This is a genomic window from Paraburkholderia sp. AV2 (genome assembly GCF_054968425.1).
The window spans coordinates 97677-154306 of sequence record NZ_JBANLK010000009.1 but is presented as its reverse complement, the minus strand read 5'-3'; the positions used below and the strand labels follow the sequence as shown (position 1 = coordinate 154306).

The 56630-nt window shown below is 65.0% G+C and carries 54 protein-coding genes and 3 tRNA genes (1 of these 57 only partly in view); 43 read left to right on the top strand and 14 right to left on the bottom strand.

Going from position 1 to position 56630, the window contains the following annotated elements:
- Both V8683_RS09780 and V8683_RS09775 read left to right on the top strand, forming a co-directional pair.
- Window positions 1-328, top strand: partial view of a Rieske (2Fe-2S) protein gene (locus V8683_RS09780; protein ID WP_411189001.1) — the 3' portion only. 65 nt of this gene lie to the left of the window's left edge; only the last 328 of its 393 coding nucleotides appear in the window; its start codon lies beyond the left edge, outside the window; the stop codon is at window positions 326-328.
- A 15-nt stretch (window positions 329-343) separates the two neighbouring features.
- Window positions 344-1360, top strand: a complete 1017-nt coding sequence (locus V8683_RS09775) for a S49 family peptidase (RefSeq protein WP_411189002.1) — start codon at window positions 344-346, stop codon at window positions 1358-1360.
- Between the two features lie 102 nt (window positions 1361-1462).
- On the opposite strand, the gene V8683_RS09770 is transcribed toward V8683_RS09775, so the two are convergent.
- Window positions 1463-2182 carry an SAM-dependent methyltransferase gene (locus tag V8683_RS09770; protein WP_411189003.1) on the bottom strand — a complete coding sequence of 240 codons (720 nt, stop codon included), beginning with the start codon at window positions 2180-2182 and terminating at the stop codon, window positions 1463-1465.
- Window positions 2179-2826, bottom strand: a complete 648-nt coding sequence (locus V8683_RS09765) for a Maf-like protein (protein WP_411189004.1) — start codon at window positions 2824-2826, stop codon at window positions 2179-2181. The genes V8683_RS09770 and V8683_RS09765 overlap by 4 nt, the downstream gene beginning before the upstream one ends.
- Before the next feature lie 337 nt (window positions 2827-3163).
- Between V8683_RS09765 and V8683_RS09760 the strand changes: the two genes are divergently transcribed.
- The 22 genes from V8683_RS09760 (at window position 3164) to nagZ (ending at window position 23250) form a co-directional block, all read left to right on the top strand.
- Window positions 3164-3811 (top strand): DUF177 domain-containing protein, encoded by a 648-nt coding sequence (locus V8683_RS09760; RefSeq protein WP_411189005.1) that lies wholly within the window; start codon window positions 3164-3166, stop codon window positions 3809-3811.
- A 131-nt stretch (window positions 3812-3942) separates the two neighbouring features.
- Window positions 3943-4122, top strand: a complete 180-nt coding sequence (gene rpmF / locus V8683_RS09755; protein WP_018441573.1) for a 50S ribosomal protein L32 — start codon at window positions 3943-3945, stop codon at window positions 4120-4122.
- Window positions 4123-4269: 147 nt separating this feature from the next.
- A complete protein-coding gene (gene plsX, locus V8683_RS09750; protein WP_411189006.1) occupies window positions 4270-5376 on the top strand; it encodes a phosphate acyltransferase PlsX in 1107 nt (368 codons plus the stop codon).
- Window positions 5376-6365 (top strand): beta-ketoacyl-ACP synthase III, encoded by a 990-nt coding sequence (locus V8683_RS09745; RefSeq protein WP_411189007.1) that lies wholly within the window; start codon window positions 5376-5378, stop codon window positions 6363-6365. The genes plsX and V8683_RS09745 overlap by 1 nt, the downstream gene beginning before the upstream one ends.
- A gap of 134 nt (window positions 6366-6499) precedes the next feature.
- Window positions 6500-7438, top strand: a complete 939-nt coding sequence (fabD, locus tag V8683_RS09740; RefSeq protein ID WP_411189008.1) for an ACP S-malonyltransferase — start codon at window positions 6500-6502, stop codon at window positions 7436-7438.
- A gap of 70 nt (window positions 7439-7508) precedes the next feature.
- Window positions 7509-8258: a 3-oxoacyl-ACP reductase FabG gene (fabG, locus tag V8683_RS09735; RefSeq protein WP_411189009.1), complete on the top strand. Its 750-nt coding sequence runs from the start codon at window positions 7509-7511 to the stop codon at window positions 8256-8258.
- 156 nt (window positions 8259-8414) lie between these two features.
- Complete coding sequence (gene acpP, locus V8683_RS09730) at window positions 8415-8654, top strand: acyl carrier protein (RefSeq protein ID WP_004197638.1); 240 nt, start codon at window positions 8415-8417, stop codon at window positions 8652-8654.
- Between the two features lie 209 nt (window positions 8655-8863).
- Window positions 8864-10105, top strand: a complete 1242-nt coding sequence (gene fabF, locus V8683_RS09725; RefSeq protein ID WP_411189010.1) for a beta-ketoacyl-ACP synthase II — start codon at window positions 8864-8866, stop codon at window positions 10103-10105.
- A gap of 140 nt (window positions 10106-10245) precedes the next feature.
- Window positions 10246-10596 (top strand): hypothetical protein, encoded by a 351-nt coding sequence (locus V8683_RS09720; protein ID WP_411189011.1) that lies wholly within the window; start codon window positions 10246-10248, stop codon window positions 10594-10596.
- Window positions 10597-10721: 125 nt separating this feature from the next.
- Window positions 10722-11321, top strand: coding sequence for an RNA polymerase sigma factor RpoE (rpoE, locus tag V8683_RS09715; protein WP_028215987.1), 600 nt, complete (start codon window positions 10722-10724; stop codon window positions 11319-11321).
- Between the two features lie 76 nt (window positions 11322-11397).
- Entirely contained in the window at window positions 11398-12033 is a 636-nt protein-coding gene (locus V8683_RS09710; protein ID WP_411189012.1) for a sigma-E factor negative regulatory protein, read from the top strand.
- 5 nt (window positions 12034-12038) lie between these two features.
- Window positions 12039-13097, top strand: coding sequence for a MucB/RseB C-terminal domain-containing protein (locus tag V8683_RS09705; protein WP_411189013.1), 1059 nt, complete (start codon window positions 12039-12041; stop codon window positions 13095-13097).
- Between the two features lie 20 nt (window positions 13098-13117).
- Window positions 13118-14644 carry a DegQ family serine endoprotease gene (locus tag V8683_RS09700; RefSeq protein WP_411189014.1) on the top strand — a complete coding sequence of 509 codons (1527 nt, stop codon included), beginning with the start codon at window positions 13118-13120 and terminating at the stop codon, window positions 14642-14644.
- A complete protein-coding gene (locus V8683_RS09695; RefSeq protein ID WP_411189015.1) occupies window positions 14641-14904 on the top strand; it encodes a glutaredoxin family protein in 264 nt (87 codons plus the stop codon). The genes V8683_RS09700 and V8683_RS09695 overlap by 4 nt, the downstream gene beginning before the upstream one ends.
- Window positions 14905-15021: 117 nt before the next feature.
- Window positions 15022-16815: a translation elongation factor 4 gene (gene lepA, locus V8683_RS09690; RefSeq protein ID WP_411189016.1), complete on the top strand. Its 1794-nt coding sequence runs from the start codon at window positions 15022-15024 to the stop codon at window positions 16813-16815.
- Between the two features lie 30 nt (window positions 16816-16845).
- Window positions 16846-17739, top strand: a complete 894-nt coding sequence (lepB, locus tag V8683_RS09685; RefSeq protein WP_411189017.1) for a signal peptidase I — start codon at window positions 16846-16848, stop codon at window positions 17737-17739.
- Window positions 17740-17872: 133 nt separating this feature from the next.
- Complete coding sequence (rnc, locus tag V8683_RS09680; RefSeq protein WP_411189018.1) at window positions 17873-18982, top strand: ribonuclease III; 1110 nt, start codon at window positions 17873-17875, stop codon at window positions 18980-18982.
- 63 nt (window positions 18983-19045) lie between these two features.
- Window positions 19046-19951: a GTPase Era gene (era, locus tag V8683_RS09675; RefSeq protein WP_411189019.1), complete on the top strand. Its 906-nt coding sequence runs from the start codon at window positions 19046-19048 to the stop codon at window positions 19949-19951.
- Complete coding sequence (gene recO, locus V8683_RS09670) at window positions 19938-20909, top strand: DNA repair protein RecO (protein WP_411189020.1); 972 nt, start codon at window positions 19938-19940, stop codon at window positions 20907-20909. Before era ends, recO begins: the two co-directional genes overlap by 14 nt.
- The gene (gene pdxJ / locus V8683_RS09665) at window positions 20906-21670 is read left to right on the top strand and encodes a pyridoxine 5'-phosphate synthase (protein ID WP_411189021.1); all 765 of its coding nucleotides are present in this window, start codon (window positions 20906-20908) and stop codon (window positions 21668-21670) included. The genes recO and pdxJ overlap by 4 nt, the downstream gene beginning before the upstream one ends.
- Before the next feature lie 66 nt (window positions 21671-21736).
- Window positions 21737-22144, top strand: coding sequence for a holo-ACP synthase (acpS, locus tag V8683_RS09660; RefSeq protein WP_411190510.1), 408 nt, complete (start codon window positions 21737-21739; stop codon window positions 22142-22144).
- Window positions 22145-22206: 62 nt separating this feature from the next.
- Complete coding sequence (gene nagZ / locus V8683_RS09655; RefSeq protein ID WP_411189022.1) at window positions 22207-23250, top strand: beta-N-acetylhexosaminidase; 1044 nt, start codon at window positions 22207-22209, stop codon at window positions 23248-23250.
- Between the two features lie 78 nt (window positions 23251-23328).
- Here nagZ and V8683_RS09650 read toward each other — a convergent pair whose 3' ends face one another.
- The 4 genes from V8683_RS09650 to earP form a co-directional block, all read right to left on the bottom strand.
- Entirely contained in the window at window positions 23329-24708 is a 1380-nt protein-coding gene (locus tag V8683_RS09650; protein WP_411189023.1) for a sigma-54-dependent transcriptional regulator, read from the bottom strand.
- Window positions 24709-24995: 287 nt separating this feature from the next.
- Entirely contained in the window at window positions 24996-25205 is a 210-nt protein-coding gene (locus V8683_RS09645) for a CsbD family protein (protein ID WP_411189024.1), read from the bottom strand.
- 266 nt (window positions 25206-25471) lie between these two features.
- Window positions 25472-26029, bottom strand: a complete 558-nt coding sequence (gene efp / locus V8683_RS09640; protein ID WP_411189025.1) for an elongation factor P — start codon at window positions 26027-26029, stop codon at window positions 25472-25474.
- 183 nt (window positions 26030-26212) lie between these two features.
- A complete protein-coding gene (gene earP, locus V8683_RS09635; RefSeq protein WP_411189026.1) occupies window positions 26213-27400 on the bottom strand; it encodes an elongation factor P maturation arginine rhamnosyltransferase EarP in 1188 nt (395 codons plus the stop codon).
- A gap of 206 nt (window positions 27401-27606) precedes the next feature.
- Between earP and uvrC the strand changes: the two genes are divergently transcribed.
- The 6 genes from uvrC (at window position 27607) to V8683_RS09605 (ending at window position 31952) form a co-directional block, all read left to right on the top strand.
- The gene (gene uvrC, locus V8683_RS09630) at window positions 27607-29886 is read left to right on the top strand and encodes an excinuclease ABC subunit UvrC (protein ID WP_411189027.1); all 2280 of its coding nucleotides are present in this window, start codon (window positions 27607-27609) and stop codon (window positions 29884-29886) included.
- A gap of 108 nt (window positions 29887-29994) precedes the next feature.
- Window positions 29995-30585, top strand: a complete 591-nt coding sequence (pgsA, locus tag V8683_RS09625) for a CDP-diacylglycerol--glycerol-3-phosphate 3-phosphatidyltransferase (protein WP_411189028.1) — start codon at window positions 29995-29997, stop codon at window positions 30583-30585.
- Window positions 30586-30765: 180 nt separating this feature from the next.
- Window positions 30766-30841 (top strand) — tRNA-Gly (locus V8683_RS09620).
- A 125-nt stretch (window positions 30842-30966) separates the two neighbouring features.
- Window positions 30967-31040 (top strand) — tRNA-Cys (locus V8683_RS09615).
- A gap of 55 nt (window positions 31041-31095) precedes the next feature.
- Complete coding sequence (locus tag V8683_RS09610) at window positions 31096-31365, top strand: DUF2164 domain-containing protein (RefSeq protein WP_411189029.1); 270 nt, start codon at window positions 31096-31098, stop codon at window positions 31363-31365.
- A gap of 86 nt (window positions 31366-31451) precedes the next feature.
- Window positions 31452-31952 carry a GNAT family N-acetyltransferase gene (locus V8683_RS09605; RefSeq protein WP_411189030.1) on the top strand — a complete coding sequence of 167 codons (501 nt, stop codon included), beginning with the start codon at window positions 31452-31454 and terminating at the stop codon, window positions 31950-31952.
- Window positions 31953-31975: 23 nt separating this feature from the next.
- Here the strand turns inward: V8683_RS09605 and V8683_RS09600 are convergent, their stop codons facing one another.
- Window positions 31976-32902, bottom strand: a complete 927-nt coding sequence (locus tag V8683_RS09600) for a cytochrome c oxidase assembly protein (RefSeq protein WP_411189031.1) — start codon at window positions 32900-32902, stop codon at window positions 31976-31978.
- 126 nt (window positions 32903-33028) lie between these two features.
- Window positions 33029-33583, bottom strand: a complete 555-nt coding sequence (locus V8683_RS09595) for an SCO family protein (RefSeq protein ID WP_411190511.1) — start codon at window positions 33581-33583, stop codon at window positions 33029-33031.
- 391 nt (window positions 33584-33974) lie between these two features.
- Here V8683_RS09595 and otsB point away from each other — a divergent pair, with 391 nt between their 5' ends.
- Together otsB and otsA are read left to right on the top strand one after the other, a co-directional pair.
- Window positions 33975-34724: a trehalose-phosphatase gene (gene otsB, locus V8683_RS09590; RefSeq protein ID WP_411190513.1), complete on the top strand. Its 750-nt coding sequence runs from the start codon at window positions 33975-33977 to the stop codon at window positions 34722-34724.
- Between the two features lie 73 nt (window positions 34725-34797).
- Window positions 34798-36258 carry an alpha,alpha-trehalose-phosphate synthase (UDP-forming) gene (otsA, locus tag V8683_RS09585; protein WP_411189032.1) on the top strand — a complete coding sequence of 487 codons (1461 nt, stop codon included), beginning with the start codon at window positions 34798-34800 and terminating at the stop codon, window positions 36256-36258.
- A 95-nt stretch (window positions 36259-36353) separates the two neighbouring features.
- Here the strand turns inward: otsA and V8683_RS09580 are convergent, their stop codons facing one another.
- Complete coding sequence (locus V8683_RS09580; protein WP_411189033.1) at window positions 36354-38189, bottom strand: ABC transporter ATP-binding protein; 1836 nt, start codon at window positions 38187-38189, stop codon at window positions 36354-36356.
- 718 nt (window positions 38190-38907) lie between these two features.
- On the opposite strand from V8683_RS09580, the gene V8683_RS09575 reads away from it, so the two are divergent.
- The 3 genes from V8683_RS09575 to V8683_RS09565 all read left to right on the top strand — a co-directional run bounded on the left by V8683_RS09575 (window position 38908) and on the right by V8683_RS09565 (window position 41576).
- Complete coding sequence (locus V8683_RS09575) at window positions 38908-39972, top strand: glycosyltransferase family 4 protein (RefSeq protein WP_411189034.1); 1065 nt, start codon at window positions 38908-38910, stop codon at window positions 39970-39972.
- A gap of 192 nt (window positions 39973-40164) precedes the next feature.
- Window positions 40165-41028 (top strand): hypothetical protein, encoded by an 864-nt coding sequence (locus tag V8683_RS09570; protein WP_411189035.1) that lies wholly within the window; start codon window positions 40165-40167, stop codon window positions 41026-41028.
- Window positions 41029-41114: 86 nt separating this feature from the next.
- Window positions 41115-41576, top strand: a complete 462-nt coding sequence (locus V8683_RS09565; protein ID WP_411189036.1) for a DUF2214 family protein — start codon at window positions 41115-41117, stop codon at window positions 41574-41576.
- Between the two features lie 146 nt (window positions 41577-41722).
- On the opposite strand, the gene V8683_RS09560 is transcribed toward V8683_RS09565, so the two are convergent.
- The 4 genes from V8683_RS09560 to V8683_RS09545 form a co-directional block, all read right to left on the bottom strand.
- Window positions 41723-41797 (bottom strand) — tRNA-Val (locus tag V8683_RS09560).
- Window positions 41798-41845: 48 nt separating this feature from the next.
- Complete coding sequence (gene dnaQ / locus V8683_RS09555; protein WP_411189037.1) at window positions 41846-42589, bottom strand: DNA polymerase III subunit epsilon; 744 nt, start codon at window positions 42587-42589, stop codon at window positions 41846-41848.
- Between the two features lie 49 nt (window positions 42590-42638).
- Window positions 42639-43088: a ribonuclease HI gene (rnhA, locus tag V8683_RS09550; RefSeq protein WP_411189038.1), complete on the bottom strand. Its 450-nt coding sequence runs from the start codon at window positions 43086-43088 to the stop codon at window positions 42639-42641.
- Complete coding sequence (locus V8683_RS09545) at window positions 43085-43909, bottom strand: class I SAM-dependent methyltransferase (RefSeq protein WP_411189039.1); 825 nt, start codon at window positions 43907-43909, stop codon at window positions 43085-43087. Before V8683_RS09545 ends, rnhA begins: the two co-directional genes overlap by 4 nt.
- A 21-nt stretch (window positions 43910-43930) precedes the next feature.
- Here V8683_RS09545 and gloB point away from each other — a divergent pair, with 21 nt between their 5' ends.
- The 6 genes from gloB to V8683_RS09515 all read left to right on the top strand — a co-directional run bounded on the left by gloB (window position 43931) and on the right by V8683_RS09515 (window position 52828).
- On the top strand, window positions 43931-44746 hold the full coding sequence (gene gloB, locus V8683_RS09540; protein WP_411189040.1) for a hydroxyacylglutathione hydrolase: 816 nt from the start codon (window positions 43931-43933) through the stop codon (window positions 44744-44746).
- A gap of 151 nt (window positions 44747-44897) precedes the next feature.
- On the top strand, window positions 44898-46553 hold the full coding sequence (locus tag V8683_RS09535; RefSeq protein WP_411189041.1) for a transglycosylase SLT domain-containing protein: 1656 nt from the start codon (window positions 44898-44900) through the stop codon (window positions 46551-46553).
- Between the two features lie 467 nt (window positions 46554-47020).
- The gene (carA, locus tag V8683_RS09530) at window positions 47021-48181 is read left to right on the top strand and encodes a glutamine-hydrolyzing carbamoyl-phosphate synthase small subunit (RefSeq protein ID WP_411189042.1); all 1161 of its coding nucleotides are present in this window, start codon (window positions 47021-47023) and stop codon (window positions 48179-48181) included.
- Between the two features lie 169 nt (window positions 48182-48350).
- Window positions 48351-51617 (top strand): carbamoyl-phosphate synthase large subunit, encoded by a 3267-nt coding sequence (gene carB / locus V8683_RS09525; protein ID WP_411189043.1) that lies wholly within the window; start codon window positions 48351-48353, stop codon window positions 51615-51617.
- 220 nt (window positions 51618-51837) lie between these two features.
- Window positions 51838-52314, top strand: a complete 477-nt coding sequence (greA, locus tag V8683_RS09520) for a transcription elongation factor GreA (RefSeq protein WP_411189044.1) — start codon at window positions 51838-51840, stop codon at window positions 52312-52314.
- A 61-nt stretch (window positions 52315-52375) separates the two neighbouring features.
- On the top strand, window positions 52376-52828 hold the full coding sequence (locus tag V8683_RS09515) for a DUF4149 domain-containing protein (protein WP_411190514.1): 453 nt from the start codon (window positions 52376-52378) through the stop codon (window positions 52826-52828).
- Window positions 52829-52941: 113 nt separating this feature from the next.
- Here the strand turns inward: V8683_RS09515 and V8683_RS09510 are convergent, their stop codons facing one another.
- On the bottom strand, window positions 52942-53484 hold the full coding sequence (locus V8683_RS09510) for a YhbY family RNA-binding protein (RefSeq protein ID WP_411189045.1): 543 nt from the start codon (window positions 53482-53484) through the stop codon (window positions 52942-52944).
- Window positions 53485-53723: 239 nt separating this feature from the next.
- Here V8683_RS09510 and V8683_RS09505 point away from each other — a divergent pair, with 239 nt between their 5' ends.
- A complete protein-coding gene (locus V8683_RS09505; protein ID WP_027795220.1) occupies window positions 53724-54386 on the top strand; it encodes an RlmE family RNA methyltransferase in 663 nt (220 codons plus the stop codon).
- A 207-nt stretch (window positions 54387-54593) separates the two neighbouring features.
- Window positions 54594-56483 carry an ATP-dependent zinc metalloprotease FtsH gene (gene ftsH / locus V8683_RS09500; RefSeq protein ID WP_411189046.1) on the top strand — a complete coding sequence of 630 codons (1890 nt, stop codon included), beginning with the start codon at window positions 54594-54596 and terminating at the stop codon, window positions 56481-56483.
- Window positions 56484-56630 lie beyond the last annotated feature (147 nt).

The window sequence follows — 56630 nt, the reverse complement described above, 5'->3', positions numbered from 1 at the left end:
AGGCCAGCGCATGAACGCCACTTACGTGGGCGGCGACGCGGTGGTGTTCTTCGTTCGCTATGGCGGCGAGGTCTACGGCTACCTGAATCGCTGCGCTCACGTGCCCATGGAGCTGGACTGGGTCGAGGGCCAGTTCTTCGAGTCGTCCGGCCTCTACCTGATGTGTGCGACGCACGGCGCGATCTACGAGCCCGACACCGGCAAATGCGTGGGCGGACCATGCCGCGGCGGCCGCCTGCGGCCCGTGCGTGTCGAAGAACGGGACACGCCCGAGGGCCGTACGGTATTCTGGCTTCCCGATGGCGATCTGCGCCCGACCCAACCCTGACCACGCACCGCTCGCATGTCCGACAATCCGACCCCTGAATCGAACGAACCGGTCCGCCCCAAATCGGCTGAAAGCGCGGCTGACCGCAATGCGTCTGCGCCCGGCTGGGAGCGCGAGGCGCTCGAGCGTATCGCGCTGGCGGCGATCCACGAGCAGCGCGCGGCGCGGCGCTGGAGAATATTCTTCCGCTTCGCCTTCCTCGCGGTGCTGCTGGTGATTGCATGGAGCGTGCTGGACCTTTCCGGCGCGCGCGTCGAGGGCGACAGCCGCCACACGGCGCTCGTGTCGCTCGACGGCGAGATCGCCGCCGATACGAGCGCGAACGCCGAAGACATCAACAGCGCGCTCGACAGCGCCTTCGACGACGACGGCACGGCCGGCGTGATCCTGCACATCGACAGCCCCGGGGGCAGCCCCGTGCAGGCGGGCATCATCAACGACGAAATTTTGCGGCTGCGCAAGAAGTACCCGGCGATCCCGCTCTACGTCGTGGTGGGCGACATGTGCGCGTCGGGCGGCTACTACGTTGCCGCTGCCGCCGACAAGATCTACGTGAACAAGGCGAGCATCGTGGGTTCGATCGGCGTGCTGATGGACGGCTTCGGGTTCACGGGTCTCATGGACAAGCTCGGGATCCAGCGCCGCCTGCATACTTCGGGTGAGAACAAGGGCTTTTTCGACCCGTTCTCGCCGGAGACGCCGCAGATGGACGCCCACGCCCAGGACATGCTCGATCAGATCCACCAGCAGTTCATCGACGCCGTGAAGACCGGCCGCGGCAAGCGTCTGCACGATACGCCCGACCTTTTCTCGGGCCTTTTCTGGACGGGCGAGAAGAGCGTGGAACTGGGTCTGGCAGACGGCTTTGGCGACACCGACTACGTGGCGCGCGAGGTCATCAAGGCGCCCGATATCGTCGATTACACGGTCAAGCAGAGCCTCACCGACCGCGTCGCGAAGCGTTTCGGCACGGCAGTGGGCTCGGCCGCGATGCACGCGCTGATCGCGAGCGGCCAGGTCGCTGTCCACTAGAACCGCGGCTTTTGCGATGAACGGCCATCCGTGCCTCGTGCGCGGGTGGCCGTTGCGCTTTGGGGTAGCGACTTCGCGTTGTGTCGCGTTGCCCCGGTCGCGTCAGGCGGCGAGGAGCAGAAAGATGGCCGGCCGCTTGTGCAGATCGGGTGCGGGCTTTTTCTTCCAGTCGGCCACTGTTCGGCTCACGATCGTTTCCGTCGGCAGCGTGAGGTCGACGGCGACGCACACGAGCGTCGAGGGTGCGCAGCTCGCGAGTAGCGCATCGAGCATCGTCCGGTTGCGGTAGGGCGTTTCGATGAAGATCTGCGTTTGCTTCGCCTTGCGCGAGTGCTGTTCCAGCTCGCGCACCTTCTTCGCGCGTTCGTTCGCATCGACGGGCAGGTAGCCGTGGAACGCGAAGCTCTGGCCGTTCAGGCCCGAGGCCATCAGCGCAAGCAGGATTGAGCTGGGCCCCACGAGCGGCACGACCTTGATGCCGCGCTCGTGTGCCCGCCGCACGAGCAGTGCGCCGGGGTCCGCCACGGCGGGCACGCCCGCCTCCGAGACGAGACCTGTGTCGATCCCCGCGAGGAGCGGCGCGAGCAGCTTGTCGATCTCGGCGGGCGGCGTGTTGACGTTCAGTTCGCGAATCTCGATTTCCTGGATCGGGCGCGTCGTGCCGACCCGCTTGAGGAAAGCGCGCGTCGTCTTGGCGTTTTCGCCGATATAGCTCGCGAGCGTACCCGCGCGCTCGCGCACCGGAGCAGGCAGGACGGCCGCGAGCGCGGCCTCGTCGCCGTCGCCGAGCGTGTTCGGAATCAGATAGAGCGTACCGGTCATCGGGCCTCCAGCAGCGGGTAGCCCGCCGTGAGCAGCATGCGCGTGAGCGCGATGAGCGGCAGGCCGATCAGCGCAGTGGGGTCGTCGGATTCGATCGCCTCGAGCAGCGCAATGCCGAGGCCCTCGGACTTCGCGCTGCCTGCGCAGTCGTAGGGCTGTTCGGCGCGCAGATAGGCGTCGAGCGCCGCATCGGAGAGCGGCCGGAAGCGCACCTTCGTCACGACATCGACCGTATCCGTTTGGCCAGTAGCGGTGTCGAGCAGGCTGAGCGCGCTATGGAAAAGCACCTCGCGGCCCCGCATCGACTGCAACTGGGCCAGCGCGCGCTCATGAGTGCCGGGCTTGCCGATCTGCTTGCCGTCGAAGGTTGCCACCTGGTCGGAGCCGATCACGAGCGTGCGGCCGGCCGTGGCGGGCAGCGCGCTCGCCACGGCGCGGGCTTTGGCTTGCGCGAGTCGCAGCGCCGTGGCTTCCGGCGTTTCGCCGGCGTGCGGCGTTTCGTCGACGGCGGGCACCGCGGTGTCGAACGGAATGCGCAGCCGCTCCAGCAGTTCGCGGCGGTAGCGTGAGCTGGACGCGAGAATCAGCGCGGGGCGGCTCGGGGAGGGGGCGGCGCCTCGGTCCGTAGGGGATAAGTCCTGCATGTTCGGTTGATCGTAGAAAGAGGGGCGGATAGAGAGGGTGCTAGAAGGGAAAACTCTGCCCGCACAGGCACTTGCGTGCAAGCCGTTAAGTGTTTGACTCCAAAAGATAAAGGCGTTATGATTTTGGGCTTTTCATCGGTGCGCGCGTTTCGCACGCCTCTTTTTCTTGCCCCTTCGTGGGGTGGGCTGTGGCGGAATGGCCGGCGGCAAAGCGCTGCAGGGCTTGCACGCCTCGCGAGCCAGTCAGGCTTAAAAGAGGCGCAGTTCGCAAGCGCGGCTTGCCAGGCGCTGCGACACGCGCGAGACTGGCGCGTAGGCAACGACGCAGGAGCGCACAATGACCGAACTCACTGGCAAGCCCGCAGGCGCCATCGCTTCGCTTAACCCACGCGATCTCGATCTCTTCGAATTCGCGCGCAGCGGCCGGGAAGCTGCAGGAGCCGTGCGTCTCTCGCAGCTGCCGCGCATGTTAAACGAAGTCGCGGCGGACGCGCCAGATCGCGACACAGTTTTTACGTGGCAGGCGGCAGGGTTCACCCAGGCGGAATTGCAGGATGACGGCACCGAAGGACCGCAACCGTATCTGCGGCTTGCGGTTCACGGTAGCGCATGGATTACGTGTCAGCGTTGCCTTGCTCCCTACGAGCAGGCATTCGACGCTGACCCGGTCTTCCGTATCGTCCAGACGGAAGAAGAGGCGGACGAGTTTCCGCTCGACGACGATGACGTCGATGTGATTGTGGGCTCGCGCCATTTCGATCTCGTCGACTTGATCGAAGAGGAGCTGTTGCTCTCGCTGCCGCTCGTGCCGAAGCACGAAATCTGTCCGGCGGTGCACGAAAGCCTCGCCTCGGGTGCCGACGGCGCGGAAGGCGTGGACTCCGTGGACGACGTGCCGGAGCAGGAAATCGAGACGCAAGAGCGCGTCAACCCGTTTGCGGCGCTCGAATCGCTCAAGAAGGACGGTCCCGGCAGCAAGCACTAACGCTGCTGCTGGTGGCGCGCAGTACATCGTAGTACCCATTCGTAGGCCCCCTCCGGGAGTCCTGCCAACCCCTTGGGTGGCGGCGGTCGGATCGGGTTGTGTTAGAATTCGCGAAATTCTCAGGAGTTATCATGGCAGTTCAACAAAACAAGAAGTCGCCGTCGAAGCGCGGCATGCACCGCTCGCACGATTTCCTCACGGGCGCTCCGCTGGCTGTCGAGCCGAGCACGGGTGAAGTGCATCTGCGTCACCACATCAGCCCGAACGGCTACTACCGCGGCAAGAAAGTCGTCAAGACCAAGAACGACTAATCGTTCCACTGTGCGGCGCCCGCTTGATCCGCAGGATCATCGAGCGGTGCTGTGCATGGCGATTCCGTTCGCTTGACAATTTTTCGGCTCGGCAAAAAAGGCGGCATTCAACTGCCGCTTTTTTGTGCCTGAAATCCGTCGCATTCCATGACTGTTACGCTCACGATAGATTGCATGGGAGGCGACCACGGACCGTCTGTGACGGTGCCTGCCGCAGTCAAATTCGTCCGCTCGCACCCCGACGCGCATCTGCTGCTCGTGGGCGTCGAGTCGGCGATCCGCGCCCAGTTGAAGAAGCTGAAGGCGCTGGATAACCCTGCGTTCACGGTCGTTCCCGCCACCGAGGTCGTCGAAATGGACGACCCGGTCGAAGTCGCGCTGCGCAAGAAGAAAGATTCGTCGATGCGCGTCGCGCTCAACCGCGTGAAGGACGGCGAGGCGCAGGCCTGCGTTTCGGCGGGCAACACCGGCGCGCTGATGGCCGTGTCGCGCTACGTGCTCAAGACGCTGCCCGGCATCGAACGTCCCGCGATCGCTTTTCCGATGCCGAACGTGACCACCGGCTATACGACGGTGCTCGACCTTGGCGCGAACGTCGATTGCGAACCGCAGCATCTGTTGCAGTTCGCCGAGATGGGACACGCGCTCGTCGCTGCGCTCGAAAACAAGGAGCGGCCAAGCATCGGCCTCCTGAACATCGGCGAAGAGATCATCAAGGGCAACGAGACCATCAAACGTGCGGGCGAACTGCTGCGCGCGAGCACGCTGAACTTCCGCGGCAACGTCGAAGGCAACGACATTTACAAGGGCACCGTCGACGTGATCGTCTGTGACGGTTTCGTTGGTAATGTCGCGCTCAAGACGTCGGAGGGCCTCGCCGACATGCTCACGAAGGGGCTCAGGGAAGAGTTCGGCCGTTCCTGGCTCACGAAGCTGGCCGCGCTCGTCGCGATGCCCGTGCTGCTGAGCTACAAGAAGCGGTTCGATCCCCGCAAGTACAACGGCGCGGCGCTGTTGGGACTCAAGAGCGTCGTCATCAAGAGCCACGGCTCCGCGGACGCCTACGCGTTTGAGTGGGCGATCAAACGCGGGTATGATGCCGTCAAAAATGGCGTGCTGGAGCGTCTCGCTCGCGCCATGGACGAGAACGCCGGTTCGCTCGAACAGGCGGCCGGCGGGTCCGGCGACAGCCAGCCCGGCGCTCAGGCCGCGGGCGAGATTCCGCCCGGCACCGCATCTTCCTCGAAGGCATAATGGCTCAATCGACTCTATATACCCGCGTGCTCGGCACGGGCAGCTATCTTCCGCCGGACCGCGTCACCAACCAGGAACTGGCTGAGCGTCTCGCCGCGAAGGGCGTCGAGACGAGCGACGAGTGGATCGTTGCCCGCACGGGCATCCACGCGCGCCACTTCGCCGCTTCCGACGTCACGACGAGCGATCTCGCGCTGGCCGCCTCGCAGCGCGCCATCGCCGCGGCCGACGTCGATCCGCAGTCGATCGACCTCATCATCGTCGCCACGTCCACGCCCGATTTCGTGTTCCCGAGCACGGCCTGCCTGCTGCAGAACAAGCTCGGCATCCGCAATCAGGGCGCCGCGTTCGATGTGCAGGCCGTGTGCGCGGGCTTTGCGTACGCGGTCTCGATCGCCGACAGCCTGATCCGCAGCGGCCAGCACCGCACGGCGCTCATCGTCGGCGCGGAAACCTTCTCGCGCATTCTCGACTTCAACGATCGCACCACCTGCGTGTTGTTCGGCGACGGCGCGGGTGCGATCGTGCTGCAGGCATCCTCGGAACCGGGCGTGCTGTCGAGCGCCCTCCACGCCGACGGCAGCTACGCGCACATCCTCTGCACGCCGGGCAACGTGAACGGCGGCGTGATTGCCGGCAACGCCTTCCTGTACATGGACGGCCAGGCCGTGTTCAAGCTTGCCGTGAACGTGCTGGAGAAGGTCGCGCTCGAGGCTCTCGACAAGGCGCAACTGAGCGCCAACCAGATCGACTGGCTGATTCCGCACCAGGCCAATATCCGCATCATGCAGGGCACCTGCCGCAAGCTCGGCTTGCCTGCCGAACGCATGGTGGTGACGGTGGGCGAGCACGGCAACACGTCGGCGGCGTCCATTCCGCTCGCACTCGATGTCGCGGTGCGCGACGGCCGCATCAAGCGCGGCCAGAACGTACTCATCGAAGGTGTCGGTGGCGGCTTCACGTGGGGCGCATCCGTCATCCGCTATTGATTTCGACCGGGCTACGCACGCCGCGCCATTCCTTGCGCGGCCGGCGGGCGCACGTTCGAGGCGGTAGGTCGCACGCCTCGCGCGCGCCAGGTCGCGGTGCGCCGCCCATCTGAACTGACCGAATTGGGGACGCTATGAAATTCGCATTTGTTTTTCCGGGCCAGGGCTCGCAGGCCGTCGGCATGCTCGATGTTTTTGCCGATAGCGCCGTTGTGCGCGAAACGCTGCAGGAAGCGTCGGACGCGCTGAATCAGGATCTTGGCAAGCTGATCGCAGAAGGTCCGGCCGACGAACTGAACCTCACCACCAATACGCAGCCGGTCATGCTGACCGCCGCCTGGGCCGTGTATCGCGCATGGCAGCAGGCGGGTGGTCCGGCGCCCGCCGTCGTCGCGGGTCACAGCCTCGGCGAATACACGGCGCTCGTCGCGGCCGGCGTGCTGGCTTTCCGCGATGCGGTGCCGCTCGTGCGTTTTCGCGCGCAGGCGATGCAAAGCGCCGTGCCGGTGGGCGAGGGCGGCATGGCCGCCGTGCTGGGCCTCGACGACGACACCGTGCGTGCCGCCTGCGCGGAAGCCGCTGCGGCTACGGGCGGCGTGGTCGAAGCCGTCAACTTCAACGCGCCGGCGCAGGTCGTGATCGCAGGCCATAAGGGCGCGGTCGAAAAGGCCTGCGAAGTCGCCAAGGCGAAGGGCGCGAAGCGCGCGCTGCCGCTGCCGGTCTCCGCGCCGTTCCACTCCTCGCTGCTCAAGCCGGCATCGGACCAGTTGCGTCACTATCTCGCGAACGTGAAGCTCAATGCGCCGTCGATCCCCGTCGTGAACAACGTCGACGTGGCGTTCGCAACCGATCCCGAAGCCATTCGCGAAGCGCTCGTGCGCCAGGCCGCCGGTCCGGTGCGCTGGGTGGAGTGCGTGCAGGCGATTGCCGCGCAGGGCGTCACGCATCTGATCGAATGCGGTCCGGGCAAGGTGCTGGCGGGCCTCACGAAGCGTATCGACGGCAACCTCGTGGGTGCGTCGGTGGCCGACCCGAAATCGCTCGAAGAAGCACTCGCGCTCGTCGCCGGCTAAGTCGTTAGCGGCTGAACGGCTTTCCGAGTCATCCCGGGTCACACTCGTAACGGATTCAAGAAATAGACAGATGGAAAAGACTCTCGACAACCAGACCGCCATCGTGACGGGCGCCTCGCGCGGCATCGGCCGGGCGATCGCGATCGAACTGGCGCGCCAGGGCGCCATGGTGATCGGCACCGCCACGAGCGAAGCGGGCGCGCAGGCCATCGGCGCGGCCTTCGAGGCGGAAGGCCTCAAGGGCCGCGGCGCCGTGCTCGACGTCAACGACGCAACGGCGGCCGAAGCGCTGATCGATGCGACGGTGAAGGAATTCGGCGGCCTTGCGGTTCTCGTCAACAACGCGGGCATTACGCAGGACAACCTTGCAATGCGCATGAAGGACGACGAGTGGGACGCCGTGATCGACACCAATCTGAAGTCGGTATTCCGCCTTTCCCGCGCCGTACTGCGTCCGATGATGAAGGCGCGTTCGGGCCGCATCATCAACATCACGTCGGTGGTCGGTTCGTCGGGCAACCCGGGCCAGGCCAACTACGCGGCGGCGAAGGCAGGCGTGGCCGGCATGACGCGCGCGCTCGCGCGCGAGATCGGCAGCCGCGGCATCACCGTGAACTGCGTCGCGCCGGGCTTCATCGACACGGACATGACGAAGGATCTGCCGGCTGAGCAGCAGGCCGCGCTCAAGCAGCAGATTCCGCTGGGCCGCCTTGGCAGCCCGGACGATATCGCGCATGCGGTCGTGTTCCTCGCGTCGCCGCAGGCGGGATACATCACCGGCACCACGCTGCATGTGAACGGTGGCATGTATATGTCTTAACCGGATTCGGGTACTATCCGCGCCTTGATATACCTGATGGGTGCGGTCGCAGACCCAGGCCATCCGGAACCTCGAGCGCCGCTTTTCTGCCAGTTCAAACCTGCTAAAATGCGCGCACTCGCATTCATGAGCTAACTTTTTTCCCTTGGAGGGGTAATGGACAACATCGAACAGCGCGTCAAGAAGATCGTCGCCGAGCAACTGGGCGTCGCGGAAGCCGAAATCAAGAACGAGGCTTCGTTCGTGAACGATCTGGGCGCCGACTCGCTCGACACCGTTGAACTGGTGATGGCCCTCGAAGACGAATTCGGCATGGAAATTCCCGATGAGGAAGCCGAGAAGATCACGACGGTCCAGCAGGCCATCGACTACGCTCGCGCGAACGTCAAGGCCTAAGGACATTCAGGCGCTATTTGTCCGCAGTTGTCTCGTAGGGGCCAGCGCCGCTGCGGCGCGAGCGGCCCGAGAGGACATACGCCAGTGAACCCGCACACGCCCGCACCTGCTGCAGGGCCATTGCCGGTCAACTAGCCACAGGGCTCACAGGAGCATTTCCTGTGGCCTCTGTGGCTTTTGCTTTTGTCATCTATGGAAAAGGGGTTATCGTGAGCCGCCGTCGAGTTGTTGTTACAGGCCTGGGGCTGATTTCGCCTGTTGGCAATAATGTTGCCGACGGCTGGGCCAATCTGGTCGCCGGCAAGTCCGGTATCGCCAACATCACGAAGTTCGACGCCACGAACTTCTCGACCCGCTTCGCCGGCGAAGTGAAGGGCTTCAACATCGAGGATTACATCCCGGCGAAAGAAGCGCGTCACATGGATACGTTCATCCATTACGGCATCGCCGCGGGCATGCAGGCGATGCAGGACAGCGGCTTCGAGATCACCGAAGAGAACGCGGAGCGCGTCGGCGTCGTGGTGGGTTCGGGCATCGGCGGCCTGCCGATGATCGAGATCACGCAGACCGAACTGCTCAACCGCGGCCCGCGCCGTATTTCGCCGTTTTTCGTGCCGGCCTCGATCATCAACATGATCTCCGGCCACCTTTCGATCAAGTACGGCCTCAAGGGCCCGAATCTGTCGATGGTCACGGCCTGCACGACCGGCCTGCACTGCATCGGCGAGGCCTCGCGCCTGATCGAGTACGGCGACGCCGACGTGATGATCGCGGGCGGCGCGGAATCGACCGTCTCGCCGCTCGGTATCGGCGGCTTCGCGGCGGCGCGTGCGCTCTCGCAGCGCAACGACGATCCGGCAACGGCGAGCCGTCCGTGGGACAAGGACCGCGACGGCTTCGTGCTGGGCGAGGGCGCGGGCGTGATGATCCTCGAAGAGTACGAGCACGCTAAGAAGCGTGGCGCGAAGATCTACGCGGAAGTCACCGGCTACGGCATGAGCGGCGATGCGTATCACATGACCGCGCCGCTCGAAGACGGTGACGGCGCGCGCCGCTGCATGCTGGCGGCGATGCGCAACGCGGGCGTGAACGCCAGCGAAGTGAACTGGCTGAGCGCGCACGGCACCTCGACGCCGCTCGGCGACCTCGCGGAAACGACTGCGATCAAGCGCGCGTTCGGCGACCACGCGAAGGACATCGTCGTGAATTCGACGAAGTCGATGACCGGGCACCTGCTCGGCGGCGCGGGCGGTCTGGAGTCGGTGTTCACGGTGCTCGCCGTGCACAACCAGATCTCGCCGCCGACGATCAACATCTTCAACCAGGATCCGGAATGCGACCTGGACTACTGCGCGAACACCGCGCGGGACATGAAGATCGACATCGCGCTGAAGAACTCGTTCGGCTTCGGCGGCACGAACGGCACGCTGGTCTTCAAGCGCCACGCTTGACGCGCACAGACCCTCAAGCGGCCGCGCCGGCAAGCCCGGACGGCCGCGATCCCGCCTTTCTTTCGCGGCGCGAAAGTGCGCCGCGAATTGTCTTGCGCCTTTCCCCCACGCTTTTTTGCGTTCTCGCAGCGGGTATCGCCGTGGCGACGGCGGCCGTCTGGACGGCGCTGGCTCCATGGTTCGGTCCCGCGCGCGCCGTGCCGCCCGCACTGGCGATTCTGGCTGCCTGTGGCTTGTCGGTCGCGGCCTGGCGCCGCAGACAGCCGGCGGCCCTTGAAATCGGGCCAGATTCGTTCGCGACGTATTCGAACGCCGGTGCCTGCCTGTTTCAGGGGCGCCTGACGGGCGCGTCGCAGTGGGGAAGCGCCTTGCTCGCGCTGTCGGTGCAGGACGCGGCGCGGCGTGCCACGGTGCTCGTCGCTGCCGACGCGGTCGGGCGTGCCGCCTTTCGTGAACTGGCGGTCCGCGCGCGCTGCGCGGCCGGCCGCTGAGCGCCTTCTTGCGCCGCGCCGGTCGCTGTAACGACTGTAACGGCTGTTACTCGCGTAACGTGACGGGGGGTGGGGGGCGCTACAATGGTGCCCCCGCGTCTACCATGAGCTAACGGATTTTTCAGGTGAGCGAAAAAGAAATCGACCAGGTGCTGGTCGAGCGCGTGCAAAAAGGCGACAAGGCCGCGTTCGAGCTTCTGGTCTCCAAATACCACCGCAAGATCATCCGGCTGATTTCGCGCCTCGTGCGGGATCCCGCCGAGGTCGAGGACGTGGCCCAGGACGCCTTCATCAAGGCGTACCGGGCGCTGCCGCAGTTTCGCGGCGAATCCGCTTTCTATACGTGGTTGTACCGGATTGCGGTCAATACGGCCAAGAATTACCTTGCGACCCAGGGAAGACGCGCTCCGACTTCCACCGAAGCGGATGCAGAAGAAGCGGAAACTTTCTCGGACGCCGATCAACTAAGGGATATCAACACGCCCGAGTCGATGTTGATGAGCAAGCAGATCGCAGAGACGGTCAACGCTGCCATGGCGGTTTTACCGGAAGAGCTGCGCACCGCCATTACTCTTCGGGAAATTGAAGGTTTGAGCTACGAGGAAATTGCTGAGATGATGGGGTGCCCGATCGGTACCGTCAGATCAAGAATTTTCCGCGCTCGCGAAGCCATTGCGGCAAAATTGCGTCCGCTGCTGGACACACCGGAAGGCAAGCGCTGGTAAGCCAGCCGCCTGCGGGGCACGGATGCGATTCACCGGGTTAGTGTCATAAAGGGTCTGTAAGGGAATGGGGAGCATCATGGGATCGGTCTCGATGCAGTCGGTGTCAAGCTCGCACGGCGAGCGTCTGTCCGCCTTTATCGACGGGGAACTCACCGTCGAAGAGCATCTGAGCGGTATCTTTTCTGAACTCGATCAGGAAGGCCGCGCCGCCTGGTCGGAGTATCACCTGATCGGCGACGTGCTGCGCTCGGACGATCTCGCGCTCAGCACGGCCGCGAGCCGGTCGTTCATGACGGGGTTCGCCGCGCGTTTCGAGGCCGAGCCGCACGTGCTCGCCCCTGCGGCGCTGCCGGCCGCACGCGAAGGCGCGAGCCGCGTCGGGCGTATTCTCGCGCTGCGTCACCGCGTCGTGCCCACGCTGGCCGTTGCCGCGGCCGCTGCCACTCTCACCTGGATCGTCGTGCCGCAGATGCGCGGTGCGGGTCTGGCGAGCGGCGGGGCACAGGTCGCGTCGGTCGGGTCGTCACAGGGCATGCAGCGCGTGGCGATGAATTCGGCGCCCGTGCAGACGGCTGCCGTGCAGGACGGCAACATCATTCGCGACGCGCGTCTGGACGAGTATCTGGAAGCTCACCAGCAGTTCGCGCAGCAACCGGCGATGGCGGATTCGATGCCGTTCGTCCGGGCTGCCCTCACCACGCAAGGCCAGTAAGTTTGATGCAGACATTGCGGTTCAATAAAACGACACTCTGGGGGCGGCTGCCGGCATTCCTGTGCTGTGTGGCCGTAATGCTGACCGCTCTGTCTGTGGCCAACCGGGCCGACGCGCAAGGCGCGCCGGCGGCCGATCTCACCACACCTCAGGGTGCGGCCCAATGGCTGGACCGCATCCAGCAGGCCGCCCAGCAGCAGAATTACGAAGGCACCTTTGTCTATCAACGCGGGGCCTTCGTACAGTCGTCGCATATCACGCACTACGCCACGAAGAACGACGGCGAGTACGAGCAGATCGAAAGCCTCGACGGCAAGCCGCGCAAGCTGCTGCGCCACAACGACGACGTTTATACCTTCGTGCCCGAGCGCAAGCTCTGCGTGGTCGAGAAGCGCCAGAACAAGGACGCCTTCCCGGCGCTCCTCAGCTCCAGTGGCGCTCAGGTCCTGATCGTCTACACGCCGAAGGCGCTCGGCGGCGATCGTGTCGCGGGCATCGACAGCCAGATCGTCGAACTCGATCCGAAGGACGGCTATCGTTTTGCCTACAAACTCTGGGCCGACGCGAAGACCGGACTGCTGCTGCGCGCGCAGACGCTCGATCCGTCGAACGGGCAAGTGCTCGAGCAGTTGTCGTTCACCCAGGTCCAGATCGGCGTGCCGTCGGACAAGGCTTCCATCGTCAACGGCATGAACACCGCCGGCTGGACCGTGGTGCATCCGCCGCTGGAGCCGGTGGACATGGAGGCGCAAGGCTGGAGTTTCGGCTCGCCCGTCCCCGGCTTCCACAAGATCCGCGAACTGCGCCGTCCGATGGCCGCGCGGGATTCGAACGACCCGCCCATCCCCGTGGATCAGGCCGTCTTCTCCGACGGTCTCGCCGCGATTTCCGTTTTCGTCGAGCCCGCCGAGAACAATAGCCGCAAGGAAGGCTCGGGCAGCAACGGGGCAACCCATGTGCTCGTGAAGCGCCGCGGCGATTACTGGATTACCGTGCTCGGCGAGGTGCCCCAGACCACGTTGCAGCAGTTCGCGTCTGCCATAGAATACAAGGCTCCCAGGTAAATCCTTCGGCTGACTACGATATGACGATTCTCCCGCTGCGCAAATTCTTCGCAGCCGCGGTGGTTGCGGCTTGCCTGCCGTTCGCGCCGCAGGTGGCGTCGGCGGCACCCGCTGCCAATCTGCCCGACTTCACCGATCTCGTCGACAAGGTCGGGCCTTCCGTCGTCAACATCCGCACGACCACGCGCGTGAGTTCCGCACAGCCTGGCTTGCCGCCGGGTATGGACAACGGCGACATGTCGGAGTTTTTCCGTCGCTTCTTCGGTATTCCGCTGCCGCAGAGTCCGCAGGGGCAGTCGCCTCACGGTAGCCAGGGCGGGCAGGGCAGCCAGGGTGGCCAGGGCGGCGATCAGGATGCGGCACCTCCCGACAGCGGCAGCGATAGCGAGCAGAACAGCGGCGTCGGCTCGGGCTTCATTCTGTCGAGCGACGGCTACGTGATGACGAACGCTCACGTCGTGGACGACGCGGACACCATTTACGTCACGCTCACGGACAAGCGCGAGTTCAAGGCAAAGCTCGTCGGCGTGGACGATCGCACCGATGTCGCCGTCGTGAAGATCCAGGCGAACAGCCTGCCGGCCGTGACTATCGGCGATTCGAACAAGCTGCGCGTCGGCGAATGGGTCGTCGCGATCGGCTCGCCGTTCGGACTCGAGAATACCGTGACGGCGGGCATCGTCAGCGCCAAGGGGCGCGACACGGGCGACTATCTGCCGTTCATCCAGACCGACGTCGCCGTGAACCCCGGCAACTCGGGCGGCCCGCTCATCAATATGCAGGGCGAAGTCATCGGCATCAACTCGCAGATCTATAGTCGCACCGGCGGGTTCATGGGCATTTCGTTCGCGATTCCGATCGACGAGGCGATGCGCGTGGCCGACCAGCTCGAAAAGACGGGCAAGGTCACGCGCGGCCGCATTGCGGTGGCGATTGGCGAAGTGACAAAGGACGTGGCCGATTCGCTCGGCCTGCCGAAGGCGCAGGGCGCGCTGGTGTCGAGCGTCGAGTCGGGCGGCCCGGCCGACAAGGCCGGCATCCAGCCGGGCGACATCATTCTGAAGTTCAACGGTCAGTCCGTGGATACGGCCACCGACCTGCCGCGCATGGTCGGCGACACGAAGCCCGGCACCAAAGCGACCGTGACGATATGGCGCAAGGGTCAAACACGCGACCTGCCGATCACGATTGCCGAAACGCAGGGCGACAAGACCGCGAAGGCCGACGAGAAGTCGGCGCCGCAGCCGAAGCCGCGGGCTGCGAACGCGCTCGGTCTCGCGGTGGTCGATATTCCGTCCGACCAGCTCGCGCAACTGAAGATCAAGGGCGGCGTGCAGGTCGATTCGGTCGATGGCCCGGCGGCCCGCGCCGGACTGCAGAAGGGCGACATCATTCTGCGCGTGGGCGACACCGACATCACGGGCGCGAAGCAGTTCGAGGAAGCCACCTCGCATCTCGATCCGCAAAAGATGGTGGCGGTGCTCGTGCGGCGCGGCGACAATACGCAGTTCGTGCCGCTTCGGCCGCGCAGTGCGGGGCAGAAGTGACCTTGCCGCGCGCGGTGGTGCCGCAGCTCGTGCTGTACGGCCGCGCGTGGTGCCATCTTTGCGAGGAAATGCGCGCGGCGGTCGAGCCGCTGGCCGCGGCAGCCGGGGCGCGGGTGGACGTGATCGACGTCGATTCCGACCCTGCGCTGCAGGCGCGCTACGACGAGCTCGTACCGGTTCTCGTATGCGACGGCGTGGAGCTTTGTCGCTATCGCCTTGACGAAACGCGCCTGCGCGAGGCGCTCGGGATGCGTGCCTGATACGCCGAAACCTGCCGTCGGCACCCCTTTTCGGCTAAAATAGTCCGGTTTTTCATCTGTTTACGAGGCGTGCCCAGCAATCGTTGGGGCGCGCCTTTTTCGCTTGATCGGCACTGAATGGATCATATTCGTAACTTCTCGATCATTGCGCACATCGACCATGGCAAGTCGACGCTCGCCGATCGCATCATCCAGCTTTGCGGCGGCTTGTCCGACCGCGAGATGGAAGCTCAGGTGCTCGACTCGATGGATCTCGAGCGCGAGCGCGGCATCACCATCAAGGCGCAGACTGCTGCGCTCTCGTACAAGGCACGTAGCGGCAAAATTTACAACCTGAACCTCATCGACACGCCGGGCCACGTCGACTTCTCCTACGAGGTGAGCCGTTCGCTCTCCGCGTGCGAGGGCGCGTTGCTTGTCGTCGACGCGAGCCAGGGCGTCGAGGCGCAGACGGTCGCCAACTGCTATACGGCCATCGAGCTCGGCGTGGAAGTCGTGCCGGTGCTCAACAAGATCGACCTGCCCGCGGCGAACCCCGAAAACGCGATCGAGGAAATCGAGGACGTGATCGGCATCGACGCGACCGACGCCACGCGCTGCAGCGCGAAGACCGGCCTCGGCGTGGAAGACGTGCTCGAAGCGTTGATCGCGAAGGTGCCGGCGCCGAAGGGCAATCCCGAAGCGCCGCTGCAGGCGCTCATCATCGACTCGTGGTTCGACAATTACGTCGGCGTGGTGATGCTCGTGCGCATCGTCAACGGCACGCTTCGCCCGAAGGACAAGATCAAGCTGATGGCGACCGGTGCGCAGTATCCGGTCGAGCACGTCGGCGTGTTCGCGCCGAAGTCGCGCAATCTGGACGAGCTCTCGGCCGGGCAGGTGGGCTTCATCATTGCCGGCATCAAGGAACTCGCCGCGACCAAGGTGGGTGACACTGTCACGCATGCCACGAAGCCGGCCGAAGAGCCGCTGCCGGGCTTCAAGGAAGTGAAGCCGCAGGTGTTCGCAGGTCTCTATCCGGTCGAGGCGAACCAGTACGACGCACTGCGCGAGTCGCTCGAAAAGCTCAAGCTCAACGACGCATCGCTGCAGTACGAGCCCGAAGTTTCGCAGGCGCTCGGCTTCGGTTTCCGCTGCGGCTTCCTCGGCCTCCTGCACATGGAAATCGTGCAGGAGCGGCTCGAGCGCGAGTTCGACATGGACCTCATCACCACGGCGCCGACCGTGGTGTATGAGGTCGTGCAGCAGGACGGCAGCACGATCAAGGTCGAGAACCCGGCGAAAATGCCGGAGCCCTCGAAGATCGCCGAAGTTCGCGAGCCGATCGTGACGGTGAACCTGTACATGCCGCAGGAATACGTGGGCTCGGTCATCACGCTCTGTACGCAGAAGCGCGGTAGCCAGATCAACATGCAGTACCACGGCCGCCAGGTCCAGCTCACATACGAGATCCCGATGGCGGAAATCGTGCTCGACTTCTTCGACCGCCTGAAGTCGGTGTCGCGCGGTTATGCGTCCATGGACTACGAGTTCAAGGAGTACCGCACCTCGGACGTGGTGAAGGTCGACATGCTGATCAACGGCGACAAGGTCGATGCGCTGTCCATCATCGTCCACCGTTCGCAGTCGCAGTACCGCGGCCGTGAAGTGGCGGCGAAGATGCGCGAGATCATTCCGCGCCAGATGTACGACGTGGCGATCCAGGCGGCCATCGGCGCGCACATCATCGCCCGCGAGAACATCAAGGCGCTGCGCAAGAACGTGCTGGCCAAGTGTTACGGCGGCGACATCACGCGCAAGAAGAAGCTGCTCGAAAAGCAGAAGGAAGGCAAAAAGCGGATGAAGCAGGTGGGCTCCGTGGAAATTCCGCAGGAAGCCTTCCTTGCGATCCTGCGCGTCGAAGACAAATAAGACGCATCACGTTGAATAACGGATAACTACATGAATTTTGCGCTGATCCTTTTTGTGCTCGTGGTTTTGACGGGCATTGCATGGGTTGCTGACAAACTGGTTTTCGTGCCGCGCCGGCGCCTCGCCGCCGATGCGGCGGTCGCGGAGTTCGATCGCCAGCAGGCGCGCGTTGGCGAGCGCTTCGCCGACGAAAATGCGGCCGTCACGCGTCAGAACCTGCGCAACGAGAAACTGCGTCAACCGTGGTGGCTCGAGTACACGGCGAGCTTCTTTCCCGTGATCCTGATCGTGTTTCTCGTGCGCTCGTTCGTCGTGGAGCCGTTCAAGATTCCGTCGGGCTCGATGGTGCCCACGCTTCTCGTGGGCGACTTCATCCTCGTGAACAAGTACGACTACGGTATCCGCCTGCCGATCACGAATACGAAGATCACGCAGGGCCGTCCGCTCGAGCGCGGCGACGTGGTCGTGTTCCGCTACCCGATGGACGAGTCGGTCGACTACATCAAGCGCGTGATCGGCCTGCCGGGCGACGTGGTCGCATATCAGGACAAGCAGCTCACGATCAACGGCAAGCCCGTGCCCGAGACGGCGCAGCCCGACTACTTCGACGAAGAGCGCATCGGCTATGCGAAGCAGTTCACCGAAGACCTCGACGGCCGCAAGAACAACATCCTGAACAACCCCGCGGTGCCGCCGTTCATTATCGGCGCGGAAGACTATCCGTATCGCGACAACTGCCAGTACAACGCGCGCGGCGTGATCTGCAAGGTGCCGCCGGACCACTACTTCATGATGGGCGATAACCGCGACAACAGCGCCGACAGCCGCTATTGGGGCTTCGTGCCCGACGCGAACGTCGTCGGCCGCGCGTTCTTCATCTGGATGAACTTCAGCAGCCTGAAGCGCATCGGTCCGTTCGAGTGACGACCCTGTCATCGAGACGCGCGAAGTCTTCGCGCGCCACTTGAAGAAACCGCGCTAACCTCGCAACATCCACGCTTTTTCGCCGGCCGCCCCGGGTTTTCGCCGGGACGGGCGGGCGCGTTATACTCTGTCCATGCCCCTATCTCCGCTGGAAAGCCGGTTGCGCTATGAATTTCGCAATGCGGAATTGTTGCGCCAGGCTTTAACCCACCGTAGTCACAGTGCCACGCATAACGAACGCCTCGAGTTTCTCGGCGATTCGGTCCTGAATTGCGCGGTGGCGGCCCTATTGTTCCAACGCTTTGGCAAGCTGGACGAAGGCGACCTTTCGCGCGTGCGCGCGAACCTGGTCAAACAGCAGTCGCTCTACGAAATTGCTCAGGCCCTCAATATTGCGGACGGCCTGCGCCTGGGCGAAGGCGAGTTGCGCAGCGGCGGTTTTCGCCGCCCGTCGATTCTCGCGGACGCGCTGGAAGCCATTTTCGGGGCGATTTTCCTCGATGGCGGTTTCGACGCCGCGCAGACCGTCATCAAGCGTCTTTATGTACCGATCCTCGATCACATCGACCCGCGCACGCTAGGCAAGGATTCGAAGACGCTGCTGCAGGAATATCTCCAGGGCCGCAAGATCGCACTGCCTACCTACACGGTTATCGCGACGCATGGTGCGGCGCACAATCAGCAGTTCGAAGTCGAGTGCACGGTGCCGAAGCTGGACGTGAAGGTGTCCGGTTCGGGCGCGAGCCGTCGCGCCGCCGAACAAGCCGCGGCCAAGAAGGCGCTGGACGAGGTCATGGCGGCGGCGCCGGCGCTGGCCGCAAGGCCGCGCCGCTCGAAGGGCGCGCGCGCCGCACGCGCGGAGCCCGAGGTGGTGCCGGGCGTGACGGGCGTGCAGGGCGCGCTCGATCTGCGTACGCCGGAGCGCCGCGAGCGTGCCCAGCGCAGCGAGCGCCAGCCCGCGCCGGCCGAGGCAATCGATCGTGTTCCGCCGCCGCAGGCGGCGCCTGTCGCCGTCATTCGCGCGGCGCACGTGCAGGAACGTCCGGGCGAGAAGGAGAAGGGCGGCCCGCGTACCGCCGAGCGCGCCGAAACCGGTCCGCAGGCCGCCGAGTCGCGGCCCGCGGCTCGCGGTCGCGATGCCGCCGAAGCGCCACTGCCTGGCCATTCCGCCCATCCGGCCGCAACCGCGGCCGAGGACCATGCTGTCGCGCTGCCCGTGCGCGCGGCCGATGCCGGCCACTGATCCCAACCCGTGCGCGCCTCGCGCGCGGTCGCTGCACTCAACGCTTTTTTGTCCGGTCCGATCATGAACGCTCCCATTTCCACTCCTGCCGGTTTTCGTTGCGGCATGGTCGCGATCGTCGGCCGGCCGAACGTCGGCAAATCGACGCTGATGAATGCCCTGGTCGGCCAGAAGATCAGCATCACGTCGCGCAAGGCGCAGACCACGCGCCATCGCATTACGGGCATCAACACGATCGACGACGCGCAATACGTTTTCGTCGACACGCCCGGCTTTCAGACGCGCCACAGCACAGCGCTCAATCGCTCGTTGAACCGCGCCGTGACGTCGACGCTGAGTTCCGTCGACGCGGTGCTCTTCGTGATCGAAGCGGGCAAGTTCGGTCCCGACGACCAGAAGGTGCTCGATCTGATTCCGCCGAACGCGCCGACTATCCTGATCGCGAACAAGATCGACCGCGTGAGCGACAAGGCCACGCTCTATCCGTTCATCCAGGAAGTGCAGAAATTGCGCGAATTCCGCGAGATCGTGCCGCTTTCGGCGAAGAACCAGGACGACATCAAGCACCTGCTCGAAACGCTCAAGCCGTATCTGCCCGTAGGCGAGCCGATCTACGGCGAAGACGATCTCACCGACCGCAGCGAGCGTTTCCTCGCGGCCGAGATCCTGCGCGAGAAGGTGTTCCGCTGGACCGGCGACGAGTTGCCTTACACGAGCACCGTGCTGATCGACAAATTCGAGCAGGAAGGCCGGCTGCGCCGCATCTTCGCGACGATTCTCGTCGAGCGCGACACCCAGAAGGCGATGGTGATCGGCCAGAAGGGCGCGAAGCTCAAGCAGATCAGCACCGAGGCGCGGCTCGACATGGAGAAACTGTTCGACGGTCCCGTTTATCTCGAAACCTTCGTGAAGGTGAAGAGCGGCTGGGCCGACAACGAAGCCGGGCTGCGCGCCTATGGGTATGAATGACGGCGAGGCCGTAAGCATTCACGACGACTGGGAAGCGGTCGACGCTTCGCGCGACGACGCGGACGTCCCGGCCGCGCCGCTGGCCGAGCCCAAACCGGCCGCGGCTGATTCGTCCGCGCCTGGACCGTCGGCGCCGCGCCGCAAGCGCGCCGCCAAAGCGCGGCCGGCGGCCCGGAGCGACGACGGCGAAGGCGAGTCCGCGCGCCGTGTGTCGGCGCCGCGTGCGCCGCGCGGCGTGTCGTCGGATTTCCGCGTCGCCGAGCAGCCGGCCTTCGTGCTGCATAGCTACCCGTACCGCGAAACCAGCCTCATCATCGACGTCCTCTCGCGCGACCACGGCCGCATCGCGCTTGTCGCGAAGGGCGCGAAGCGTCCGCACTCGGCGCTGCGCGGCGTGCTGCAGACGTTCCAGCCGCTCACGCTCTCGTGGACCGGCAAGGGCGAAGTCCGCACGCTCACCGGCGCCGAATGGGTGGGCGGCATGTTGCCGCTCACCGGCGATGCGCTTCTGTGCGGCTTCTACGTGAACGAACTGCTCGTGAAGTTCTGCGCGCGCGAAGACCCGCATCCCAGCCTGTTTCGCCATTATGTCGTGACGCTCACGCGCCTCGCGCACGACGAGCCGCCGGTGCAGGTTCTGCGCTCTTTCGAGCGCGTGCTGCTGCGCGAGACCGGCTATGCGCTGGCGCTGAACCGCACGGTGAACCGGAAGACCGTCGTGGCGGAAGGCCGCTACGTGTTCGACCCCGAGCGCGGCGTGCGCGAGGCGTCGGACGAATGGCCGGCGCAGTGGCCGGTGCTGGCGGGACAGACGTTGCTCGACATGGAGCAGGACGATTACCATCGTCCCCAGACCGTCGCGCAGAGCAAGGCGCTGATGCGTTTCCTGCTGAATACTTACCTTGGCGGCACGCCGCTCGCGACGCGCCAGATCCTGATCGACCTGCAGAATCTATGAGCTTCTTTCTCACCTCTCCCAACGTGATCGATCTCGGTGTGAACATCGACCACGTCGCGACGCTGCGCAACGCGCGCGGCACCGCCTACCCCGATCCGATCCGCGCGGCGCTGCTCGCCGAAGACGCGGGCGCCGACGTCATCACGCTGCATCTGCGCGAAGACCGCCGCCATATCGTCGATGCCGACGTGCGCGGGCTGCGCCCGCTGCTGAAGACGCGCATGAACCTCGAATGCGCCGTGACGGCCGAGATGCTCGACATTGCCTGCGACATCAAGCCTCAGGATGTCTGCCTCGTGCCCGAAAAGCGCCAGGAACTGACGACCGAGGGCGGTCTCGACGTCGCCGGCCATTTCGATGCCGTGAGCGGCGCGTGCCGGCAACTGGCGGACGCGGGCATCCGCGTCTCGCTCTTCATCGACCCGGACGAGACGCAGATCCGCGCGGCGCACGAGACCGGCGCGCCCGTGATCGAGCTGCATACCGGCCGCTATGCCGAAGCCCATGACGCCAGCGAGCAGGAGCGCGAGTACGAGCGCGTGGTGGTCGGCGTGAACTGCGGCATCGGTCTTGGTCTCAAGGTCAATGCGGGCCACGGGCTGCATTACACGAACGTGCAGCAGATTGCCGCCATCGACGGCATCGACGAACTGAACATCGGTCACGCGATCGTGGCGCACGCCGTCTTCGCGGGCTGGGAAAATGCCGTTCGCGAGATGAAGGCGATCATGGTCGCGGCGCGTCTCGGCGCGCGCGCGTAATCCGGCGCGACGGTCATGCCACAACGGCCGCGCCACGGCGCGCAGCCGCACTTCGACGAGGAGCCCATGGCGATCTACGGCATCGGTACCGACATCATTCAGGTCAGCCGCGTCGCGGCGGTCATGGAGCGCACCGAGGGGCGCTTTGCCGCGCGCGTGCTCGGTCCGGAAGAGCTGGCCGTGTACGAGGCGCGCAAGGCGCGCTCGGCCGTCCGCGGGCTCGCCTATCTGGCCACGCGGTTTTCGGCCAAGGAGGCGGCTTCGAAGGCGATCGGCCTCGGCATGCACATGCCCATGACCTGGCGCTCGGTGCAGACGCTCAACGAGCCCGGCGGCAAGCCGGTGATCGTCGCCTCCGGGCCGCTCGCGCAGTGGCTCGACGAGCGTGGCATCACGATGCGCGTGACGATCAGCGACGAGCACGATTACGCGGTGTCGTTCGTCATCGCAGAAACCAGCAAATCCGCGGGCTGACAGGTCCGCCGAATTCCCCGCTGCGCGGCCGCCGTCGCGCAGCTTCTACGCAAGAAGACTCAATGAAGAAACTCCCTGGACCGGTGATGCTCGACGTGGTCGGCAAGACGCTGACCGACGACGATGTGCGTCGCCTAGCCCACCCCATGACCGGCGGCGTGATCCTGTTTGCGCGCCACTACGAAAACCGCGCGCAGCTCGTCGCGCTGACCGACGCGATTCACGCCGTGCGCGACGACCTGCTGATCGCCGTCGACCACGAAGGCGGTCGCGTGCAGCGCTTTCGCACCGACGGCTTCACGGTGCAGCCCGCGATGGGGCGCCTCGGCGAACTGTGGGACAAGGATGTGCTGCTCGCGACGAAGCTCGCGACGGCCGTGGGCTACATCCTCGCGAGCGAACTGCTCGCGTGCGGTATCGACCTCTCGTTTACGCCCGTACTCGATCTTGGCTATGGCCAGTCGAAGGTCGTGGGCGACCGCGCGTTTCATCGCGATCCGCGCGTCGTCACGCTGCTCGCGAAGAGCCTGAACCACGGTCTCTCGCTGGCGGGCATGGCGAACTGCGGCAAGCATTTCCCGGGTCACGGCTGGGCCCAGGCCGACTCGCACGTGGCGGTGCCGATCGACGACCGGCCACTCGAGGCGATCCTCGGCGAAGACGCGATGCCCTACGATTGGCTCGGCCTTTCGCTCGCCGCCGCGATGCCGGGGCATGTGATCTATCCGAAAGTCGATTCGAAGCCGGCCGGGTTCTCGCGCATCTGGGTGCAGGAGATCCTGCGCGGCAAGCTGCGCTTCACGGGCGCGATCTTCAGCGACGATCTTTCGATGGAGGCTGCACGCCAGGGCGGCACGCTGACCGAGGGCGCGCGCGCCGCGCTCGAAGCGGGCTGCGACATGGTGCTGATCTGCAACCAGCCCGACGAGGCAGAGAAAGTGCTGGATTCGCTGCGCGTCGTGGAGCCGTCGCGCGCCATGCGCCTCGAGTCGGCGAAACGCATCCGGCGGTTGCGTCCGCGCGGCAAGGCGCTGCGCTGGGACCGGCTGATCGCGGAACCCGCATATCTGTCGGCCCAGACGTTGTTGCGCAGCGTGCTGCCGTAAAACTGGAACGCTTGAATGCAAATGGCCGCCCCTCGGGCGGCCATTTGCATTTCCACACCGGTAGCAGTGGGCTTGCGTTCAGTTCAGGCGCATCCGCTGGAGCTTGTTGTAGAGCGTCTTCGGGCTGATGCCGAGCAGCGACGCCGCGCGGTGCCGCGTGCCGCCCACCGCGTCGAGCGTCGCGCGGATCAGCATCTCCTCGACGTCGGCGAGCGGTGTGCCCACCGTGACCTGGACGCGGCCGCCGTTCACGTCGCGCGGGCGCGCGCCACTGCTTTCTTCGGCCTGCAAGGTCTCCAGCACGTCGCCGGATGCTTCCCAGGCGAGCCGCACGCGCTCCTGCAGTTCGCGCACGTTGCCGGGCCAGTCGTAGGCCAGGCACTCGCGGATGAACGACGGCGCGATCAGGCGTGTCGCCGCGCCGCCGCGGGCGTGGGCCTCCTGATTGAACTCGTCGACGCAGGCTGCGGCAAGCAGCGCCGCGTCTTCCTCGCGTTCGCGCAGCGGCGGCAGCATGAGCGCGGCGGCGTCGAGGCGCAGCCACAGTTCCTCGTTCAACAGGCCCTGCGCGACGGCGTCGCGCGGCACGGCGCGCGTGGCCGCGATCAGACGGAAGTCCGTGCCGACCTCGTTGCTGCCGCCCACGCGCATGAAGGTCTGGGAATCGAGCGCGCGCAGGAGGGCGGTCTGTTGATCGCGCGGCAGGTCGATGAGTTCGTCGATGAAGAGCGTGCCGCCGCTCGCCTCGCCGACGAGTCCCGGCTCGCGCTGTTCCGCGCCTTCGAATGCACCGCGCTCGTGGCCGAACAGCAGGCTCGCGAGCGGCCGGCCGTTCGCTGCTTCCGAGCCGACCGCGCGGGCGTCGTACACCACGAACGGGGCTTTGCGGCGCCGGCTCAACTGGTGCAGCGTGCGCGCCGCGACTTCCTTGCCGGTGCCGGCTTCGCCCTGGATCAGGATCGCGGCTTCGGTGGGCGCAAGCTGCTCGAGCGTGTCGTACACGCGCTGGATCGCGCTGCTGCGCCCGAGCATGGGCCCGAAGCGGCCGATCTGACGCAGCAGCGAGCGCAGCACCCGGACTTCCTCGGTGAGCTCGTAGGGGCGCGGAATGCGCGCGAGCAGGCTGCGCAGGCGCGGAATGTTGACCGGTTTGAGCAGATAGTCCCAGATGCCGTGGCGCAGGCCCTCGATCGCGCTTTCGACCGTGGCGTTGCCGGTCATGACGATGACGGGCAGGGCGCCGCTGGGTTGCGCGGGCAGGTGAGGGAGCAGTTCGAGCCCGCTTCCGTCGGGCAGATTCAGATCGACGAGCACGACGTCGGGGATGAAGCGCGCGAGTGCGGCTCGGGCTTCGGCGAGCGTGGCCGCGGTATCGACGGAGAAGCCGTCGGCGGCCACGATCGCGGACAGGCCGGACAGGCTGTTGGGATCGTCTTCGACAATCAGGGCATGTGGCATGGCGAGGCGGCGTTACGGATAATTGGAGGCGGAATCAGACGCAATCAGGCGCAAGCGCCCGCCGCACAGTCCGGATGCGCAGCGGCGCGCCGTGCAGGGCGCGGCACGGAGCGTCAGGGTCCAGCGGGCAAACTCGATGCAGACGTTTCAGATCCGGTCCTCCAGAATGGCGACGGCGCGCGGGGCCTCCCCCGGCAATGCCGGACGGGAGGCCGCGCCACGCGGCCGTACTACCCCCAAAATGCATCCGGCAGGGAGACGGCCCGTGCAAGCCATGCCAGGGCGCGTCAGTTGCGCGGCCGATGTGCCTCGACCCAGCGCCGCACTTCCTGCTCGGCTTCGTCACGGGTCTTGCCGTAACGCTCCTGGATCAGACCGGCAAGCCGGTCGACATGTCCTTCGGCCTTGATCAGCTCGTCGTCCGTCAGCTCGCCCCAGGCGGCCTTGGCCTTGCCGATCAACTGTTTCCACTTGCCTTCTGCGATGTCGTTGTTCATGGGTTTCTCCTGATTGGGTTCATGTCCCGCGAGGACTGAACCCGGCACAGCAGAAACCGTGCCGCGGATGGTGCGTTCCCGGCGCGCCGCATGATTCCCGTGCGCGGCGCGGACCGGTAAAGACTTCCCGTGGCATTCACAAACATACACGCTTGGGAAAAAAAGAAAAAGCGCCCCAAAGGGCGCTTTCCTGCCGGATCCACTCGCCGCGCATGAACGCGGCGCCGCCGGTGAGTATGGCCAGAAGCGGCGACCCGAGGCGGCGCTTACGCGCGGCTGCGGTACTCGTTCGTGCGCGTGTCGATTTCGATCTTGTCGCCGATGTTGCAGAAGAGCGGCACTTGCAGCTCGAAACCCGTGTTCAGCTTGGCCTGCTTCATGACCTTGCCCGACGACGTATCGCCCTTGACGGCCGGTTCCGTGTAGATGATTTCGCGCACCAGCGTGGTCGGCAGTTCGACCGAGATGGCCTTCTCGTTGTAGAACACGACTTCGCAACCCATGCCGTCTTCGAGGTAGTTCAGGGCGTCGCCCATCATCTCGCCTTCGACTTCGAACTGGTTGTAGTCGGCGTCCATGAACACGTACATCGGGTCGGCGAAGTACGAGTACGTCACTTCCTTGCGGTCCAGCACGACGACGTCGAACTTGTCGTCCGCCTTGTACACGGTTTCCATGCCGGCGCCGGTCAGCAGGTTCTTGAACTTCATCTTCACGACGGCGGCGTTACGGCCCGATTTGTTGTACTCGGCCCGTTGCACGACCATGGCGTCGTTACCGATCATCACGACGTTGCCGACGCGGAGTTCCTGTGCGGTCTTCATAAAACAGTCCTGTCCAGATTAAATAGCTTCAGTGTGCTCGACGGCAAACGTCGCAAGCGCGTTCGCAGGACGCTCCAAAAAAGGGAGCGGTTGCGGCGGGATGCTCGAGGGAGTTGCCGTCTTGAATCGCTGCAGTGAACCTTGCAGTCAACCCGCTTGAGACGGCTGCCGTCGGATAACCGCTTATTTTAACTGAGTTTTTGCGAATTCGGCGAGATTTCCGGCGAGGTCGCCGGGTCGCGCGAGTTCCTCGGCCCAGCTTGCGGCCCGCGCCGAAAAATCGGGCAAATGGTGTGCGAACGTGGGCCAGTCCGGCGTGCCGCGGCCGTTCCACGCGTGCCAGAAGGCCTCCAGCGCGCTGCGTGCCGCGGTGGACAGCGGCCGGGCATAGTGTTCGAGGGCGGCATCGAGCTTGGGAAGATGCGCGTCGTCGGCCTGCGGGTAGATGTGCCAGACGAACGGCTTCGCCGCCCACTGCGCGCGCACGAACGAGTCTTCGCCGCGCACGAAGTTCAGGTCGCTCGCCCACAGCAGCGGGTCGTAGCCCCGCTGCTCCGTGAAGGCGAGGCTGTGCGCATGCAACGCCCCGCGCATTGCTTGCTCACCGGGCTCGAACGCATGCAGGCCGAAGAAGCGCGCCACGGCGCCCGAGATGCGGCCCTGCGGGACCAGCAGCACGACAGGCGTCGCGTGGTTTTGCCACTGGGCGAGCAGGCTGTCGATGGCCGGATTCTCGTAGGCGAAGAGCGAAATCACGGTCGCATCGGGTGCTGGCGGCGGTGCGCCGGCCGTATCGTGCCACCAGGCTGCACGCGCTTCGGCCGAGCTTTCGAAGGCGAGGCGGGCGGCGTCGAGATCCCGCTCCTTGAGCACGCCGCTGGTTCCCGGCCCGAGCCCCGGAAAGAAGAAGTGCTTGACGAGCGGATAGCGCGGATGCGGCGAGGGCCGCAAATGGAAGTCGGCGACCCAGTCCTCGGCGCTCAGGTATTCGAGGTTGAGCCACGCCGGCGTGCGCGTACGCGCTGCCATTGCCGCGACGTAGACGGGCGGCAGTTCGCAGGCGAACGCCTCGATCACGACATCGGCGATCTGCAGCGTCTCGCCGGCATGCGTGGGCGCGTGCCAGTGCTCGACGACGACGCCCTCGACGGTTTGCGTCGCGCGGGCAATGTCGAGCGCGGGGCAAAGTCGCGCGAACGCGTGCAGGTCGTCCACGAACACGCGCACCTCCCAGCCGTGCTCGCTGGCGAGCTGGCGGGCAAGACGCCAGCAGACGCCGATGTCGCCGAAGTTGTCGATCACCGCGCAGAAGATGTCGCAGGCGACGGTGGAGGGGGAGTCGGCTTCGGTGGGCAGCATGGCGTTGGTCATGGCGGGCGGGCCGGGCGGTGCGGTGGGGGTGTTTCGTGCCTCGCGCGGCGGACGGCGAGCACGGACACGCTCGTCCCCCGAGCGCGGTTCGGCCCGGCGCGGAATGATCTAAACTTGCAATTCTAAGACACCGCCGGGCCCGTGCGTGGCCGACCTGAACGCGCTGAGACGGGCGACAGCCCTCCCCCCGAATACCCGACTACTGGATGACCGACTCCGACGTTTTCGACCCCAAGAAGGCGCTCTCGCAACTGCCGCACCTGCCTGGCGTCTATCGCTACTACGACGCGCAGGGCGCGGTGCTGTACGTCGGCAAGGCGCGAGATCTGAAGAAGCGCGTATCGAGCTATTTCACCAAAACGCTGCTTTCGCCGCGCATCGCGATGATGGTCACGCGCATCGTGCGCATCGAAACCACGGTGACGCGCTCCGAGGCCGAAGCGCTGCTGCTCGAAAACAACCTCATCAAGGCGCTGACGCCGCGCTACAACATCCTCTTTCGCGACGACAAGTCCTATCCGTTCCTCAAGCTGACGGGGCATAAGTTCCCGCGCATGGCGTACTACCGCGGGGCCGTCGATCGCAAAAACCAGTACTTCGGACCGTTCCCGAGTGCTTCGGCGGTGCGCGAGAGCATCCAGATCCTGCAACGCGTGTTCCAGTTGCGCACCTGTGAAGATTCGGTGTTCAGCAATCGCACGCGGCCCTGTCTGCTGCATCAGATTGCGCGCTGCACGGCGCCGTGCGTCGGCGCGATCGGCGAGGAGGACTACGCCCGCGACGTGAGCAACGCGTCGCGGTTCCTGCTCGGGCGGCAGAACGAAGTGATGAAGGAGCTCGAAACGAAGATGCACGCGTTTGCCGCCGAGCTCAAATTCGAGCAGGCGGCATCCGTGCGCAACCAGATGAGCGCGCTCTCCACCGTGCTGCACCAGCAGGCAATCGAGACCGGCAGCGAAAGCGACGTCGACATTCTCGCCGTGGTGGCGCTGGGCGGGCGCGTCTGCGTGAACCTCGCGATGGTGCGCGGCGGCCGGCATCTGGGCGACAAGGCGTACTTCCCGGCGCACGTCGAACGCGTATTGACGGACGAGGAGGGCGGCGTCGCGGAGGCAGTGGACGGCGACGCCGTGCTGGCGGCATCGGCGCTGACCGCGCTGCCGGCCATGGCGAGGCGGGCGCTCGAAGCGGCCGCGGGCCTTGCGGCCGACGCGCCGCATGGCGAGCCGGCAGGCGAGACCGACGAGATGGACGCCGTCGGGGCCATGCCCGATCCGCTCGCCATTGCCGCGGACCTGCCGCCCGAGGCGCAAGGCGTGGGCGGTGAAGAGGCGGACGAGACCGACGAAGCTGCCGATGACGTTACCGATGACGTTACCGATGAGGCGGCGTCGGCCGAAGAGGCGTCGTCGTCCGCGGGCCGCAAGCGTCGTGCGACGGGTATCGAATCCGAGGTGCTCGACGCGTTCATCGCGCAGCATTACTTCGGCAATCGCGTGCCGCCGGTGCTCGTGGTGAGCCATCCGCCCGCGAACCGCGAACTCGTCGAGGTGCTCACCGAGCAGGCCGGCCACAAGGTAACGCTCGTGCGCCAGCCCCAAGGGCAGAAGCGCGCATGGCTTGCGATGGCGGAGCAGAACGCGCGCCTCGCGCTGGCGCGGCTGCTTTCTGAGCAGGGTTCGCAGCAGGCTCGTACGCGCTCGCTCGCGCAACTGCTCGGGCTCGAACCCGACGACCTCGCGCATCTGCGCATCGAATGCTTCGACATCAGCCATACGATGGGCGAGGCGACCCAGGCCTCGTGCGTGGTCTATCACCATCACAAGATGCAGTCGGGCGACTACCGCCGCTACAACATCACCGGCATCACACCGGGCGACGACTACGCCGCCATGCGCCAGGTGCTCACGCGCCGCTACGAGAAGATGGTGGCGCAGGCGGCGGAGAACGAGGCGGACGAGGCCGCGGCGCAGCCAGGCGGCGACGCCTCCGGTCCGATGGCAAGCCCCGAGGGCGCCGAACCCGCGGCGACGGGCGGCACGCTGCCGCATATCGTGCTGATCGACGGCGGCAAGGGGCAGGTGGAGGTCGCGCGCCAGGTATTCACGGAGCTGGGGCTCGATCCGGCGATGCTGGTGGGCGTCGCCAAGGGCGAAGGGCGCAAGGTGGGCCTGGAGACGCTGGTGTTCGCCGACGGCCGCTCGCCGCTCGAACTCGGCAAGGAGAGCGCAGCCCTGATGCTCGTTGCGCAGATCCGCGACGAGGCGCACCGCTTCGCGATCACGGGCATGCGTGCGAAGCGCGGCAAGACGCGCCAGACTTCGCGCCTCGAGGAGCTGGAAGGCGTGGGCGCGAAGCGCCGCCAGCGTCTGCTCGCGCGCTTCGGGGGATTGCGCGGGGTGATGGCGGCGAGCGTCGAGGATCTCGCGAGCGTCGAGGGCATTTCACGCTCGCTCGCGGAGCAGATCTACCAGCAACTGCACTAAACCCGGACCGCGCGCCGCGCGGCCTTTGGGTCGCCGCCTTTCAGTTGCTTGTGGCAGGTGCGGCTACGCGGCACAATTGCAACTCCTTTCGACAGACAGCGCCAGCCGATGCCGTTCAATTTTCCTATTCTCCTGACGTGGCTGCGGATCGTACTGATCCCGCTGGTGGTTGGCGTGTTCTATCTGCCCGAGTCGCTGTTGAGCCTGACGCACCAGAACACGGCGGCGATGCTGATCTTCGTGCTGGCGGCGCTCACCGACTGGTTCGACGGCTATCTCGCCCGCAGATGGAACCAGACCTCGTCGTTCGGCGCGTTCCTCGACCCTGTCGCGGACAAGCTGATGGTCACGGCGGCGCTGCTGATCCTCGTGCACCTCGCCCGGCTCGACGCGGCGATCGCGCTCGTGATCGTCGGCCGCGAGATTGCGATTTCGGCACTGCGCGAATGGATGGCGCAGATCGGTGCGTCGAAGAGCGTTGCTGTGAACTCGCTCGGCAAATTCAAGACGGCCTGCCAGATGGTGGCGATCCCGATGCTGCTGTTCTATGCGCCGCTCACGATAGGCGGCGTGACGCTGTTCGATTCGCGTGTATGGGGGGCGTGGCTCATCTATGTCGCAGCGTTCCTCACGATCTGGTCGATGCTCTACTATATGAAGCTCGCCTGGCCGCAGATCCGCGAGCGCGGGAGTTTTTGAGCGCGCGCGAGGTGTTCCCGTCCGGTGTCCCCTATTCAAAAAGTTTGCCGGTAGGGGTTGACACGATTCAGCGGGTTATACATAATCTCACTTCTCCGCTGCACGACAAAGTCAGCAGCAAGCAGATGCGGTGGAAATCGCCGCAGATGCAGTCAAGTAGCGGTGAGATGGTGCAAATATGCGGGAGTAGCTCAGTTGGTAGAGCGCAACCTTGCCAAGGTTGAGGTCGCGAGTTCGAGACTCGTCTCCCGCTCCAGATATCCGGGGAAGCAGCGCTTCCCCTTTTGTTTGGCAGGCTTCGACCGGTATGTCGAACTGCCGCACAAATCTGTCCCGTCGTTGCGGGCGCAAGCGCGCTTCATGTACGGACAGTCCGCTTCCGGCGCGATAGCAAAGCGGTTATGCAGCGGCCTGCAAAGCCGTGTAGGCCGGTTCGACTCCGGCTCGCGCCTCCATTCAAAAGCCCTGACTTGTCAGGGCTTTTTCTTTTCCCCCATCGTTTTTTTCGCCATGGCCATCGAACTCCCTGAAGACGCGCGCCGCGATGCCATCGCGTCGATCCAGCGTTACTTCGACACCCACATGGAGGAGTCCATCGGCAATATCGCGGCCGGTGCGCTGCTCGGTTTTTTCCTCGAAGAGATCGCGCCGGTGATCTACAACCAGGCGGTTGCCGACGCGCAGGAGCACATGCAGGCACGCATCGCCGATCTTGACATCGATCTGCACGAAGCGCCATTCCAGTACTGGCGCAAGTACGCGCAACCGAAGCGTAAATGATGCATTTCGCACTGGGTGACGCCTGCACGGCGTTAGCAGGGCGCGGCATAATTGCCATTTCACACGACGCTTGACGGAAAGTTCCGATGACCACGCAGTCCCGCGCATTGCCGCTTGCCCATCTCGATTGGCGCTGGAGAGCCTTCGACGCGCTCGATCCCCGCGAAATTTACGCAATGCTTCGGGCGCGATCCGAAGTGTTCGTCATGGAGCAGGAATGCGTTTATGGCGACATCGACGGCCTCGATACCGGCGCGTGGCACCTGTTTGCGTGGGACACGGCCGGCGAGCGCCCGGTGCTGGCGGGCTATCTGCGCGTGCTGCTGCCCGATGCGGACGACCCCGACGTTCGCATCGGCCGGGTGCTGACCACCGCCGGCTATCGCGGCATCAAGCTCGGCAATGCGCTTCTTGAGCGCTCGATTCATCACATCGCGCAGCAGTGGCCCGACGTCCCGATGCGGCTGCACGCCCAGGCCCATCTGCAGAAGTTCTATGGCGCGTTCGGCTTCAGGCCCGTTTCGGAAATCCACGACGAAGACGGCATCCCGCACGTCTGGATGCGGTCGGATTCACTGTCGGAGTAACTGCGGCGTTGCGCAGGCGCGGTTCAGGTGCGCTGGGGCTCGCGGTCGTGCGCTCCGTCGGGCGCACTGCCAGACGCATTGCGGGGCGCACTACCCGGCACGGCGGACGGCTGCGGGCGTGCCGGCCGATCGCGGCGGCGCAGGCGTCCGCGCGCCGAGAGCCGCATCCAGTGGCGCAGCGCAACCAGTGCGCCAATCACGCTCATCATCGACCCCGGAATCCACAGCAACAGGCCGCCGATCTGCTGGTCGCGCATCGGGCTGAGCCAGGTGAAGGCGCGTCCGCAGATCGAGTACACGGGGTAGAGTTCGCGCGGCGTAAAGAAGATGAACGCGCCGAGCAGGATCTGCGGCGGAATCGCCGCAATCACCACCAGCACGCGCTTGCCCGGCGCGAGCCGCGCGGGCGGGGCGGAGCGCGCGTCGAGCACGAGCCACCAGAACATGAGGCCGTCGATCACCATGCTCCAGTTCATGACGCGATAGAGGCGCCAGTCGAGCATCGCGATGAAGTGGATCGGCGAAAACAGCCAGAAATAGATCAGCCCGACGAAGAGCGTCACGGCGACGACCGGATGCATCACGACATCCAGCGCGAGACGCACGGGACGCGCCGCTAGCGCGGGCCGCACGAAGCGCTGGCGCCATGCGAACGGAATGCCCGCGCGCAGGGCCGCGCCAGGATAGGCGAGCGCGATGAAGAAGGGCCCCAAATGATGCAGCACCAGATGCTGCGCGCGGTGCATGAAGAATTCGTGCTCGAAGTAGTAATCGAGCCGCGTATGCAGTGCGACATAGAGCGCGCCGAGCCCGAACCAGAACGAGATGCGTCGTGCGAGCGATACGCGTGCATGGCGCTGGCCGCGCACGAAAAGGATCGCGGCGGTCGCGATGGCGATCACGACCGTAGGCGAAGGCTCCCAGGGATCGAGCCAGTAGAGCAGGTTCATGGTTGGCGGATCTCCCGCGTCAAGACTTGCGAGCGCACGCCGAATGCCGGCAGGCGGACCGCGGCGTTATCGGTAGGGCGGATTCCCGTGGGGCAGCCACAGCGGACCCGGCATGAAGCAAATGACTCAGCCGGCATCGTCGATCACACGGCGCACATCGTGCGCGATCACATCGGGCGCGTCGTTGTCGGTCGCGAGCAGCCGCGCGCGGCCTTGTGCGTCGAACACATACACCGCCGAGCTGTGCGTGACGTCGTAGCTCCCGTCGGGATTGGGTTTTTCCAACTGGTACGCCACGCGATAGTGCCTGGCGAGCGACTCGATCTGGCCGTCGCTGCCGGTCAGGCCCAGTGCATGTTGCGAGTCGAATGCCGCAATATAGCTGTGCAGCACGGCAGGCGTGTCGCGTGCGGGATCGACGCTGACGAAGAGTATCCGCACGGCGCGTGCCTCGGGACCGAGTTTTGCGATCACCTGCATCAGCCGCGCCATGGTCTCGGGACAGATGTCCGGGCAGTGCGTGTAGCCGAAGTACACGAGCGTGGTTTGTCCGCGGAAGCTCACGCCCGTGACCGGGCGGCCGTCGTCGTCGGTCAGGCTGAAACTGAGGTCAGGCAGGTGGCCGGTAACGTTGGTGAGCTGCCAGGGGGCGGCGGGATGGGAACAGGCGCTGACCAGCATCGCTCCCGCCACGATCGCGGTGCCTCCGGCAAGCCGTGCGCGGGCGCCGCGGTGGCGCAGGGCGGGAAGCGTGGCGAGGGAGAGCTTGCGGAACAAGGGCGTCTCGGCGAATGTCTCGGTATTTTGCTTCGTGGTTCGTGGCAGGCGGTTAGCGGAGACCGACGGCCAGCAACTTTCTGCGACTGTAGCAAAATTAGTGAGGGACTGTCGTACCTAACAAGAACCCGGCAAAGAACCCGGCAGCGAACCGGAAGGATGGCGTGTCCAACCTTACACGCTCGAAAATCGACCGAAGGCGAGGTAAGATGCGCACACTTTCTCCAGCAGCCCAGCGTTCGCCGGACCCGCCGGACCAATGCGCGGCTAGCGCCGAGGGATGAAAAAACACGTAATGCAAGGACTACCGGCTGTATTGCCGCCAGATCAGACGGCCTTCTTCTTCGATTTCGACGGCACGCTCGTCGAACTTGCGCCAACACCCGATGGCGTGCTCGTGCGGCCCGACATGCTCGCGCTGCTCGGCGAGCTGCGGCGCCTCACGCACGGCGCGGTGGCGATCGTGTCCGGGCGCGGCATCGACAGCATCGACGCATTCCTCGGCATGCCGGACCTGCCGGTGGCGGGCCTGCACGGCGCCGAGCGCCGCGACGCCAACGGCGACACGCAGCGCGTGGGTTTCAACGATCAGCGGCTCCTGCACATGGAGCAGGTGCTCGCGGAAGTGGTGCGCACGCATCCCGGCACGCTCCTCGAAATCAAGGGCGCGGCGCTGGCGTTGCACTACCGGAACGCGCCCGAGCACGAACCGGTTGCGCGCGAGGCGACCACGCGGCTTGCCGGCGAATTCGCGCAGGCCTACGTGCTACAGCCCGGCAAGATGGTCTACGAAATCAAGCCCAAGGACGTCGACAAGGGCCGCGCGCTGCGCACGTTCCTGGACGAGCCGCCGTTCGCGGGGCGCCGTCCGGTGTTTGCCGGCGACGATCTCACCGACGAGAAGGGTTTTGCCGTCGTCAACGCACAGCACGGATTGTCGATCAAGGTCGGCGGCGGCGATACGATCGCGCAGACGCGTGTCGACTCGGTGGATGCGCTGCTTGCGTGGCTGACGTCGCTGGTCGCGGCGATGCGCGTGGCGTGACGCCTGGCCTCTCTGCGGCCGGTCCGCTGCACCCGCCGCACCCTTACCCACTCCTCGACGGAACCCGCATCTCATGAGCCGATTGATCATCGTGTCGAACCGGGTCGCACCCATTTCCGAAGGCGGACCGGCGGCGGGCGGCCTTGCGGTGGGTGTTTATGATGCGCTGAAGGAAACCGGCGGCATGTGGTTCGGCTGGAGCGGCGACGTGCTGGCTTCGGGCCAGCCGCAGATCCGGCTGGAAGAACGCGGCCCGGTGACGTTCGCTACCATCGGGCTCCTGCGTCGCGACTATGACCAGTACTACCGCGGGTTTTCGAACGCGACGCTGTGGCCCGCGTTCCACTATCGCGCCGATCTCGTCCAGTACGACCGCCACGAATACGCGGGCTACTGCCGCGTGAACGCGTGGCTCGCGCAGCAGCTCGTGCCGCTCCTGCGCGACGACGACGTGATCTGGGTCCACGACTATCACCTGATCCCGTTCGCGCAGGCGCTGCGCTCGGCGGGCGTGAAGAACCGCATCGGCTTTTTCCTGCACATTCCGTTTCCTGCTTCGCAGGTGCTGCTGGCGGTTCCGCCGCATCGCGACCTCGTCGAGGCGCTGTGCTCGTTCGACCTCGTCGGTTTCCAGACGAAGCCCGATCTGCGCGCGTTTTGCGATTACGTCGTCAACGAGGCGGGCGGAACGGTCGAGCGCCTGCCGGGCGGCGTGGCGCGCATCCAGGCATTCGGCCAGACGCTGGTCGCCAACGACTACCCGATCGGCGTCTATCCGGACGAGGTCGCGGGACTCGCAAAGGCCGGCGAGCGCGGCAAGCCCGTGCGTACGCTCAAATCCACGCTGCACGGCCGCAAGGTCATCATCAGCGTGGACCGGCTCGATTACTCGAAGGGACTCGTGGAGCGTTTTCGCGCGTTCGAGCGTCTGCTCGACCAGCACGCCGGCGAGCGCAACAACGTCTCGTTCGTGCAGATCGCGCCGCCCACGCGGGCCGACCTCCATGCCTATCAGGACATCCGCCTCAAGCTCGAAGCGGAGTCTGGGCGGATCAACGGCCGCTTCGCCGAGCTCGACTGGACGCCGATCTGGTACATCCATCGTCAGTACGAACGGGCGGTGCTGGCGGCGCTGTTCCGCGCGTCGCACGTCGGCTACGTGACGCCGTTGCGCGACGGCATGAACCTCGTCGCGAAAGAATACGTGTCGGCGCAGGATCCGGAGAACCCCGGCGTGCTCGTGCTTTCGCGCTTCGCGGGCGCCGCGCAGGAACTCACCGGCGCGCTGATCGTCAATCCGCTCGACATCGACGGCATGGCCGACGCCCTGGCCGCCGCGCTCTCGATGCCGCTTGCCGAGCGGGCGGCGCGCTATCGGGACATGATGGCGCAACTGCGCGAGAACAACGTGTCGGTCTGGCGTGACCGCTTTCTGGGCGACCTCATGCGGATCGGCGAGCGGCGCGGCGTCGCGCTGCCGGTCGCGGAGACGGCGCATGGCGAGGCGCCAGGGCAGGTTCTGGACGCGAGCTGAGCGACGCGTTCGCCCGGGGTGCCCACGCTTCGCACAGAAAAAAACCGCTTCACAGAACAGGAAGCGGCTTTTCCGTTTCAGACGGCGGAAACGCCTCAGGCGACGTGTTTCTCGTCGCTCTTCTTGCTGCCGAGATGCAGCGTGGAATGCTTGCCATGCTGCTTGGCTAGCAGCTCGCGGTAGAGACCCGGACGGTTGCGCAGCTCTTCCGGGCTGCCGTCGTCGATCACCTTGCCCGAGCTCATCACAATGATGCGGTCGAAGTTCTGCAGCGTGGAGAGGCGGTGCGCGATGGCGACTACCGTGCGGCCCACCATCAGCCGGTCGAGCGCCTGCTGGATCGCCTCTTCGGAGGCGCTGTCGAGCGCCGAGGTCGCTTCGTCGAGCAGCAGAATAGGCGCGTTCTTGAGGATCGCGCGCGCAATCGCGATGCGCTGGCGCTGGCCGCCCGAAAGCTTCACGCCGCGGTCGCCCACGATCGTGTCGTAACCTTCCGGCATGGCTTCGATGAAGTCGGCGCAGCGCGCTTCGCGCGCAGCCTCGATCACTTCCTCGCGGCTCGCCTCGGGGCGGCCGTAAGCGATGTTCTCGTAGATCGAGCGGTGCAGGAGCGAGATGTCTTGCGGCACGAGCGCGATGGTGTTGCGCAGGCTGTCCTGCGTGACCTTTGCGATGTCCTCGCCGTCGATCCGGATCGCGCCGCCCTGCAGTTCGTAGAACCGCTGCAGCAGCGCGAGCACCGTGGTCTTGCCCGCGCCCGACTTGCCGATCAGACCGACGCGCTGGCCGGCCGCAATGTGCAGGTCGAAGTGGTCGAGGATGGGCTTGCGGTGCGGATAGGCGAAGGTCACGCTTTCGAAATCCACGCGGCCGCCCTGGGCGACGAGCTCGGCGGCGTCGTCGCGGTCGGGCATGCCGTGCGGCTCGAGCAGCGTCTGGACGGCTTCCGCGAGCCGCGCGACGTGCTGCGTCACGTCCACGAGCGCCACGGCGAGGTCGCGCGTGCCGTGCAGGATCGTGAAGCCGAGTGAGCTCACGAGGACGATGTCGCCCGAAGTGGCGCGGCCCTGATTCCAGAGCCACAGCGCCCAGCCGAGCAGGCCGGCCGAAAGCATCGCCGTGATCACGGCGTGCAGGAGGCGCAGCCTTTCGAGGTAGAGCAGGCTCGTGCGACGCGCGTCCAGTTCCGCCTTGACGGTCGCGCGAAAGCGCGTCTGCTCGCGGAAGGTCATGCCGAAGGCGCGTACGAGCGCCATATTGCCGATCACGTCCACCAGTTCGCCGTCCACGGCCGCGGCCCTGGTCGCGAACGCGTGGTGGCGCGAGGAACCGCGCCCCGCAAGCTTGAAGAGGATCACCGAGAGGATGGCCGAGCAGCACAGCAACGCGGCGGCCATCAACGGATTGACCGAGACGATCATGACGATCGCGCCCGCCACGGCGATGCAGGGCGGCAGTACGTTCCACGCGGTCGTGTTCTCGGCCGTATAGATGGCGTTCGAGGTTGCCGTGATGCGGCTCGCGAGCGTACCGGGCTGCTTTTCCGCGTAATACGTGGGCGAGTGGCCGCTCAGGTACTGGAAGAGGTCGCGCCGCAGGTCGCCCGTCACGGCGACGAAGGTGTGCGCCGCGAACCAGCCGCCCACGCGCCAGAGCAGGTTGTCGGCGGCGATCAGGCCGACGAGGATCGCGAACGCGGTCCACAGCGGCCCCGGGTGGTGACGTCCTGCGCCGAGCACGTCGATCAGGTGCTTGATCGCGTACTGCGAGGCGAGGGCGCAGCCGACGGCGGCGAACACGCTGGCCAGCACGACGGCATGGGCGAACGGGTGACGTCGGATATAGCGAAACAGGAACGCGAGCGGACGCCGCGCATAGCTCGCGAGCTTTGCGTTGTGGGCATTACGCTGGGCGATGGTCAGATGTTCCAATTGATCGGTGGTCGGTCTGACGGAGCTGGGTCCGTGCAAGTTGAAAAAAGAAATGGGAAGGCGCGGTAGCGGCAGCCCACGACGGACTTTCCAGCATTGTAAACACGCCCTGCGCGTGGTGCATCGCCTATGGCCATGGGACGCGCATCATATCGCGACGTCATGACGCGGGGTATGCCTTGCCGACAGTCTGTTGCTGCACAGGTTCAACAGGCGTTGCGAGCCATTTTGGAGATACAATTGCGGATTCCGTTGACGTCGCGTGCATGGCGCGTCCGACGACGGGCGCTGCGGCGCAGCAAGGTTCGGAAGTGCTGCCGCAATTGCCGTGCGCGAGACCCCCGATTTGCATCCGGACAGGCGACCCAATTTAAAACCATCTTTTAAAACAAAGAGTTGTGGATTGTTTCCGGTTTGTAACAACGTAAAGTATTTGAAATGTTTTGGGTGGCATGGGTCCCGAACCGGGATAATGCCGACTCGGATAGCGTAGGGAATCTGACAGCTTGTGTGTCAACGACCGCGAACCCTGCGCGTTTACCGCCTGAGCCGTTCCGTCTGCCTGAAAGCGCGACGGCCAGTGTGTCGGCAGAGCCGGCGCGGTTAGCGGTACGGAACGCCCGGGATGACGTGCGGCAAGGCTGCCGGCGCCACCGAGGGTCGATTGTCAAACTTGCAGTACTTTGCCCGATTTATTACGAGGAAGGAGTTCACCACTATGCGAATCGCTCAAATCGCTCCGTTGCACGAGGCGGTTCCTCCCAAGCTGTACGGCGGCACGGAACGGGTGGTCTCCTACCTGACCGAAGCGCTGGTCGAACAGGGTCACGACGTCACACTGTTCGCAAGCGGCGATTCGATCACCTCGGCAAAGCTCGAAGCGTTTTGGCCGCAGGCACTGCGCCTCGATCCGACGATCCGCGACGTGATGGCTCCGCACATGCTGCTGCTCGAAGAAGTGCGCCGCCGCGCGCATGAATTCGACGTGCTGCATTTCCACATCGACTACTATCCGTTCTCGCTGTTCCAGCGTCAGGAAGTGCCGTTCGTCACGACGATGCACGGCCGTCTCGACCTGCCGGAACTGCAGCCGATCTTCAATGCGTTCAACGACGTGCCGGTCGTCTCGATCTCGGACAACCAGCGCATCCCGCTCCAGCAGGCCGCCTGGCAGCAGACCGTCTATCACGGCCTGCCGGAAGACGTGCTCAAGCCGATTCCGAACGTCGAGCCCGGCTATCTGGCCTTCCTCGGCCGCGTTTCGCCGGAGAAGGGTCTTGACAAGGCAATTCGCATCGCCGGTCAGGCAGGGATGAAGCTCAAGGTTGCCGCCAAGATCGACAAGGCCGACCGTGCCTACTACGAAGAAGTCATCAAGCCGCTGATGGCGTTGCCGCACGTCGAGTACATCGGCGAAATCGGCGAGCATGAAAAGCGCGAGTTCCTCGGCAATGCGCACGCACTGGTGTTCCCGATCGACTGGCCGGAGCCCTTCGGCCTCGTCATGATCGAAGCCATGGCCTGCGGTACGCCGGTTATCGCGTTCAAGCGCGGCTCGGTGCCGGAAGTCATCGACAATGGCGTGTCGGGTTTCGTCGTCGAAGACGAAATCAGCGCCGTCGCGGCGATCAAGCGCCTGTCGACGCTGCCGCGCGAGAAGGTCCGTGCCGCGTTCGAGGCCCGCTTCTCGTCGAAAGTGATGGCGCGGAACTACGTCGCCGTGTACGAAGAACTGCTGCGTCAGAAGCGCCGCACCGTGCTGCGCGAAGTCGCCGCCGGCTAAGACGCCGCCGGCCTCGTGCCGGAGCGGCGGGCGCTGTCCCGTCGTGTCTTTCAGCAACGCCCCTGTGCCCTGCGCGCCGGGGCGTTGTCTTTTATGTGCGCGTGGCGCGCACGGCGTGAGCGCGGGCGGCAATGTCCCTATAATGGCCGTTCTGCAGGACCAGCAGCCACCAGAATTAAGAGGAGAAAAGCTTTGGCGAGATCCCGACCGACGCCCACGGTCGCCGTACCCGGCGCCGGGACGATGTTCGCCTTGCGCGCGATCGGTCTCGTGATCCTCGCGCGGTGGCTCTTCTCGATGGCGCAGATGAATTTCATCGCATCGCTCGAAGGAATGGCCTCGTCGCCGTGGGCGTGCATCAATCTCGTGTTCCTGTTTCTTCTGATCGTTCTGCCCGGCGCGAAGGCGCGCGTCGAGCGGCCGTTCCATCCGTTGCCGCAGTGGCTGCGCCAGGCGCTGCGATTCTTCGGCCTGCTCGGGTGCCTGTTCGCGCTGTGGTCGGTGGGCGCCTTCGTCTGGATGTCCGGCTGGCGGCGCGCGGTGCAGGCCGTGGCGGCAACCAATGGCTGGCTCGTCGTTGCGCCGGCATTGTATGCCGCCGTCGTGTGGATCTGCCGCCCGCGGGCGCTCTGGCGCTCCAACATCGCGGCGCGCCGTTTCGCGATCGGCCGTTACGCGGTCTCGCTCGACGCCGCCACGCGTACCACGATCGTCTGGCTGGAAAGCCGCAAGGTTGGCCAGTACGACGCGCGCGAGCTTTCGGTGCGCTGGCTGCAGGAGGCGCCGCCGGCTGTCGTGCCGGCCTCGCCGCCTGGGCCGGAGGGTACCGTGCTGGCGGAGGTGGCGGCTACCGCTGCCGGACCGTTATCGCCGGCGCCGTCCTCCGGCGCCACAGCCGTCCAGCACGCGGCGCATCGTCGGCCGAAGGTCGAGTTGCTGTGGGATTCTCCCGCCGCGGCGGGCCATAACCGCCAAACCGTGTTTCGCGTGCGGCTCGCTACCGATGGCGATCGCATGGCCGCGCGCGCGCTCGACGCCGCTCTGAAGCAAGTCTGATTCTCCCGGCGGCGCGCTGTTGCGGCATCGCGGGGCGCACTTCGCTTTGGGCTTGCCGTGCTTGCCGTCAACCTGGAGGAGTTGCGATGTACTCACGCTGGTTGCTTGCCGCCGTTCATCTCCTCGCTTTCGGCTATGCGCTCGCCTCGATTTTGCGGCGCTCGCGTGGATTGCGCCGCTGCACGTCGACGGAAGACCTGCCCGGCATCTTCGGTGCCGACAATGGCTGGGGACTCTCCGCACTCGTGCTGATTGTCACCGGAGCGATGCGCGCGTTCGGCGGTTTCGAGAAGGGCGCGTCGTATTACTTCCACGAGCCGCTCTTTCACGTGAAGATGGGCGCGCTCGTGCTGATCCTGTTGCTCGAGATCGCGCCGATGATGGCGCTGCTGCGCTGGCGTCTCGCCGTGCGGCGCGGCGATGTGCCGGACCTGACGGGGGCGCCGAAGTATGCGCGCATCGGCGCATGGCAAACGGCGTTGCTCGTGGTAATGGTGTTTGCGGCTACGGGTATGGCGCGCGGGATCGGGATCGACACGGGGGCTTGAGGCTGACCCCGTGCGATGCGGGTGTAGGTGAGCCGGTCTGGAATCTAAGGGATGCGAAGTAAATGCCCTGTAATGAAAAAAGCCCCCAGACTGGCGTCTGGGGGCTTTTGTTCTTCGGTGCTTGTCTTTACCAACACCAGAAATTCTGGTGGGTAGTACTGGGATCGAACCAGTGACCCCTGCCGTGTGAAGGCAGTGCTCTACCGCTGAGCTAACCACCCGAAGAGCTTTGGATTATGACGGGCTTTCCGAATCTTGTAAAGCCCTTTTTAAGCAATTTGCGCATCCGTCGGCTTTTCTTCCGGGGCGGGTTGCGTGCGCCACACGCTCGTTCCTTTGAGTGCTTTGTCGAGGTCGTCGAGCACGGCGTCGTGCGCCGCCAGTTCTTCGTCGGTCGCGGCGATCACAGGCAGCGCGAGCGTCTCGATCTGCACGCGGGGCGCCGCGACGTCGCCGGTCGCAGCCGTCTCACCCAGCATGTCGATGACAAGGCTTTCCTGGCCCCGCGTCATCGCGAGATAGACCTCCGCCAGCAGTTCCGAGTCGAGCAGTGCGCCGTGCAGCGTGCGGTGCGCGTTGCTGATGCCAAAGCGATCGCACAGCGCGTCGAGCGAATTGCGTTTGCCCGGGAAGATCTGCTTGGCCTGCACCAGCGTATCGATCACCTCGCCGCAGTGCTCCTTGAACGGCGGCTTGCCGAGCAGCGCGAGCTCCGCGTCGAGAAAGCCGATGTCGAACGGCGCGTTGTGGATGATGAGGTCCGCGCCCTGGATGAAGTCGAGGATTTCGTTGGCCACTTCGGCGAACTTCGGCTTGTCGGAGAGGAACTCGGTCGTCAGGCCATGTACCGCGAGCGCGCCGGGGTCGCTGTCGCGCTCGGGGTTGACGTAGAAGTGCAGGTTGTTGCCGGTGAGCCGGCGGTTCACCAGCTCGACGCAGCCGATTTCAATGATGCGGTCGCCCGTGCGGGCGTTCAGGCCGGTGGTTTCGGTATCGAGAATGATCTGGCGCATGTCGGATCGGAAAAATCGTATGTTGCGATAGGCGAGCGCGGACGGGCGCTCAAAGTTCGGCGAGCGAAGCGACGCCGCGGTTCGCGAGCGCGTCGGCGCGTTCGTTTTCCGGATGGCCGGCGTGGCCCTTCACCCAGCGCCATTCCACCTGGTGTTGCGCGACGAGCGCGTCGAGCCGCTTCCACAGGTCGTCGTTCTTGACGGGCGTTTTCGCCGCCGTCATCCAGTTCTTTTTCTTCCAGCCGTGGATCCACTCGCTGATGCCTTTCTGCACATACTGCGAGTCGGTATGGACGATCACGGTGCATGGACGCTTGAGGGCTTCGAGCGCGGCGATCACGCCCATCAGTTCCATGCGGTTGTTGGTCGTGACGGCTTCGCCGCCAAACAGTTCTTTTTCCAGCGTGCCGAAGCGCAGCAGCGCGCCCCAGCCGCCGGGGCCGGGGTTGCCTTTGCAGGCGCCGTCCGTGAAGATTTCGACGAAGTCGGGTGCGTTCATGAGTCCTTGTTGCGTGTGGGGGAGGGTGTCGTGGCGGCGGCCTTCAGGCTTGGCGCCAGCACCGGTTTCTTGACCTTTAGCGGACCGACGAGGCGCATGCCGCGCACGCGCTTGATCGCCGTAACCATATAGACGGCGCCGAAGATCGGCCACCAGCGGTCGCCGGCGGCTTCCATGAAGGCATAGCGGCCGAGCCATTGCTCGGTGGCGAGCGGCGGACGATAGCAGCCAAAGCGCCCGCGCTCGAGTTCGAAGCCGAGCAGCTTGATCCAGTCCTTCAGGCGCGTGAACGCGATCAGGTCCTGGCGCGCGGGCAGGAACGGTTTGCCGGTCAGCTTGCCGGCCGACTGGCGCGCGCCCCACAGCGAGAGCGAGTTGAAGCCGACGATCACGAGCTGTCCCTCGGGCATCAGGATGCGTTCCGCCTCGCGCAGCAGGCGGTGCGGATCGCTCGTGAATTCGAGTGTGTGCGGCATCACGATCAGGTCGACGCTCTGCGCCTCGAACGGCAAGTCGAGAAAATCGCACCAGACCGTGCTGCGGCCCTCGGGGGCATGACGCCGCGCGGATGCCGCGCCGCCGTCGGCCGGAGGCACGGTATAGGGTTCGCTCGCGGCGCTCGCCGCGTCGAGCACGAGCCCGCGGCACGGCATGCGGTTCTCGCGCAGGGCGTCGAGATGCGGCATGCCGAGCTGCAGCGCGTGGTAGCCGAAAATATTCGACACCACGCGATCTAGCTGCTCCTGCTCCCAGTCGAGGACATACCTGCCGGCAGGCGAAGCGGTCCAGGCGGGCCAGTCTATAATCGTTCGGTCAGACATGTCGAAGAATACGCCGCCCCAATGAATAGTCCGCTTGAGTACGCGTACGAATACGTACCGGTTCCGGCCTTCGATGACAACTACATCTGGGTCGTGTCGGACGGCCGCAATGCAATCGCCGTCGATCCGGGCGAGGCCGCGCCCGTTCGCGCGTATCTGGCGAAGCGCGGCTGGCGGCTCGTCGCTATTTTACTCACCCATCATCACAACGACCACGTCGGCGGGGTGGCCGATCTGCTGAACGGCCAACGCGTGCCGGTCTACGGCCCGGCCGGCGAGGCGCTCGGGCCGCTCGACCCGGTCGTCACGCGCGTGAAAGGCGGCGATCGCGTGCGGCTGGAAGCGCCGGCGCTCGACTTTACCGTGCTCGACGTGCCCGGCCACACACGCGGCCATATCGCCTACTTCCAGGCAGCCGATCCGGCGGGCGTGCCGCATCTGTTCTGCGGCGACACGCTATTCGCCTGCGGCTGCGGCCGCCTGTTCGAAGGCTCGCCCGCGCAGATGCTCGCCTCGCTCGACGCGCTCGCGGCACTCCCCGGCAACACCGAAGTGCATTGCGCGCACGAATACACGCTGTCGAACATTCGCTTTGCGCTGGCCTGCGACCCGGACAACGCCGCGCTGCACACCTGGAGCCGCGACGCGGCGGCGCTGCGCGAGCGCGGCGTGCCCACGCTGCCCACCACGATCGCGCACGAACGCGCCGTGAATCCGTTCCTGCGCGCGGGCGATCCGTCGGTCCAGGCGAGCCTTGCCGATCAGCTTCATGAAACGGTGTCTGATCGCCTGGCGGCATTCACGCTGATGCGCGAGTGGAAGAACCGGTTCCGCTAAGCCGCGCGTGTCAAGGGGCAAGCTCATCCCGAAAGTACGGAAGTGCACCCAAGCTACGGATTTTCATGGTTTTTTCGTATATTTCCGGTTGACGCAAACGTGTACGTTCCGTACCATCGGCTGCAAATTCCAGCCATGCAAGTAGACGTTCATGCGATTTATTTTTAGTGCGCTGCTGGTCCTGATGCTCGCCGCTTGCGCGAGCGGGGGACCATCTGCGAGTCATTCCGCCAACAATCCCGCCACAGCCGATCCCCAGGCCGCCGCCGACCAACTCCGCAAGACCTCCGCAGCCCAGGAAACCATCGACGTCGACAATGGCTCGGTCAGTTCCTTGACGAGCCAGGACGCCGATCTGTGGGGGCGTATTCGCCGCGGTTTCCAGATGCCCGACCTCCAGAGCGATCTGGTGGACATGAATGCCCAGTGGTATGCCGAGCGGCCCGACTACGTCGCACGCATGACGGAGCGGTCGCAGAAGTACCTCTATCACATTGTCGAAGAGCTTGAAGCCCGGCACATGCCGACCGAGCTGGCGCTGCTGCCGTTCATCGAATCGGCGTACAACCCGCAGGCGCTTTCCGTGGCGAAGGCGGCGGGCATGTGGCAGTTCGTGCCGGATACGGGGCGCACCTACAACCTCAAGCAGAACATGTGGCAGGACGAGCGCCGCGACGTGCTCGCCTCGACGAGCGCCGCGCTCGACTATCTCTCTCGCCTGCACGACATGTTCGGCGACTGGTATCTCGCGCTCGCCGCCTACAACTGGGGCGAGGGCAATGTGCAGCGCGCGATCGCGCGCAACCAGGCGGCCGGTTTACCCACCGACTACGAGAGCCTGCGCTTGCCCAACGAGACGCGTAACTACGTGCCGAAGCTGCAGGCCATCAAGAACATCGTGATGAACCCGCAGCAGTATGGCCTCACGCTGCCCTCGATCCCGAACCACCCGTATTTCGTCACGGTCACCACGTCGCACGATATCGACGTGGACGTCGCCGCGAAGCTCGCGAACATGACGCCCGACGAGTTCCGTTCGCTCAACCCGTCGTTCAAGAAGCCCGTCATTCTCGGCGCGACGCAGCCGCAGATCCTGCTGCCGTTCGACAACGCGAGCGCGTTCGAGCACAACCTGAAGGCCTACACGGGCCAACTGTCGTCGTGGACCGTCTACACCACCGACGCGCGCACCACGCCTGCCGCGCTCGCAGAAAAGATCGGCGTCGATGCCGATACGCTGATGTCGGTGAACAAGATTCCGGCCGGCATGCGCCTCAAGGCGGGCTCGACGCTCGTGGTGCCGCGCACCGACAGCGATGACGACGAGGACATCAGCGCCGACGTTGCCGAAAGCGCCGTGCTCGCGATGGAGCCGGACGTGCCCGACACGCGCAAGATGCTGATCCGCGTGCGCCGCAAGCAGGCCATGGACACGGTGGCGAGCCGCTATGGCGTGTCGGTCGGCCAGTTGAAGGGGTGGAACAAGACCCACCGCGACTACGTCATGCCGGGCCAGGTGCTGGTGCTGCACGTGGCGGTCGGCAAGGCGATGCCGAGCGAACCGGGGCCGGAACGGATTGCGACGAACGTGTCGGGCGGCGGCGTGCAGCGTATTGGCACCAAGGTGGCAGACACGGGTTCGAAGTCGCGCTACGATAAGAAGCACGGTCGTGAGCGCGCCGAGGTCGTGAAGGTTTCCGATCCGGTCAAGGCCAAATCGTCGAGCGCCGCGCCCAGCAAGGCGTCGAAGGGTACGGCAAGCCGCCAGAAGGCCGGCACCCACGCGCAAAAGCAGACATCAAAATAGCGGCTTGCGAAGGGTGACCACATGCGTTGCGGGGGCAGCGCATGGCAGTTCGCTCCGATCACTCATCGTTTTACTTTATGCGCCGTCGCCCTTTGGGTGACGGCGTTTTCATTCCGCGTTATCCTGGAATTTGAAGGAAAGGGTACTTTCGGGCTATAATTTCAAGGTTTGAGCTTATCAACCCGCACCCTAGCGCCTACCTCTTCCCATCCGTTCATCCGCCGCCCGCGTATTGCGCTTTTCGCCGTCGGTGCCGCTCGATTCCTGTTCCCGAAGCCTTTCAGGCCGGGGCGCGAAACCGGGGGCAGCCTGGCCCCGGACGAAAGCCGCCGCAACATGCGACATAAAGCGACGAATTGCGAATGAGCCGCGCGCGCATCTTGAAAACGATGCCGACGCCGCAGCCGCCGCAAGGTCACCGGTCGGATAAACAGGTCGGCACAGGGTGTTCCCCCAAGGAGTCTCCCGTGTTGCCGTCATTCTCTCCCGCTCTGCTCGCGCTCGCCGACGGCACGGTCTTTCGTGGTTATTCGATCGGTGCGCCGGGTCATACCATCGGTGAAGTCGTGTTCAACACGGCCATTACCGGTTATCAGGAAATCCTGACCGACCCGAGCTATGCACGCCAGATCGTCACCCTGACGTACCCGCATATCGGCAACGTCGGCGTCAACGCCGAAGACGTCGAAGCCACGAAAGTCCATGCCGCCGGGCTGATCATCCGCGACCTGCCGGTGCTCGCCTCGAACTTCCGCATGGAGCGCACGCTCGGCGACTATCTGCGCGACGAGAGTGTGGTGGCGATCGCCGGCATCGACACGCGCAAGCTCACCCGCATTCTGCGCGACAAGGGGGCGCAGAACGGCGCCATTCTCGCCGGCTCGGATGACGAGGCGAAGGCAATCGAACTCGCGCGCTCGTTCCCGGGCCTCGCGGGCATGGACCTCGCCAAGGTGGTTTCGACCGGAAAGTCGTACCAGTGGAACACGACCGAATGGCGTCTGGGCGAAGGCTACCGTACGCAGTCGGCGCCGAAGTACAAGGTCGTCGCGTTCGACTACGGCGTGAAGCAGAACATCCTGCGCATGCTGGCCGAGCGCGGCTGCGACGTCACGGTGCTGCCGGCGCAGGCCAGCGCGGCTGATGCGCTTGCACTGAACCCGGACGGCGTGTTCCTCTCGAACGGCCCCGGCGACCCCGAGCCGTGCGACTACGCGATCAAGGCCGCGCAGGAGTTCATCGCACGCGGTATCCCGACCTTCGGCATTTGTCTCGGCCACCAGATCATGGGTCTCGCCGTGGGTGCGAAGACCATGAAGATGAAGACCGGCCACCATGGCGCGAATCATCCGGTAAAGGATCTTGGCGATGGCCGCGTGGTCATCACGTCGCAGAACCACGGGTTTGCCGTGGACGCCGACACGCTGCCCGCGAACGCGCGCGTCACGCACGTCTCCCTCTTCGACGGCACGCTGCAAGGCTTCGAGCTGACCGACAAGCCCGCGTTCTGCTTCCAGGGTCACCCGGAAGCGTCGCCGGGCCCGCATGACATCGGCTATCTGTTCGACCGCTTCACCGCGCTGATGGACAACGCCAGGGGCGACAAGCGCAGCACGGCGGCAGCGTAAGCGCCAGCCGCAAGGCGGAGCAGAGCAGGGCGCGCAGCGAGCAGGGAAAGCAGGCAGGAAAACTGGCCACCGCGCCGGCCACCGCGCACGCCCGAGGGCGAGCAGCAGCGTGTGAACGCACGCGCCGCTCGCCCGGAGTCAAGACACAGAAATATTTAGCGAGAGCGTTATGCCCAAGCGGACAGACATCAAGAGCATTCTCATCATCGGCGCGGGTCCGATCATCATCGGCCAGGCGTGCGAGTTCGACTATTCGGGCGCGCAGGCCTGCAAGGCGCTGCGTGAAGAAGGCTACAAGGTCATCCTCGTCAACAGCAATCCGGCGACGATCATGACCGACCCGAACACGGCCGACGTCACCTACATCGAGCCGATCACGTGGGAAGTGGTGGAGCGCATCATCGAGAAGGAGCGCCCCGACGCGATCCTGCCGACGATGGGCGGCCAGACCGCGCTGAACTGCGCGCTCGACCTGCACCACCACGGCGTGCTGAAGAAGTACAACGTCGAACTCATCGGCGCGTCGCCGGAAGCGATCGACAAGGCCGAAGACCGCCAGAAGTTCAAGGACGCGATGACGAAGATCGGCCTTGGCTCAGCGAAGTCGGGCGTCGCGCACTCGATGGAAGAGGCGCTCAAGGTCCACGCGGAAATTACCGCGGCCACCGGCACGGGCGGCTATCCGGTCGTGATCCGTCCGTCGTTCACGCTGGGCGGCTCGGGCGGCGGTATCGCCTACAACCGTGAGGAATTCGAAGAGATTTGCAAGCGCGGTCTCGATCTTTCGCCCACGCGCGAGCTGCTGATCGAAGAATCGCTGCTCGGCTGGAAGGAATACGAGATGGAAGTGGTCCGCGACAAGGCGGATAACTGCATCATCGTGTGCTCGATCGAAAACCTGGACCCGATGGGCATCCACACCGGCGACTCGATCACGGTCGCACCGGCGCAAACGCTCACCGACAAGGAATACCAGATCCTGCGCGACGCCTCGCTGGCAGTCCTGCGCGAGATCGGCGTGGACACCGGCGGTTCGAACGTCCAGTTCTCGATCGACCCGCGTACCGGCCGCATGATCGTGATCGAAATGAACCCGCGCGTCTCGCGTTCGTCGGCGCTGGCCTCGAAGGCCACGGGCTTCCCGATCGCCAAGGTGGCGGCGAAGCTGGCCGTCGGCTACACGCTTGACGAACTCAAGAACGAAATCACGGGTGGCCAGACGCCGGCTTCGTTCGAACCGACCATCGACTACGTCGTCACGAAGATCCCGCGTTTCGCGTTCGAGAAGTTCCGCGAAGCCGATCCGCGTCTCACGACGCAGATGAAGTCGGTGGGCGAGGTGATGGCGATCGGCCGCACGTTCCAGGAGTCGTTCCAGAAGGCGCTGCGCGGCCTCGAAGTGGGCGTGGACGGTCTGGACGAGAAGACCGCGAGCCGCGACGAGATCATCCGCGAGATCGGCGAAGCCGGTCCGGACCGCATCTGGTATGTGGGCGACGCGTTCCGCGTGGGCATGACGCGCGAAGAGATCTTCGAAGAAACCGCGATCGACCCGTGGTTCCTCGCGCAGATCGAAGAGATCGTCAGGAAGGAAGCGGCCGTGAAGGGCCGCACGCTGGCGAGCCTCTCGAAGGACGAACTGCGTTTCCTGAAGCAAAGCGGTTTCTCGGATCGCCGCCTTGCGAAGCTGCTCGGCGCGAACGCCGCCGACGTGCGCAAGCGCCGTATCGAGCTGAACGTGCGCCCGGTCTACAAGCGCGTGGATACCTGCGCAGCCGAGTTCGCGACGAAAACGGCCTACATGTACTCGACCTATGAGGAAGAGTGCGAGGCCAACCCGACGAACAACAAGAAGATCATGGTGCTGGGCGGCGGCCCGAACCGGATCGGCCAGGGTATCGAGTTCGACTACTGCTGCGTGCACGCCGCGCTCGCCATGCGCGAAGACGGCTATGAAACGATCATGGTCAACTGCAACCCCGAGACCGTTTCGACCGACTACGACACGTCCGACCGTCTGTACTTCGAGCCGGTGACGCTCGAAGACGTGCTCGAAATCGTCGACCTGGAAAAGCCGGTTGGCGTGATCGTGCAGTACGGCGGCCAGACGCCGCTGAAGCTTGCGCTCGACCTCGAAGCGAACGGCGTGCCCATCGTCGGCACCTCGCCCGACATGATCGACGCGGCCGAAGACCGCGAGCGCTTCCAGAAGCTGTTGCAGGACCTCGGCCTGCGCCAGCCGCCGAACCGCACCGCGCGCGCTGAAGACGAGGCGCTCAAGCTCGCCGACGAAATCGGCTACCCGCTCGTCGTGCGTCCTTCGTACGTGCTGGGCGGCCGCGCGATGGAAATCGTCCACGAGCCGCGCGACCTCGAACGCTACATGCGCGAGGCCGTGAAGGTGTCGAACGATTCGCCGGTGCTGCTCGACCGCTTCCTGAACGACGCGATCGAATGCGACGTGGACTGCATCTCCGACGGCGAAGCCGTGTTCATCGGCGGCGTGATGGAGCACATCGAGCAGGCGGGCGTGCACTCGGGCGACTCGGCGTGCTCGCTGCCGCCGTACTCGCTTTCGAAGGAGACCGTCGCCGAACTGAAGCGTCAAACGGCTGCGATGGCCAAGGCGCTGAATGTGGTCGGCCTGATGAACGTGCAGTTCGCGATTCAGCAGGTTCCTTCCGACACAAATCCGGAAGATGGCTCGAAGAAGGACGTCATCTACGTGCTGGAAGTGAACCCGCGGGCCTCGCGTACGGTGCCGTACGTGTCGAAGGCCACGAGCCTGCCGCTCGCGAAGATCGCGGCCCGGGCGATGGTCGGCCAGAAGCTCGGCGTACAAGGCGTGACGAAGGAAGTCGTCCCGCCGTACTTCAGCGTGAAGGAAGCGGTGTTCCCGTTCATCAAGTTCCCGACCGTCGACCCGGTGCTCGGACCCGAAATGCGTTCGACGGGCGAAGTGATGGGCGTGGGCAAGACCTTCGGCGAAGCGCTCTTCAAGTCGCAGCTCGCGGCCGGTTCGCGTTTGCCGGAGTCGGGCACCGTGTTCATCACGGTGATGGACTCGGACAAGCCGAAGGCGGTCGAAGTCGCCCGCATGCTGCACGAGCTCGGCTACGGGCTCGTGGCGACGCGAGGCACGGCCGCTGCGATCGAAGCGGCCGGCGTGCCGGTGAAGGTCGTGAACAAGGTGAAGGATGGCCGTCCGCATATCGTCGACATGATCAAGAACGGCGAGATCGCACTCGTGTTCACGACCGTCGACGAGACGCGCGCCGCGATCGCCGATTCGCGCTCGATCCGCATGAGCGCACAGGCGAACAAGGTCACGTACTACACTACGATGTCGGGAGCGCGGGCCGCCGTGGAGGGTCTGCGCTATCTGAAGAACCTGGAAGTCTATGATTTACAAGGACTCCACGCTCGCCTAAACTAAGGCTTCGAGTGTCTGTCCAATAACGGAACAGGGCAGACAAACCAGCTGAATATGTGCCGCGGTTAAGCGGCGTTCCAACAGGGTTTTCGGGCTGCGCCAGATCGCGCCGCCACCCTCGCGGGATGCACTTAACCGCGGTGATTTTTTTATGGCCGCAACGTTCGCGCAAGCGCTCGTGGCGCGGCCTCATTGCGGCTTTAACCGGCCATACGAGTTGTTTATGAGCACGATTCCCTTGACCCGGCGCGGCGCGGACCAACTTCGCGAAGAGCTCCAGCGCCTGAAATCCGTCGAACGTCCGGCGGTCATCAATTCCATCGCCGAAGCGCGCGCGCAGGGCGACCTGTCCGAAAACGCGGAGTACGACGCGGCAAAGGAGAAGCAGGGCTTCATCGAAGGCCGCATCGCCGAAATCGAGTCGAAGCTGGCGGCGGCGCAAGTCATCGATCCGGCTACGCTGGAAGCGGACGGCCGCATCGTGTTCGGCTCGACGGTCGATCTCGAAGACCTCGAATCGGGCAAGTCGGTCACGTACCAGATCGTCGGCGACGACGAAGCCGACCTCGAGCATGGCCTCATCTCCGTGAGTTCGCCCATTGCGCGTGCGCTGATCGGCAAGTCGGAAGGCGACGTCGCCGCGGTGCAGGCACCGAGCGGCGTGCGCGAGTACGAAGTCATCGAGGTTCGGTACGTCTGACGGGCACGCCAACGTGACATCCGTTTCCCCGGCTCCGCATCGCTTGTTCGGGCTCCTCGCCATGCTGTGGGTGGGCAGCCAGCTCACTATCGGCTATGCGGTTGCGCCCGTACTGTTCGCTTCGCTCGAACGCATGACGGCCGGCTCGGTCGCGGCCCAGCTCTTTCGTATCGAAGGCTGGTTGGGCGCAGTGTGCGGCGTGCTGATGCTCGTGCTCTCGAACCAGCTTGCGCGGCGCGGCGCCTTGCAGTACCGCCGGTTGCGCTGGCTGCTGGTCGGGATGCTCGTGTGTGTGCTGGTGGGCTACTTCGCGTTGCAGCCGTTCATGAACGCGTTGCGCGTGGAGGCGATGAACGCCGGCATGGACATCGCGAACTCGCCTTACGCGAGCCGCTTCGGCATGCTGCACGGCGTATCGAGCCTCTTCTATCTGGTCGAGAGCCTGCTGGGCGTTGCGCTAGTGTGGCTTCTGCCGTCAGCACGCGTCGTTACGCCACAGCGTCATCCGCTCTGAATTGCGTTGCCGCGCGGGGTGGGCGGCCCACGCTTTTCGTCCCGTCCGGAAAGAAAAACGCGCCGCCGGCAAGGCCGGGCGGCGCGTGTAGTTAGATTGCCTGGCTTAGCGACTTACTTCGAGCCTTGGTGGACGCGCTTGCTGCTGGTCTGGCGCTTCTTCGCACGCTTGACGTTGCCGCCTTGCGTAACGCGCTCGTTGCCCTTGACCACGACTTTTTGCGCTTTCGGTTTGCGCATCGGGTTTTCGCTCGGCTTGACGACCTTGACGACGCGGGGCGCGGCGCCGCGGCGCGCATCGCCCGCGCTCGGTACGTCGCCAGCCGGGCGCTTGACGGTGCCGCGTGCGCCGGCACGGGCCGTCGTGGTCTTCGGCGCGGCTTCCTCGGGCTTCCAGATCACGAGCAGCTTGCCGATGTGCTGGATGGGGGCGGCGTTCAGCCGGTCGCAGATATCTTCATAGACTGCGATGCGCTCTTCGCGCTCGTCCCCGAACACGCGGATCTTGATGAGCTGGTGCGCGGCGAGGTGAACCTTGATTTCCTTGAGGACGGCGTCGGTCAACCCTTCCGCGCCGATGAGCACAACCGGTTTGAGCGCATGAGCCGCGGAGCGCAGTTCGGCGCGCTGTTCGGCAGAAAGAGAGAGGGCGGGCATGGGATCTGGCAGACTCGACTAAAATGACGGCCGCCGGCAGGCGGCAATGAGCGGCATGCCTGTGGCATGAGCGGCTCGCCTGGCGGACAGCGCATCGGAACTACGGAAAAAACCGTGGGAACGGCCCGGCGCGGGCGAAAGCCGGCGTGACCTCTGCCGGACGGGCCGCGGCGGCCGCACGAATAAAACGCGTATTATCCGCTAAAAGCGCGCAATCACGCAGCAAGAGTTCATTTTTAATGGCAAAAAACCGCTTCAACCAGTCGTGGCTGCACGACCATATCAACGACCCGTACGTGAAAATGGCGCAACGGGAGGGCTATCGTGCCCGCGCTGCCTACAAGCTCAAGGAAATCGACGAGCAGGACAAGCTGATCCGCCCCGGCATGGTGATCGTGGATCTCGGCGCGGCGCCGGGCAGTTGGAGCCAGTACGCGCGTAACAAGCTCGCCTTGGGTACGAAGCGTGACGAGCAACGCCAGGGTGGCATCGATGGCACGATCATCGCGCTCGACCTGCTGCCGATGGAGCCGGTTGCCGACGTCGACTTCATTCAGGGCGACTTCCGCGAAGACGAGGTGCTCGCGCAACTCGAGGAACGCGTGGGCGGACGCCCGGTCGATCTTGTAATTTCGGACATGGCACCCAATCTCTCGGGGGTGGCATCGGCCGACGCTGCGCGCATCGAGCATGTCTGCGATCTCGCGCTCGAGTTCTCGCAGAATCATTTGAAGCCGGATGGTGCCCTTTTAGTAAAATGTTTTCACGGCAGTGGCTATAGCCAGATCGTCGAGAAATTCAAGCATCAGTTCAAGATCGTGGCCGCCCGCAAACCGAAAGCTTCGCGGGATAAATCGGCCGAAACGTTTATATTGGGTAAACAGCTGAAGCGACCCCGTTGAGAAGGGGGCATTCGCCCGCACGTGAGGCTTGTCCATGACGCGCCGCCGGTGGCTGCAAAGCCGCCCGGAAGGCTCGCCGGACAAGGCTCTGAGGCTATTCCCGCGTTAGCGAATCGTTATGGCGGGGCCTGGCGTAGTGGATTAGAATGCTTTGGTGGTGTCGCAAGGCAAATGTAGGCGCCCGTCAATGAGTGAAGGAGTGGTGCTTTGAACAACAACATGTTTTCCAAGGCAGCAGTGTGGCTGGTGATCGCACTGGTGCTGTTTACGGTGTTCAAGCAGTTCGACAAGCCCCGTGTCCAGGAAGGCGTTTCCTATTCGCAGTTCATGGACGACGCGAAAAGCGGCAAGGTCAAGAGCGTCGTGGTGCAGGGGCGGAACCTCACGGTCACTCCGGCTGATGGCCAGAAATACCAGATCGTCTCCCCGGGTGACATCTGGATGGTCGGCGACTTGATGAAATACGGCGTGCAGGTGAGCGGCAAGGCCGACGAAGAGCCGAACGCGCTGGTTTCCGCACTGTACTACCTGGGACCGACGATCCTCATCATCGTGTTCTGGTTCTACATGATGAGACAGATGCAGGGGGGCGGCAAAGGCGGGGCGTTCTCCTTCGGCAAGTCCCGCGCAAGGCTGATCGACGAGAACAACAACGCGGTCAACTTCTCCGACGTTGCGGGCTGCGACGAAGCCAAGGAAGAAGTGTCCGAACTCGTCGACTTCCTGCGCGATCCGCAGAAATTCCAGAAGCTCGGTGGCCGCATTCCGCGCGGCGTGCTGCTGGTCGGCCCTCCGGGCACCGGTAAGACGCTGCTCGCCCGCGCCATTGCCGGCGAAGCGAAGGTGCCGTTCTTCAGCATCTCGGGTTCGGACTTCGTGGAAATGTTCGTCGGCGTGGGCGCGGCCCGCGTGCGCGACATGTTCGAGCAGGCCAAGAAGCACGCGCCTTGCATCGTGTTCATCGACGAAATCGATGCGGTCGGCCGTCATCGCGGCGCCGGCATGGGCGGCGGCAACGACGAGCGCGAACAGACGCTGAACCAGATGCTCGTGGAGATGGACGGCTTCGAGGCGAACTCGGGCGTCATCGTGATTGCGGCAACGAACCGTTCCGACGTGCTCGACAAGGCGCTGCTGCGTCCGGGCCGTTTCGACCGTCAGGTCTATGTGGGGCTGCCTGACATTCGCGGCCGCGAGCACATCATGAAGGTGCACCTGCGCAAGGTGCCGATCGCCAACGACGTGGACGCGGCCGTGATCGCGCGCGGCACGCCGGGCTTCTCGGGCGCAGACCTCGCGAACCTCGTGAACGAGGCCGCGCTCTTCGCGGCCCGCCGCGGGAAGCGCATCGTCGAAATGCAGGACTTCGAAGATGCCAAGGACAAGATCTTCATGGGTCCGGAGCGCAAGTCGGCCGTGATCCGCGAGGAAGCGAAGCGCGCGACGGCCTACCACGAGTCGGGCCACGCGGTGATCGCGAAGCTGCTGCCGAAGGCCGATCCGGTGCACAAGGTCACGATCATCCCGCGCGGCCGTGCGCTGGGCGTGACGTGGCAGTTGCCGGAGCACGACAACGAAACGTATTCGAAGGACTATTTGCTCGATCGCCTGGCAATCCTGTTCGGTGGCCGCGTGGCGGAAGAGTTGTTCCTGAATCTTCTCAGCACGGGCGCATCGGACGACTTCAACAAGGCGACGCAGACGGCCCGCGCGATGGTCGCGCGCTTCGGCATGACCGATGCCCTCGGGCCGATGGTCTATGTGGACGACGAGAACGACGCCAGTCCGTTCGGCCGCGGCTTCACGCGCACGATTTCGGAAGCGACGCAGCAGAAGGTCGATGCGGAAATCCGCCACGTGCTCGACGAGCAGTACAACCTCGCGAAGCGTCTCCTGGACGAGAACCGCGACAAGGTCGAGGCAATGACTGCCGCGCTGATGGAGTGGGAAACGATCGACGCCGACCAGATCAACGACATCATGGCGGGCCGTCCGCCGCGCTCGCCCAAGAGCAGCGCACCTGGTGCCGGCGACGCGCCGTCGTCGGGCGGCAGCTCGAGCGAGGTCAAGCCCGGTAGCGCGACCGCGCCGGCTTGAGCGGGGTCCGGTAAAGTTGCGGGGCGGTGTGGGGGGGACCAAGGGCCGCGTGCCATTTTTTTTGTCAATTATTTGCACCGCGGTGGACGGGGGCCAGCTGTGTTTACGATGTTTCGGTTTTTTTGGTGGCCAATATTGTTTTTGTGG

Coding starts and splice junctions, on each gene's coding strand:
- V8683_RS09515 (WP_411190514.1), top strand. CDS start 52,376: ATGCTGTGGGTGGGCAGCCAGCTCACTATCGGCTATGCGGTTGCGCCC.
- V8683_RS09645 (WP_411189024.1), bottom strand. CDS start 25,205: ATGAACAACGACATCGCAGAAGGCAAGTGGAAACAGTTGATCGGCAAG.
- recO (WP_411189020.1), top strand. CDS start 19,938: ATGGGTATGAATGACGGCGAGGCCGTAAGCATTCACGACGACTGGGAA.
- rnhA (WP_411189038.1), bottom strand. CDS start 43,088: ATGAACGCACCCGACTTCGTCGAAATCTTCACGGACGGCGCCTGCAAA.
- V8683_RS09595 (WP_411190511.1), bottom strand. CDS start 33,583: ATGCTGGTCAGCGCCTGTTCCCATCCCGCCGCCCCCTGGCAGCTCACC.
- otsB (WP_411190513.1), top strand. CDS start 33,975: ATGCAAGGACTACCGGCTGTATTGCCGCCAGATCAGACGGCCTTCTTC.
- V8683_RS09600 (WP_411189031.1), bottom strand. CDS start 32,902: ATGAACCTGCTCTACTGGCTCGATCCCTGGGAGCCTTCGCCTACGGTC.
- gloB (WP_411189040.1), top strand. CDS start 43,931: ATGAATAGTCCGCTTGAGTACGCGTACGAATACGTACCGGTTCCGGCC.
- V8683_RS09710 (WP_411189012.1), top strand. CDS start 11,398: ATGGGATCGGTCTCGATGCAGTCGGTGTCAAGCTCGCACGGCGAGCGT.
- greA (WP_411189044.1), top strand. CDS start 51,838: ATGAGCACGATTCCCTTGACCCGGCGCGGCGCGGACCAACTTCGCGAA.
- carB (WP_411189043.1), top strand. CDS start 48,351: ATGCCCAAGCGGACAGACATCAAGAGCATTCTCATCATCGGCGCGGGT.
- fabG (WP_411189009.1), top strand. CDS start 7,509: ATGGAAAAGACTCTCGACAACCAGACCGCCATCGTGACGGGCGCCTCG.
- dnaQ (WP_411189037.1), bottom strand. CDS start 42,589: ATGCGCCAGATCATTCTCGATACCGAAACCACCGGCCTGAACGCCCGC.
- V8683_RS09775 (WP_411189002.1), top strand. CDS start 344: ATGTCCGACAATCCGACCCCTGAATCGAACGAACCGGTCCGCCCCAAA.
- fabD (WP_411189008.1), top strand. CDS start 6,500: ATGAAATTCGCATTTGTTTTTCCGGGCCAGGGCTCGCAGGCCGTCGGC.
- V8683_RS09535 (WP_411189041.1), top strand. CDS start 44,898: ATGCGATTTATTTTTAGTGCGCTGCTGGTCCTGATGCTCGCCGCTTGC.
- earP (WP_411189026.1), bottom strand. CDS start 27,400: ATGACCAACGCCATGCTGCCCACCGAAGCCGACTCCCCCTCCACCGTC.
- lepA (WP_411189016.1), top strand. CDS start 15,022: ATGGATCATATTCGTAACTTCTCGATCATTGCGCACATCGACCATGGC.
- efp (WP_411189025.1), bottom strand. CDS start 26,029: ATGAAGACCGCACAGGAACTCCGCGTCGGCAACGTCGTGATGATCGGT.
- V8683_RS09700 (WP_411189014.1), top strand. CDS start 13,118: ATGACGATTCTCCCGCTGCGCAAATTCTTCGCAGCCGCGGTGGTTGCG.
- V8683_RS09510 (WP_411189045.1), bottom strand. CDS start 53,484: ATGCCCGCCCTCTCTCTTTCTGCCGAACAGCGCGCCGAACTGCGCTCC.
- pgsA (WP_411189028.1), top strand. CDS start 29,995: ATGCCGTTCAATTTTCCTATTCTCCTGACGTGGCTGCGGATCGTACTG.
- plsX (WP_411189006.1), top strand. CDS start 4,270: ATGACTGTTACGCTCACGATAGATTGCATGGGAGGCGACCACGGACCG.
- lepB (WP_411189017.1), top strand. CDS start 16,846: ATGAATTTTGCGCTGATCCTTTTTGTGCTCGTGGTTTTGACGGGCATT.
- V8683_RS09610 (WP_411189029.1), top strand. CDS start 31,096: ATGGCCATCGAACTCCCTGAAGACGCGCGCCGCGATGCCATCGCGTCG.
- acpP (WP_004197638.1), top strand. CDS start 8,415: ATGGACAACATCGAACAGCGCGTCAAGAAGATCGTCGCCGAGCAACTG.
- nagZ (WP_411189022.1), top strand. CDS start 22,207: ATGAAGAAACTCCCTGGACCGGTGATGCTCGACGTGGTCGGCAAGACG.
- pdxJ (WP_411189021.1), top strand. CDS start 20,906: ATGAGCTTCTTTCTCACCTCTCCCAACGTGATCGATCTCGGTGTGAAC.
- era (WP_411189019.1), top strand. CDS start 19,046: ATGAACGCTCCCATTTCCACTCCTGCCGGTTTTCGTTGCGGCATGGTC.
- V8683_RS09545 (WP_411189039.1), bottom strand. CDS start 43,909: ATGTCTGACCGAACGATTATAGACTGGCCCGCCTGGACCGCTTCGCCT.
- V8683_RS09565 (WP_411189036.1), top strand. CDS start 41,115: ATGTACTCACGCTGGTTGCTTGCCGCCGTTCATCTCCTCGCTTTCGGC.
- V8683_RS09605 (WP_411189030.1), top strand. CDS start 31,452: ATGACCACGCAGTCCCGCGCATTGCCGCTTGCCCATCTCGATTGGCGC.
- V8683_RS09505 (WP_027795220.1), top strand. CDS start 53,724: ATGGCAAAAAACCGCTTCAACCAGTCGTGGCTGCACGACCATATCAAC.
- rpmF (WP_018441573.1), top strand. CDS start 3,943: ATGGCAGTTCAACAAAACAAGAAGTCGCCGTCGAAGCGCGGCATGCAC.
- V8683_RS09770 (WP_411189003.1), bottom strand. CDS start 2,182: ATGACCGGTACGCTCTATCTGATTCCGAACACGCTCGGCGACGGCGAC.
- V8683_RS09575 (WP_411189034.1), top strand. CDS start 38,908: ATGCGAATCGCTCAAATCGCTCCGTTGCACGAGGCGGTTCCTCCCAAG.
- V8683_RS09650 (WP_411189023.1), bottom strand. CDS start 24,708: ATGCCACATGCCCTGATTGTCGAAGACGATCCCAACAGCCTGTCCGGC.
- V8683_RS09745 (WP_411189007.1), top strand. CDS start 5,376: ATGGCTCAATCGACTCTATATACCCGCGTGCTCGGCACGGGCAGCTAT.
- V8683_RS09760 (WP_411189005.1), top strand. CDS start 3,164: ATGACCGAACTCACTGGCAAGCCCGCAGGCGCCATCGCTTCGCTTAAC.
- V8683_RS09705 (WP_411189013.1), top strand. CDS start 12,039: ATGCAGACATTGCGGTTCAATAAAACGACACTCTGGGGGCGGCTGCCG.
- V8683_RS09765 (WP_411189004.1), bottom strand. CDS start 2,826: ATGCAGGACTTATCCCCTACGGACCGAGGCGCCGCCCCCTCCCCGAGC.
- uvrC (WP_411189027.1), top strand. CDS start 27,607: ATGACCGACTCCGACGTTTTCGACCCCAAGAAGGCGCTCTCGCAACTG.
- acpS (WP_411190510.1), top strand. CDS start 21,737: ATGGCGATCTACGGCATCGGTACCGACATCATTCAGGTCAGCCGCGTC.
- rnc (WP_411189018.1), top strand. CDS start 17,873: ATGCCCCTATCTCCGCTGGAAAGCCGGTTGCGCTATGAATTTCGCAAT.
- otsA (WP_411189032.1), top strand. CDS start 34,798: ATGAGCCGATTGATCATCGTGTCGAACCGGGTCGCACCCATTTCCGAA.